This window comes from Streptomyces sp. NPDC085932 (assembly GCF_044540525.1).
In the GTDB taxonomy this organism is placed as follows: domain Bacteria; phylum Actinomycetota; class Actinomycetes; order Streptomycetales; family Streptomycetaceae; genus Streptomyces; species Streptomyces levis.
The window spans coordinates 450323-502964 of record NZ_JBITSJ010000007.1; the positions used below are offsets into that span (position 1 = coordinate 450323).

Sequence of the window (52642 nt, forward strand, 5' to 3'; positions counted from 1 at the left end):
GGCATGCCGGGCGGCCCGGCGAACGAGCCCACCCCCCTGCCCACCATCCCGGGCCGCGAGGTCGCCGGTGTCGTGGAGTCCCTGGGCGCGGACACCGCCCCGGACTGGCTCGGCAAGCGGGTCGTGGCCCACCTGGGCTTCGTCCCCGGCGGCTACGCCGAACTGGCCGTCACCGACGCCGGCCGCCTGCACGAGATCCCCGGGAACCTGGACTTCGCCGAGGCCGTCGCCATGATCGGCACGGGCCGTACGGTGATGGGGATCCTGCAGTTCGCCGAGCTCGGCCCCGACTCGGTCGCCGTCGTCCCGGCGGCCGCGGGAGGCATCGGCACCCTCCTGGTGCAGTACGCGAAGAACGCCGGTGCCACCGTCGTGGGGCTCGCGGGCGGGCCGGAGAAGGTGGCCCGGGTGCGGGCGGGCGGCGCCGACCTGGCCGTCGACTACCGGGACCCTGACTGGCCCGGGAAGGTCCGCGCCCACCTCGGCGGCCGGACCGCCACGGTCGTCTTCGACGGCGTCGGCGGCGACGTGGCCCGTGAGGCCGTCGCCCTGCTGGGCGCCGGCGGCCGGCACATCGTCTTCGGCTGGTCCGGCGAGGGCATCCGGGACGGCGGGCCCTACCTGGTCGAGGGGGTGTCGGAGCAGGTCCTCGGCCCGGTGATGCTGCGGAAGGCGGGCGGCCCCGACCCCGTCCGCACCCTGGAACTGCGCGCGCTCACCGAGGCCGCCGCGGGTCGCCTCACCCCGGCCGTGCAGCGCTTCCCGCTCGCCGAGGCCGCGGCGGCCCACCGCGCGCTGGAGAACCGGGGGACGATCGGCAAGGTCGTCCTGGAACCCTGACCCGCGCCCGCACACCGCGGCGGCCCGCCTCCCCCTGCTTATTCGCATGACGGTCGCGGCACACCCCACTACCGTGCCGGACGTGATCGAGATTCCCCGGGACCTGGCCGCGTCACAGGAGAAGTACAACGGGGAGGCGGGCCGGGCCTTCATCGCCGCGCTGCCGGACCGGACGGCCCACTTCCTCGACCACTGGGCGCTGACCCCCGACGGACCGCCCATGCACGGCGTCTCCGCCCTGGTCCTCCCGGTCCGCGGCCGGGACGGCACGCCCGCGGTCCTCAAGCTCCAGATCCTCGACGAGGAGAGCGAGGGCGAACCCGTAGCGCTGCGCTTCTGGAACGGCGACGGGGCCGTCCGTCTCCTCGACCACGACGAGCCCACCGGCACCATGCTGCTGGAACGTCTCGACGAGACCCGCATGCTCTCCCACGTCCCGGACGCACACCGGGCCGTCACCACGATCGCCGAACTCCTCGCCCACCTCACCTCCTTCCCCGCCCCGCCCGGCCTGCGCAGCCTCGGCGACATCGCCCGCGCCATGCTCGACCGGACTCCCCGGGCACTCGCCCGCATCCCCGACCCCGAGGCCCGCGGCCTCATCTCCGACTGCGCGGCCGCCGTCCGCGAGGTCGTCGACGAACCGGGCGACCGGCTCCTGCACTGGGATCTGCACGACGAGAACGTCCTGGCCGCCGACCGCGCCCCCTGGCTCGCCATCGACCCCAAACCCCTGGCGGGCGACCCCGGCTTCGACCTCTGGCCGGCCCTGGCCAACCGCTACGACCCGGACGACATCCGCTGGCGCTTCGACGCGATGACCGACATCCTCGCCCTGGACCGCCCCCGCGCCCGGGCCTGGACCCTCGCCCGCCTGCTCCAGAACGCCCTCTGGGACATCGAGGACGGCACCCCCCTCGACGAAACCCAACTGGAAATGACCCGCCGCCTCAAGCAGCCGCTGACCTGACCGCTCCGGCGGCGGCACCTACTCGACCACCTCGTCGATGCGCCAGCCCACGATCCCGGAGGCTCCCGCGAGGCCGTCGACGTCGATCCCGACCTGTGCCGGCACGTCCGCGAGACGCTGCCGGACGGGAACACCGTCACACGCCACGGTCTGCGGTTCCGTCCGCTTCACCGACACGGTGAGGCGGACCTCCCCGGTTCCCGAGCAGACGACCGCCAAGGAGTAGGACGCGCCGGTGGACAGAACCGATCGGGTATGGATCCCATCCCCGACGCGCTCCATCCCCGCCTCCACGAACGAGGCACCGGTTTCATCCCCCGCCCCCAGAGCGAGCGCCTTCTCAGCCCGCTCCTCCAGCACCTTCTCCCGATCACTCGCCCCAGAGTCCGAAGAACTCGACCTCACCCCCTCCGGCGACCCGCCCTTATCCTCGGATTCACCACTGCACCCGACAATGAAGACAGCAGAAAAAACCGGAACGAGAACAGGGGAGATGCGACGCATACACCACTTTCCACGAATCATGTGCGGGTCTCCCAATAACGCCACCCGACCTCCTTGGTCGGCATTTTCACGACACCCGAACCGATCCTCTTCTTCCCACAGCGGTTCGCACTCGTTTCATACTTGACCCGGAACCTGTGCCCGGTCGAGGTACCGACCTCGCCGACCGCCTTCGCACCGAACTCCGTCTCGGCCTTCGCGAGAAGGACGCCCGCCTCGGCCGAGACGCTCCCGCTCAGCTCGACCCTGGTCTCACCTGCCCGAGAGCGCGCACCACTTCTTGTAGGGCTTGTCGCAGCGCCGCGCCTCTACCGCGAGAATTCTCCAGGAGCCACAAACAAGCGTCACATCGGCGCTCTACGCACGTGAATTCCTCTCCCCTTCCGCCCGAATCGGCGGATGACTGCAATATATAGCGCGATCGATACGCCGGTCCGTCAGAAGTTGATCCACTGAGGGAAACTTGAGCTTGAGAAGTGATTCAGTTCAAAACGCAAGTGATCGAGGCAGGCTCGGAGCAGGTCGACCACAACTGGGACCCAGGAGAACCTCGCGGCTCGCACTCGGCGCCGCCGTGGGGGTCCGCCGATGACGAACCCCAGGTCGGAGCACGTCCGACCTGGGGTTGCAGTGGAGCCCCCTGTCGGATTCGAACCGACGACCTACGCATTACAAGTGCGTTGCTCTGGCCAGCTGAGCTAAGGAGGCACGCGCGCTGTGGCACCGCGCGCGAGGCGGCACCACTGTACACAGAGGCCGTCAGCCGGAGCCACGGAGTTGGGGCCGGGCCCGGGGCGGATCGAAAATTTCCGCGAAGTTCACATGCCCGGAACTACTGACAGACGTGTGAACGCCAGGTACCGTCCTGAGCCAGTTCACACGCGTGGACTACACCACAACGGAACACCGTCGTGGCACCGCCTTCCTACTCGGATCGTCCGGCACGTTCCTGCCGGTAGAAGGGGTTCACTCACCATGGCCACTGTGCAGTTCGACAAGGCGACCCGGATCTACCCGGGCTCCACCAAGCCCGCCGTCGACGCGCTCGACATCGACATCGAGGACGGCGAGTTCCTCGTCCTCGTCGGCCCGTCCGGCTGCGGCAAGTCCACCTCGCTCCGCATGCTCGCGGGGCTCGAGGACGTCAACGCCGGCGCCATCCGCATCGGTGACCGCGACGTCACCCACCTGCCGCCGAAGGACCGGGACATCGCCATGGTGTTCCAGAACTACGCGCTGTACCCGCACATGACGGTCGCCGACAACATGGGCTTCGCGCTCAAGATCGCCGGCGTCAACAAGGCGGAGATCCGGCAGAAGGTCGAGGAGGCCGCGAAGATCCTCGACCTCACCGAGTACCTGGACCGCAAGCCCAAGGCCCTCTCCGGCGGTCAGCGCCAGCGTGTCGCGATGGGCCGCGCCATCGTGCGTGAGCCGCAGGTCTTCCTCATGGACGAGCCGCTGTCCAACCTGGACGCCAAGCTCCGTGTGTCGACGCGTACGCAGATCGCGTCCCTGCAGCGCCGCCTCGGCATCACCACCGTCTACGTCACCCACGACCAGGTCGAGGCCATGACGATGGGCGACCGTGTGGCGGTCCTCAAGGACGGTCTGCTCCAGCAGATCGACACCCCGCGCAACATGTACGACAGGCCCGCCAACCTCTTCGTCGCCGGCTTCATCGGCTCCCCGGCCATGAACCTGGTCGAGGTGCCGGTCACCGACGGCGGCGTGAAGTTCGGCAACTCGGTCGTGCCGGTGCAGCGTGACGCGCTCACCGCCACCAGCGACAAGACCGTCACGGTCGGCGTCCGCCCCGAGCACTTCGACGTGGCCGGCCCCGAGTCCGACCAGGGTCTCGCCGTCACCGTCAACGTCGTCGAGGAGCTCGGCGCCGACGCCTACGTCTACGGCACCGCCAAGCTCGGCGACGACTCCAAGGACCTCGTCGTCCGCGTCAACGGCCGCGACGTCCCGGAGAAGGGCAGCCAGCTGCGCGTCGTCCCGCGCTCCGGCGAGACCCACGTCTTCTCCACGTCGAGCGGCGAGCGCCTGTCCGACTGATCAACCGGCGAACGCACAACCCCGGGTGAATCACCCAGGTTGACGAAGAAGGGCCCCGCGACCTGCCGCGGGGCCCTTCTCGTTGTCGACAAATACCCCGGCAGACCGGACGTTTCGAGCGTTGTGCGTCAACCCAGTACCCAAAAAGGGGCACTTCCTCATCCCCCGAACCGGTGACTAAATGTCTACAAACCATTACCGGGCGCTACCCTCACACGCGTGAAGCACTCCAACAACCCTCAGACGCGACGCGGCCGGGGCCCCGCCCGCCGGATCGGCCGCACCCTCGCTTTCGTCCTGCCCGTCGTCCTGGTGCTCTCCGGGACCCTCGCGGTCACCCGAGTCAACTGGTCGGGCTACTCCACCGACCCGGTGCTCACCGCAGCGGACACCGCCACGTCCGCCGGCGCCTCCCGCGCCGCCAAGCGCGCCCCCCAGGACGTCCTGCGCGACAGACTGCTGACCGAGCTGCAGGAGGAGAACCCGGGCGTCGCCCTGACCCACCTCCAGCAGGCCGTCAACGGCCGCCCGTCGCTGGCGAAGCACTGCAAGTCCATCGCCCGCGCCCTCGGCGAGGCAGCCGTCCGGGTCTACGGCCCGACCCGCGCCCAGTCCTACGCCCGCCCGGTCTGCGACACGTCCTTCGCCACAGGCGTCGCCGCGGCACACAGCTGAGCGCGCCACCCCGGCGCAGACCGCCGGGTCGACCCGACGGCGGACCGGCCATGCCCGGGACGCCGGTGACAGCCGACGAGGGAAGCGACTTCCCCCGTCGTCCCGGGCGGGACGCCACGTACAGTTCGGTCTCATGAGCGATCCGAACGCCGCGTCCCGCCCCGTTCAAGCCGTCGTTCTGGCCGGCGGCCAGGGCTCCCGGCTGCGTCCGTACACCGACGACCGGCCCAAGCCGATGGTCGAGATCCCCGGGACGGGGACTCCGATCATCGGCCATCAGCTGTCCTGGCTCGCCGAGGAGGGCGTGACGGACGTCGTGGTCTCCTGTGGCCACCTCGCCGATGTGCTCCAGAAGTGGCTGGAGACGGCCGATCTGCCCCTCTCCGTCACCACCGTCGTCGAACCCGAGCCCCTCGGCCGCGGCGGCGGCCTCAAGTACGCCGCGGCGCGTCTCCCCCACCCGGACCAGCCCTGGTACGCCACCAACGGCGACATCTGGACGCGCTTCTCGCTGCGCGACATGGCCGGCTTCCACGCCGAGCGCGACGCGATCGCGACGGTGGCCCTGGCGCGTCCCCGGCTGCCGTGGGGCGCCGTGAAGACCGACGGCTTCGGCCACATCACCGACTTCATCGAGGCCCCGCCCTCGACGTTCGAGATCAACGCGGGCGTCTACGTCTTCTCCCCCGAGTTCGCGGGGCTGCTGCCGCAGCGCGGAGACCACGAGCGGACGACGTTTCCGCATCTGGCCCGGGAGCGGCGCCTGGCCGGGTTCACGATCCCGCAGGGGTCGTACTGGCGGGCCATCGACACGGCGAAGGACCTGACGGAGGCGGCCAAGGAACTGGCGGCGCTGGGACGCTGAGAGCGCCGCGTGTGCCCCGGGCACGAGGAAGGGCCCCGCACCTCGTGGTGCGGGGCCCTTCCCGTTGCCCGTGGGTGTCGGCCGGTCAGCCCAGCAGCCCGCCCACCAGGCCCGGACGGCCCGTGGACGAGGAGCCGTCGCCGCCCGTGCCGCCACCGCCGGTCGAGCCGGAGCCGCCCGTGGCGCTGCCGCCGGACGTGGGGCCGGAGGTCGTGGTCGGCGCCTGGTCGACCGGGGAGGACTGCTGGGGCGGGGCCTGGCCGCCGGTGCCCTGCGTCTGGCTCGGGGAGCCGCCGGTGACCGTGCCGGTGTCGCGGGTGGCGCCCGGCCGGGTCGTGGTGCCCGCGCTGGGGCTGGCCGAGCCGGCCGTGGCGCCCTGCGTGGGCGACGTGGAGGCCGACGGGGTCCGCTTCTCCTGCCGCTTGCCGGGCTCGCCGGGGAGCGGGGAGCCGGGCAGCTCGTTGCGCGGGGCCTCGCCGGGGCCCGGGACGACGACCCGGTCGGCGTCGCGGACGGCTCCGCCGAGCAGCGAGCCGACGAGCAGGGTGAGACCGACGGCGACGGCGGTGACCAGGGCGCCGCGGCGCAGCACGTAGCGGCGCAGGTCCCAGATGTCGGCGCGGGGGCCGAGGCGCCGCCAGGCGCTGCCGGCCAGGCGGCCGTCGACGGAGTAGACGGGCGCACCGGCGATGATCAGCGGGGACCAGGCGGCGAGGTAGATGATGTCGGGCGTCTCGTAGGCCGGGACGCTCTTCCAGCTGACGGTGACCAGCAGCGCGGCGGAGAGCAGCGCACCGAAGGCCGCGGCGACGCGCTGCCAGCAGCCCAGGACCGTCAGGACGCCGACGATGACCTGTGCGAAGGCGATGACCAGCCCGGATCCCACCGGGTGTTCGAGGGCGAACTGGCGCAGCGGCTCGGCGACTTCCCAGGGGTGCAGGGTGTTGAGCCACTTCACCATGGAGCCGCGCTTGCCGCCGTCGAAGTAGACGGGGTCGCACAGCTTGCCCATGCCGGCGTAGATGGAGATGAAGCCGAGGAAGACGCGCAGCGGGAGCAGGACGACGCCGAGGTTCATGCGGCGGCCCGGGTAGTAGGCGTGCCGCGCCGGGTCGTCGCCGTGCCGCCTGACGCGCCGTTCGGCCGCCTCCTCCGCGTCGGGGAGGTCCTCGAACTCGCCGTCCGGGTAGGCGGGTTCGTCGTAGGCGCTGCCGACCGTGCGCATGGGGGGCAGCAGCCGGGTGCCGTCGGCGGGGTCGTGGGAGCGCTGGGGGCCGACGACGGGGGTCTCGACGGTCTGGACGAGGTCGTCCTCGTAGCCGTCGCCCGGGTACCCGGTGGCGTAGCCCGCGCCCTCGTGGCCGGCGTCCACGCGGGAGATGACCTGGGTGGCTCCCGTGTCGGCGGGGGGCTCCTCGGCGTGCCGGACACTCTCGTGCCGCACGGCCTGCAGCAGCCGGTGGGCGCCGGTGTCGTCGGGCGCGGATCTGCCGCTCCAGACGACCGGCCGGCGCCGGGCGGTGGCCCCGTCCGCCGCGCCCCCGGCGGTGACGACGGGGATGCGGGCGGTGTCCTCGGTGGCGTTCAGATGCCGTGCGACCCGGGGGGACTGGACGCGACGCGTCGATACGCCCAACTGCACGCGGAAACTCGCGTGGTTGACGATCACCTGCGCCGGGTCGCTCGGCACCTTCACCATGCTCAGCGCGGGAGCGTCGTCGAGTCCCGACGAGCGGTCCCCCGTGGGTGTGCGGGGTGTTCTGGTGTCCACACTCATCTAACCGAGTGACGTCGGGTTAGGACACTGCTTTGACCCGCCCTATCTGTCCGGACCCCGTCAAGCTTGTCCTCGTCGCCCCGATCACCCCGGAATTACCCCGCACGGGTGAGGTTCCGGACGCGTGTTCAGGCGCGTCGGCGGGCCGCCTCGTAGAGCACGATGCCCGCCGCCACACCGGCGTTGAGCGACTCGGCGCCGCCCGGCATCGGGATCCGCACCCGGAAGTCACAGGTCTCCCCGACCAGCCGGGACAGGCCCTTGCCCTCGCTGCCGACCACGATCGCGACCGGGCCCGCCAGGGCCTCCAGCTCGGTCAGTTCGACGTCGCCGTCGGCGGCGAGTCCGACGACCACGACACCGGCCTTCTTGTACGCCTCCAGCGCGCGCGTCAGGTTGGTGGCGCGGGCCACGGGCGTCCGGGCGGCCGTACCGGCGGACGTCTTCCAGGCACCGGCCGTCATCCCGGCGGCCCGGCGCTCGGGCACCACCACGCCGTGTCCGCCGAACGCGGAGACGGACCGCACGACCGCGCCCAGGTTGCGCGGGTCGGTCACACCGTCCAGCGCGACGATCAGCGGGTCGGCGCCCTCGTCGGCGGCGGCGTCGAGCAGGTCCTCGGGGTGGGCGTACTCGTACGGCGGGACCTGGAGCACCAGGCCCTGGTGGTTCAGCCCGTTCGTCATCCGGTCGAGCTCGGGGCGGGGGGCCTCCATGAGGTTGATCCCGCCGCGCTCGGCGGCCAGTTGCAGGGCCTCGCGCACGCGCTCGTCGTTGTCGATGAACTGCTGCACGTACAGCGTCGAGGCGGGCACGCCCTCGCGCAGGGCCTCGTAGACCGGGTTGCGGCCGACGACCAGCTCGGAGGCCGACTTGCCGCCGCGGCCCCGGGCCGCGGGGCGGCGCGAGGTCTGGCGCGCCTTGGCGTTCGCGAGCCGGTTCTTCTTGTGTCCCTTGCGCATCTCGGCGGGCGGGGTGGGGCCCTTGCCCTCCAGGCCCTTGCGCCGCTGGCCGCCACTGCCGACCTGCGCGCCCTTCTTGCCGGACATGCGGCGGTTGTTGGCTGCCATGACCTACCTGTCTCTGCTGTCGCCGTGAGGCGGTGAACTGCGTACGTCTATGAAGTGTGCCGCCCGGAGTCCCGGACGGCACAATCGATCTTCCGGCCGCGGCCGGGCTAGCGCGGGCCGAGGCTCCAGCGCGGGCCCTGCGGGCCGTCCTCGATGACCAGGCCGGACTGGCCCAGCTGGTCGCGGATGGCGTCCGCGGTCGGCCAGTCCTTGCGGGCCCGGGCGGCCTCGCGCTGGTCGAGGACCATGCGCACGAGCGTGTCGACCACGCCGTGCAGGTCCTCGCCGCGGTCGCCCTCCCCGGCCCACTGCGGGTCCAGCGGGTCGAGGCCGAGGACGCCGAGCATCGCGCGGACCTCGGCGAGCCGGGCCACGGCGGCTTCCTTGTCGTCGGCGGCCAGGGCGCTGTTGCCCTGCCGGACCGTGGTGTGCACCACCGCGAGGGCCTGCGGCACGCCCAGGTCGTCGTCCATGGCCTCGGCGAAGGCGAGCGGCACCTCGGCGGCCGGCTCGACGACGCCGGCCTTCTCCACCACGCGCTGCACGAAGCCCTCGATCCGCGCGAACGCCGACTCGGCCTCGCGCAGGGCCTCCTCGCTGTACTCGATCATCGAGCGGTAGTGCGGGGTGCCGAGGTAGTAGCGCAGCACGATGGGGCGCCAGCGCTTGACCATCTCGCTGACCAGCACGGAGTTGCCGAGCGACTTGGACATCTTCTCGCCGCTCATGGTGACCCAGGCGTTGTGCACCCAGTACTGGGCGAAGTCGTCGCCGTAGGCCTTGGCCTGCGCGATCTCGTTCTCGTGGTGCGGGAAGACCAGGTCGAGGCCGCCACCGTGGATGTCGAAGGCGGAGCCCAGGTACTTGTGGGCCATCGCCGAGCACTCCAGGTGCCAGCCGGGCCGGCCGCGGCCCCAGGGCGTCTCCCAGTCGGGCTCGCCCGGCTTGGTCGCCTTCCACATGGCGAAGTCGCGCGGGTCGCGCTTGCCGGAGACGCCCTCGTCGGGCTGGCGCAGGTCGTCGATGTCCTGGTTGGACAGCGCCAGGTACTGCGGGAAGGAGCGGACGTCGAAGTAGACGCTGCCGTCGGCGACGTAGGCGTGCCCGCGCTCGATGAGGCCGCGCATCATCTCGACCATCTCGGTGATGTGGCCGGTGGCGCGCGGCTCGTAGGTCGGGGGCAGGCAGCCGAGGGCCCGGTAGCCGTCGTTGAACGCCCGCTCGTTCTCGTAGCCGATGGCCCACCAGGGGCGGCCCTGGTCGGCCGACTTGGCGATGATCTTGTCGTCGATGTCGGTGACGTTCCGCACGAACGTGACGTCGTAGCCGCGGTACTCGAACCAGCGGCGCATGATGTCGAAGTTCAGACCCGAGCGGATGTGCCCGATGTGCGGTGCGGCCTGCACGGTGGCGCCACACAGGTAGATCGAGACACAACCCGGCTTGAGCGGGGAGAAGTCACGGATCTGCCGGGCGCTGGTGTCGTACAGGCGAATGGTCACGGTTCCTAGGGTAGTGGGCCGTGGGGAGTGCGCGGCCCCGATCGGCCCGTCAGGCTCGGTCCGCGCGTACCACCAGGGCCGTCGCCACCGCCATCAGGCCCTCCTCGCGTCCCGGGAAGCCCAGGCCGTCCGTGGTCGCGCCCGACACCGACACCGGGGCCCCGGCCGCCTCCGACAGGATCTTCTGCGCCTCGTCCCGGCGCTTGCCGATCTTCGGCCGGGGGCCCACCACCTGGACGGCGACGTTGCCGATGCGGAAGCCCGCCGCGCGCACGATCCGGGCGGCCTCGGTGAGCAGCGCGACCCCGGACGCGCCCGACCACTCGGGGCGGCCCGTGCCGAAGTGCTGTCCGAGGTCGCCGAGGCCCGCGGCGGAGAAGAGGGCGTTGCAGGCGGCGTGGGCGACGACGTCCGCGTCGGAGTGGCCCGCCAGCCCCGGGCCTTCGCCCTCCCACTTCAGGCCGGCGCACCACAGGTCGCGGCCCTCTTCGAAGGCGTGGATGTCGGTGCCGATGCCGACCTGGGGCAGCGGGAAGGCGTCAGAAACCATCGTTGAGCCTCCTGCGGGCGAGGACCGCCTCGGCGAGGACCAGGTCCAGCGGGCGGGTGACCTTGAAAGCCTCCTCGTGGCCGGGGACGGCCACGACCGTGAGGCCGAGCTGTTCGACCATGCCGGCGTCGTCGGTGACGTCCCCGGTGACCGTCTCGTGCGCCCGGACCAGCGTGGCCCGGTCGAAGCCCTGCGGTGTCTGCACCGCCCGCAGCCGCGCGCGCTCCGGCGTGGCGACGACGGGCTCCGGCTCGCCGGGCGTCCGCGCGGGCTCGACCTGCTTGACCGTGTCGGCGAGCGGCAGCGCCGGGACCACGGCCGGGGCGCCGTCGCGTACGGCCTCGATCACGGCGTCGACCGTGTCGACGGGGACGAGCGGCCGGGCCGCGTCGTGCACCAGCACGATGTCGTGGCCCTGCGGCAGCGCGTCCAGGCCGAGCTTCACGGACTCCTGGCGGCTCTGCCCGCCGGGCACGACGAGGAAGTCGGTCCGCTCGGGCAGCGCGTGCGCGTCGAGCAGCGACTTGACCTCGGCGGCGCCGTCGGGCGGGGCGACGACCACGACCAGGGAGACGGCGCGCGAGGCGGCCATGGCGCGGACGGCGTGGATGAGCATCGGGGTGCCGCCGAGCGCGCGGAGCGCCTTGGGGGCGCCCGGGCCTAGCCGTACGCCACGGCCGGCGGCCGGGATCACGACCGCCGTACGGGCCGTCGCGGGGGCGGCGGACGGCGAGGGACGCGAATCGTCAGACATCGGTTCCTGTCAGGTTTGTGTGCTGGCCTGGCGTGGGTATGGCCTGGAGAGTGCCGGGCGCGACGCGCTCGACCGGACCCTTCCGTGACGCTGGTCGAGCCGGCTGCCCGGGCCCGGCACGCCACACCGGGGCGTGAGTGATAACACATCCCGGGGGTATGGCGCATCGGCGTAGGAGTACGAACATGCCGCAGCGCCCGGCGACAAGGAATTCGTCATCGGGCACCGCGGCATTTCGATGTGCAGAGTGGATCAGCGCAGTGTTGATCGGCAGAGCGCTGAGCGACTCACCTCAGGAGGCGAGAACCTCGTCGAGCAGGGCTTCGGCCTTGTCCTCGTTGGTGTTCTCCGCGAGCGCGAGCTCGCTCACCAGAATCTGGCGGGCCTTGGCGAGCATGCGCTTCTCACCGGCGGAGAGTCCGCGCTCGCGCTCACGACGCCACAGGTCACGCACGACTTCCGCGACCTTGATGACATCGCCGGAGGCGAGCTTCTCCAGGTTTGCCTTGTAACGACGGGACCAGTTCGTGGGCTCCTCGGCGTACGGCGCGCGCAGCACCTCGAAGACCCGGTCCAGCCCGTCCTGACCGACCACATCACGCACGCCGACGAACTCCGCATTGTCCGCTGGCACACGTACCGTCAGGTCGCCCTGGGCGACCTTCAGCACCAAGTAGGTCTTGTCCACGCCTTTGATCTGGCGAGTTTCGATGGCCTCGATCAGCGCGGCCCCGTGATGGGGATAGACCACGGTGTCGCCAACCTTGAACGTCATGTGACAGGTACCCCTTCCGTGGCTATCCAGGGTAACACGGATACGGCGTCTACTGAATGGCGTTTTCGCAGGTCAGGGCATATCTCGGGGCTTGACAACTCCGACAGGAACGTGCTTCGGACAGGGAGTGGAAGAAGGTATTCGCAGGTGGGAGCGGCTCTCCGGGCCGAGCGAAACGCGTACGTTACACGCATCCGGAGCGCCGCCCAGACGGCCGAACATCCCGAAATGTCCGGTTCCATGTGATCGACTTCCGCTACTCCGTTCGGCGGCCCGAGCCGGCTTCCCGCCGAATCCGGAATTGATCACACGGCCCCCGGACGAGCCGCGGGTGATCGATTTTCCGGGCGGCGCACGCATTCCTTCACGGAAGTTTTGCGGTACGGCCCGGGACTCTTATGTGAATGCCGGACGAGCACGCGGCAATGTGACGCACGAGTCACCTGTGACGCAGGAGTCGGCTGAGACGCAGGTGGGATCGGAGGCGCCGGGGGGTCGGGTGCGGCCACACGGGAACGGCTCGGTAACCTAAGGCCCGCTGACAGACCCTTAGGGCGGCTTTATCGGCCGCTCCGTACGAGTCAAGGAGTTGCCGCCGCCGTGAGCAGCAGCCTTCGACGCGGCGCCCTCGCCGCTGCCGCCATCGCGTTCTCGGTCGCCTCGCTCGCCGCGTGCGGAGCCGGCCACAACGCCCAGACGCTGGAGATCAAGCCGGACAACGCGGCCACGAGCGTCGGGGACATCAAGATCCAGAACGCGATCGTGATCACGCAGCCCGACCTCGAGTCGACCGGCCCGGCCGCGATCTCCGCCACCTTCTTCAACGAGGGCCGCACCGACCAGACGCTGGAGTCCATCACCCTGCCCGGCACCGGCAAGACCGCCGAGCTCAAGCCGGCCAAGGGCGGCAGCCTGACCATCCCGGCCGGCGGTTCGCTGATCCTGGGCGGCAAGGACAACGCCACGGCGATGTTGCCGAGCAGCCGCGAGGCCGTGCAGGACGGCAACGCCCAGAAGGTCACCTTCACCTTCAGCAAGACGGGTGAGGTGAGCCTGCGCGCGTTCGTCGTCCCGGCCGAGCATTACTTCAAGGAGTGGGGCCCGACCGAGGTCCCGGCCGCCCCGGGCGCGTCGGCCTCCCCGTCCGGTTCCCCGTCGGGCAGCCCCTCGGGTTCGCCGGCCGGCACCGAGAGCCCCGCCGCGGGCGAGACCCCGGGCGGCGAGGAGCCGCCGGCCACGCCGACCGACGCGGCCTCCGCCAGCGCGACGGCGGGCGCCGGGCACTGACGCCCACGGCACCGACGCGACGAAGGGCGGGACCTCTCCGGGAGAGGTCCCGCCCTTCGTCGCGTCACGGGCCGGTCTACGGCTCGAACTTGTAGCCCAGGCCGCGGACCGTCACCAGATAGCGCGGGGCGCCCGGGTCCGGCTCGATCTTGGCGCGCAGGCGCTTGACGTGGACGTCGAGGGTCTTGGTGTCACCGACGTAGTCGGCGCCCCAGACCCGGTCGATGAGCTGCATGCGGGTCAGCACGCGGCCGGCGTTGCGCAGCAGCATCTCCAGCAGGTCGAACTCCTTCAGCGGCAGGTCGATCTTGGTGCCGCCGACGGTGACCACGTGCCGGTCCACGTCCATGCGGACCGGGCCCGCCTCCAGGGCGGCCGGGGTCACCTCCTCCGGCTCGCCCCGGCGGCGCAGCACGGCCCGGATGCGGGCGACCAGCTCGCGCGAGGAGAACGGCTTGGTGACGTAGTCGTCGGCTCCTATCTCCAGCCCGACGACCTTGTCGATCTCGCTGTCCTTGGCGGTCACCATGATGACGGGGACGTTGGAGCGGCCGCGCAGCTGGCGGCAGACCTCGGTGCCCGGCAGGCCGGGCAGCATCAGGTCGAGGAGGACGAGGTCGGCGCCGTTGCGCTCGAACTCGTCGAGTCCGTCGGGCCCGGTGGTCGCGACGGCGACCTCGAAGCCCTCCTTGCGGAGCATGTACGACAGGGCGTCGGAGAAGGACTCCTCGTCCTCGACGACGAGCACACGGGTCACGGAAGGACCTCCGGGGCGGGAAGCGTTTCGTACGCGGTGGAATCGGGGGATGTGGGGGTGGCCCGCCCGGCCTCCTCGTCGAGGCCCGCGCCTCCTGCGCGTTCGTCTCGGGCGGACTGCTGATGTGCGCGGTCGCGGGCCGCGGCGGCCTCCGGCAGGCGCAGGGTGAAGGTGGAGCCCTGGCCTTCGGCGCTCCACACCGTGACCTCCCCGCCGTGCGAGGCGGCCACGTGCTTGACGATGGCCAGTCCCAGCCCCGTACCACCCGTGGCACGGGAGCGGGCCGGGTCGACGCGGTAGAAGCGCTCGAAGATGCGCTCCTTGTCCTTGTCGGAGATGCCGATGCCCTGGTCGGTGACGGCGATCTCGATGTGTTCCCCGCCGGCCGCGCTCACCCGGCGGGCCGCTATGCCGACGCGGGTGCGGGCGGGCGAGTAGTTGACCGCGTTCTCGACGAGGTTGCCGAGCGCGGCCGCGAGCTGGCCGCGGTTTCCCCAGACGCGCAGGTCGGCGGTGCCGCCCGCGGCCATGGTGATCTGCTTGGTGCCGGCCTGGTGCCGGCAGCGGTCGATGGCCTCGGCGACGAGCTCGTCGACACGGACCGGCTCGGCGTCCTCCAGCGGGTCGTCGTTCTGCACCCGGGAGAGGTCGATCAGTTCCTGCACCAGGTTCGTCAGCCTGGTCGCCTCGATCTGCATGCGCCCGGCGAAGCGCTGCACGGCCTCGGGGTCGTCGGAGGCGTCCATGACGGCCTCGGAGAGCAGCGACAGGGCGCCGACGGGCGTCTTCAGCTCATGGCTCACGTTGGCGACGAAGTCGCGCCGGACCGCCTCGATGCGGCGGGCCTCGGTCAGGTCCTCCACGAGCAGCAGCACCAGCCGGGAGCCGAGCGGCGCGACCCGGGCGGAGACGGCCAGGGCCTCTCCGCGTCCGGTGCCGCGCCGGGGCAGGTCCAGCTCGACCTGGCGTATCTCCCCGTCGCGCCGGGTGTCCCGGGCCATCTGCAGCATCGGCTCGACGGCGAGCTTGCCGCCGCGGACCAGGCCGAGGGCGTACGCCGCCGAGCTGGCCTTGACCACGCCGTCCGCCTCGTCGAGGACCACGGCGGAGGACCTGAGGACCGACAGGACCGTGTCGACGCCCGGCGGGAGCACCGCGTCCGTGTGCAGGGAGGTGCGGGTCGGGCGCTTCTGCTCGCGCTCGCTCCAGCGGAACGCCAGCATGGCGATGACGCCGGTGAGCACCCCGGCGATCGCTGCCACTGCGGCGACCGCCGCGTTCACGTCCATGCACCCAGGTTAGGCATGGCTCGGGCACCCTCCACAGCCGTCGGGCTGCGAGCTCGAACACTCGTCGCCCAGAGTTCACCTTGGAGCCAGTATTGGTTCATTTGGGATGCCGGAAACGGACGCGTACGGGCCGGAACGTGGGAGCGTGGGGTGCGGGCCGTCGTTCGTACGACGGTCGTACCGCCGGTTTGTCGGTGGGGGCCCGGCCCTTGAACCCCCGACCTGAACGCACGAGAGGGAACCCTGATGCGGGACGCGTACCACGAGGAACTGGACTCGATCGGCGACGGTCTGGTGGAGATGGCCCGGCTGGTCGGGTCGGCGATCGGACGCGCCACGACCGCCATGCTCGACTCCGACCTGAAGCTGGCCGAGAACGTGATCGAGGCCGACCAGAGGGTCGACGAGCTCCAGCACGAGCTGGAGGCCCGGGCGATAGCCCTGCTGGCACGGCAGCAGCCGGTGGCGACGGACCTGCGCATCGTCGTGACGTCGCTGCGCATGTCGGCCGACCTGGAGCGCTCGGGCGACCTGGCCCAGCACGTGGCGAAGCTGGCGCGCCTGCGCTACCCGGACCGGGCGGTCCCGAGCGACCTGCACGCCACGATCCTGGAGATGGGCCAGCTCGCGCAGCGGCTGATGGCGAAGGCCGCGGAGGTGATCATCACCAAGGACGTCGACCTGGCGCTGCAGCTGGAGCAGGACGACGACGCGATGGACCTGCTGCACCGCACGCTGTTCCAGCACCTGATGGACGACCGCTGGAAGCACGGCATCGAGACGGCCGTGGACGTCACGCTGCTGGGCCGTTACTACGAGCGGTTCGCCGACCACGCGGTGTCGGTCGCCAAGCGGGTGGTGTACCTGGTGACGGGCGAGCACGCGGACGAGCTGCAGGTGGATGTGCAGCCGGAGATCCAGGCGGTCTCGGGGGCGGAAGGGGCCTGACCTCCGCCGCTGCCAGGGCGTGAAAAGGCCGGGCGGGGTTCGGCCGGGGCGCGCGGGCGCCTCAGTGCGCCGTTGATGCGCCCAGCGGACCGGGCGTCCAATGGGCACAGGCACCAGCCTCCAGGAGGGAACCATGGCCGAATCCCCCAGCACCACGCCCGACCCCACGCAGCAGCGCGAGACCGAGCAGCCCGCCGAGCTCAGGAACCTGCCCCTGATCGCCGCGTGCGGCTGCGGCTCGGGCTGCGGCTGCGGGTGCCAGTCGGGCAGCCCCTGCCAGTGCGGCTGACGCCGGCACGTCGTCCGTACGACCTGCGAGGCCCCGGCGGTGCGCCGGGGCCTCGTGGCGTTGCGGTCGCCCGCCGGGCGGTACGGGCGGAGCATGGGAGTACGGGGCGGGAAGGGCGTGGAGTGCCGTACGGGAAGGAGGCACGGGCCATGGCCAAGTTCATGGATGTCCACCACAGCATGAAGGGCATCACGGCGGAACAGCTGCGCGAGGCCCACGACGCGGACCTCGCGATCCAGGGTGAGGAGCAGGTCACCTTCGAGAAGGCCTGGGCGGACCCGGAGTCCGGCCTCGTCTACTGCCTTTCGGAGGCCCCGTCGGCCGAGGCGGTCCAGCGGATCCACGAGCGGGCCGGGCACAAGGCGGACGAGATCCATCCGGTGCCGCTGACGGTGTCCTGACCCGGTGCGGCGGGGCCGGCCCCTCTCCGGCAGGCCCGCTGTCGGTGGCGGGCGTCAGCGGTGACCTGCCGGCGCCGGCTGCGCGTCGGCCCTGGCGTGTCCCAGCGTTCCTGTCTGTCAGCTCGCGTTTGGTCTGTCAGCTCCGCTGTCACTGCCCGACGCGGCCGTCGATCCGTTCGCGCAGGAGGTCGGCGTGGCCGCAGTGACGTGCGTACTCGGCGATGTGGGCCAGCAGGACGTCGCGCAGCTCGTGCCGACCGCCGGGCTCGGGGCCGAGATCGGAGAAACCGGCGTTCGTGGCGCCGAGGTCGGTGGCACCGGCCAGGTAGCGGTCCGTGCGCTCAGCTTCGGCCCGCCACTGGTGCCAGGCGTCGTCCACGACCGCCTGGTCGGGCAGCGCGCCCAGGAAGGCGGCGTCGCGGTCCTCGGCGGTGCGGTACAGGTCCGGGGCGTCCTCACCCGCCATGACACGACGGAAGTGCCGCTCCCCGTCGGCCAGATGCCGTACCAGCCCGAGCAGGGACATCGAGGACGGAGGAACGGACCGCCGGGCCATCTGCTCGGCGTCCAGCCCCGCGCACTTCATCTCCAGGGTGAGGCGGTAGGTGCGCAGGTAGTCGACCAGGAGCCCGTGTTCACCGACGGGCTCTGCGTCGGTCTCGCGGGGGTCGTCGTCCGGGTCGACCCACATGTCGGGGTAGACGGTCGACCGGGTCCACCGGGTCGTCGTGCCGTCGGCGTCGTGCTCGTCCGCAACCATGCGGGCATGGTGGACGGCCCGGGCAGGGACCCGCCACCGAATTAATCGCGACTCGTCGAGCAGCGCGGGTGGACCCCACCGGCTGGGAGTATCCACGCATGGAGACCACTGAGGCCCTGCGACTGATGCTCGGCTCCCTCGCCAAAGAGGACGGCGTCTTCGGCCGCGTCGCACGAGCCGACGCCAGGCCTGTCGAGGAGCATGTCCACGATCTCGTCCTGGAGGCACAGGAAGCGTGGGCGTCCTCTGCGGTCGCGGGCGCACAGGGCCCGGCCTCGCCCTCCGAGGTCGGCGCTGCCCTCAGGCGGATTCCCGGTGACCGAGCCGTGGCTGTCACGGCCTACCTGTCGGCGGGCGACCTGGTCTTCCCGGGCCGGATGCGTCGGGACGCCGCTCACGCACGTCGCGCGGCCGAACGAGTGGCGAGGCTGCTGGGCTGGAACACGGCGTGGTGGACGAACATCGAACCGTCCGACACAGGGCACCGCTGGACCCCGGTCACCCGGCACACCTTCGACGGAGTGGTCGCCGGGGTGGGCGACGAGGCAGTCTTCGTCCTGCTGCAGGTGGGCGACGACTGATCAGTCCGTCCCTCTGCCTCACATGCCTCCGCTGCGTCACCCCACGCACAACCCGGACGACAACGAGCTCCGGCCGGAGCTAAGGTGCGGCGGTGGGGAGCAATGAGGGAGCGGACCTGGGCGCGAGGGCCGCGCGTCGTCTCGCGGAGACAGGTCTCTATGAGCTTGAGCCGGGGCTGACGGACGCCGAGTTCACGCGCATCGAGCGTGACTACGACTTCGCGTTCGCGGACGATCACCGAGCGTTTCTCGCCGCGGGCCTGCCGGTCAACGTCCCGCCTGAAGACGGGCAGACCTGGTCAAGGCCGTGGCCGGAGTGGCGCGGCGGTGACACGGAAAGTGTGCGTCGACAGCTCGACTGGCCCGTCGAAGGCGTGCTGCTCTCCGTCGAGCACAACGGATACTGGTACGAGGGCTGGGGCCGGCGTCCGGCCGACGGGACGGCAGCACTGGACAAGGCGCGGCGCCATCTGGCGGATGTGCCGGTGCTGGTGCCCGTGTATGCCCACCGATACCTGCCCGCCGGCCGGGGAAGCTTCGGGCACCCGGTGCTCTCGATGTGGCAGACCGACGTCATCTCCTACGGATCGGACCTGGCCGACTACATCCACCAGGAGTTCGACGAAGCGCGAGGCGAGGTCGAGGAGAGCTGGAACCCGCGAGCGACAGCTCCCTTCTGGCGGGACCTCCTCTGACGTCTCCGAAGGCGCGGACAGACCGGCGAGGCGCTGTCAGCGTGGTCGCCCGCTCTTCCCCGCCCGACCCGGTGCGCTCACTGCGCCGCTTCCGACGTGCGGGGCAACACGTCATCGGTTGCCGGCTCGGACTCGTACAGGGCGACGAGTTCCTTCAGGTCGTTCGCGACCATGACCTGTGCGAGACGTCCGGCGATCGCCACGACCTCGGGCCACGCTTGCGAGGCGAGGTGTTCCTCGTCCGTGTCGTCGGGCGCGTCGGCCGTCGCCCTGTTCAGAGCGATGCCGAGTTCTCGCATGAGGACGACCTCTTCCCGGGTCCTCAGGCTGGTGCCCAGACAGCTCTCGGGATTGTCGGCGTCGCAGAAGTCGTCGAAGAGCGTGTGGAAGATGTGGTCCAGGTTCTCGAATGCCGCCGGGTCCAGCCATACGTCCCGCTGCCACGGTGGGTTGGCCAGGGCCAGGACTGCCGGGACGAGGTGGACTCGGAAGTTCGCCAGGCGTCGGCCGTCCTCGTTCACGGCCAGAGGGTAGCGGCAGCCGGGCACAACCGATCCCGTTCGCCGAGAGCCCGTCGTCCTCGTTGAAGGGCTGAGACAGCGGCCGGAGCCGGAACTCGGACGGCCCGGAGACGGCCCCGAGGCAGCGAAAAGCCCCCTCCCAGCGGAGAACCCGCAGGGAGGGGGCTTCCTCAGCTCTGGTTACTTCTTCTTGCCCTGGTTCTTGACCGCCTCGATCGCTGCCGCGGCCGCCTCCGGGTCCAGGTACGTGCCGCCCGGGTTCAGAGGCTTGAAGTCGGCGTCCAGTTCGTAGGAGAGCGGGATGCCCGTGGGGATGTTCAGGCCCGCGATGTCCGCGTCGGAGATGCCGTCCAGGTGCTTGACCAGGGCGCGCAGCGAGTTGCCGTGGGCCGCGACCAGGACCGTGCGGCCGGTCAGCAGGTCGGGGACGATCGCGTCGAACCAGTACGGGAGCATGCGGACGACGACGTCCTTCAGGCACTCCGTGCGCGGGCGCAGCTCCGGCGGGAGGGTCGCGTAGCGCGGGTCGGCGAACTGGGAGTACTCGGCGTCGATGTCCAGCGGCGGCGGCGGGGTGTCGTAGGAGCGGCGCCACAGCATGAACTGCTCCTCGCCGAACTCGGCGAGCGTCTGCGCCTTGTCCTTGCCCTGCAGGGCGCCGTAGTGGCGCTCGTTCAGGCGCCACGAGCGGTGGACCGGGATCCAGAGGCGGTCGGCGGACTCCAGGGCGAGCTGCGCGGTGCGGATGGCGCGCTTCTGGAGGGACGTGTGGACCACGTCGGGGAGCAGGCCGGCGTCCTTGAGCAGTTCGCCGCCGCGGGTCGCCTCCTTCTCGCCCTTCGCGGTGAGGTTGACGTCCACCCAGCCGGTGAACAGGTTCTTCGCGTTCCACTCGCTCTCGCCGTGGCGGAGGAGGATCAGCTTGTACGGTGCGTCGGCCATGCCCCAGAGCGTAATCCACGCTTTCGCCCGTTCGCGTGGCTGCCCGGCAGGCGGACGTTTGACGGGATCTGTTAATTGAGTGGCCCCCGACAAACGCCCGATTGTAACTTGCGCTTACTGCCAGTGCCGCTTACATCTCGGCGCCGCCTGCCCGCATCCTGTCGCTTCCGGGGGAGACCATGCCGTACGCCCTGCGTGCCCGACGTGCCGTCCGGGAGACGGTCTCAGGTCTGCCCCGGGAGTTCTGGTGGCTGTGGACGAGCACGCTCGTCAACCGGCTCGGCGCGTTCGTCGCGACGTTCATGGCGCTGTACCTGACCCTCGACCGCGGTTACTCCGCGACGTACGCCGGTCTGGTCGCCGCCCTGCACGGGCTCGGCGGGGTGATCTCCTCACTGGCCGGCGGTGTGATGACCGACCGGCTGGGGCGGCGGCCCACCCTGCTGATCGCCCAGGTCTCGACCGCCGCGTCCGTCGCGCTGCTCGGCTTCGTGCGCGACCCGGTCACGATCGCCGGCGTCGCCTTCCTCGTCGGCATGGCGAGCAACGCCTCGCGCCCGGCCGTGCAGGCGATGATGGCCGACATCGTCCGGCCCGAGGACCGCATCCGCGCCTTCTCGCTCAACTACTGGGCCATCAACCTGGGCTTCGCCGTCTCCTCGATGGCCGCCGGGTTCATCGCCGAGGTCAGCTACCTCGCCGGTTTCCTCATCGAGGCGGGGATGACGCTGGTCTGCGCGATCGTCGTCTTCCTGCGGGTGCCGGAGTCCCGGCCGGCCGAGCCGGTGAAGAGCGCCGCCGGCTCCGGCAGCGCGGTCGGCCTCGGGACCGTACTGCGCGACGGCCGCTTCATGAGCGTCGTCGGGCTGTCCTTCCTCGTCGCGCTGATCTTCCAGCAGGGATCGGTGGGACTGCCGGTGGCGATGGGGGCGGCCGGGTTCACTCCGGCCGAGTACGGCATGGCGATCGCCGTCAACGGCGTGCTGATCGTCGTGCTCCAGATCCCGGTCACCCGCTTCATCGAACACCGCGACCCGCGCCGGCTGCTCGTCGTCTCGTCCGTCCTCGCCGGGTACGGCTTCGCACTGACCGCCTTCGCGGGGTCGGTCGGGGTCATCGCGCTGACGGTGTGCGTGTGGACGCTCGCCGAGATCGTGAACGCGCCGACGCAGACCGGCCTCGTCGTACGGCTCTCCCCGACCCACGGGCGCGGGCGCTACCAGGGCATGTACACGATGTCCTGGTCGGTCGCGGCCCTCGTCGCCCCGCTGCTCTCCGGGTTCGTGATCGACCGGTTCGGCGCGGAGTGGCTGTGGGGGTTCTGCGCGGTGGTCGGGACGGTCGCCGGTGCGGGGTACGGGGTGCTGATGCGCCGGCTTCCGGAGGAGAAGCCGGCGGAGGTGGGAGCGCAGCCCGAGCCCGGGCCCGGGCCCGCCGTGCAGGCCGAGGTGCAGGCCGAGGTGCAGACCGAGGTGCAGGCCGGGCCGGTCGAGCCTGTGAAGGGGGCGGTGCGGCCGCAGCCGGAGGTGGGGGCCGGGTGAGCGGCAACCCCGCGCACCGTGCGGCTCGGTGCGTCCGGGCCGCAGCCGCCGACGGCCCTTACCTCCGGCGTAATCGACGCCCCACCCCCACCCCGCCAGGATGACTCCATGACCACCACCGCAGAAGCCACCCGCGCCACCGTCCAGAAGTTCCTCGCGCTCCGGCTCGCCGGCGACACCGAGGGGCTCGCCGCGCTGTTCGCCGACGAGGTCGACTGGGTGCTCGCCGAGAACCCCGTGGTGCCCTGGATCCGGCCTCGCTCGACCGCCGCCGAATGCGCCGCCCAAGCCGACGACTTGGCCCGGTACACCGTCCCGGAAGACGCCCGCGCGTCCGTCGACACCCTCCTCGTCGACGGGGCCGACGCCGTGCTGATGGGGCAGCTCGCCGGGACCGTGCGGGCGACCGGGAAGTCCTTCTCCGGGCCCTTCGCCCTGCGGCTCACCGTGGAGGACGGGCGGATCACCCGGCACCACCTGTACGAGAACAGCGTGTCGATCGCGGCGGCCTGCACGCCGTGACGCCCCCGGGCGTCCGGGCCGTCGGCCGCCGGCGACCCGCCCGTACCGCTGCCCGTCCTCGTCCCCGGACCGTCCGCTCACGGGTGCATGCGCGCCCCCTTCACCACCTTGTCCACCGCGTTCCTCGGGCCGTACACGGCGAGCCCCACCAGGTCCAGCTCCGCCGTCGGCACCGCGCGTACGGCCGCCCGGTTGTCGCGGTCGTTGCCCGTCGCGAACAGGTCGGACGTGAAGACCGAGCGGGGCAGGGAGCGGGACAGGGCGCGGGTGTGGGCCGTGGTGAGGGTTTCCTTCGTCGCCTCGAAGACCAGGACCGGCTGGCGGAACATCGGCAGGTAGGACACGCCGTCCGCGTCCTCGTACGGCTCGCCGATCACCTCGGGGATCTGTGTTCCCAAGCCGCTGACCAGGAACGACGTGACGTTGAGGCGCTGCCAGGGCTCCAGGTCGGCGCGCAGCAGCACGGCGATCTTCGTGTCGAAGCGGAGGGGTTCCGGCCCGGCGGGTTCGGTGATCGTGTTCATGATGCGAGCGTGCCCGGCGGTCCCGGACCGGGTCTTGTACGTTCTTTGCATGGCCTCACAGCCCGCCCGCGCGACCCCGGACCGGCAGCGGGTCGTCTCCGCCTGGCGGCCGGCCGTCCCGGGGGTCGTCGAGGTCTTCCACGCCCGGTTCACCGCGTACGCCTATCCGATGCACGTCCACGACGCCTGGACGCTGCTGATCGTCGACACCGGCGCCGTACGGTACGAGCTCGACCGGCACGAGCACGGCACCCCGCACGACACCGTGTCGCTGCTGCCGCCGCACGTGCCGCACAACGGCTCGCCCGTCACCGAGGAGGGCTTCCGCAAACGGGTGCTGTACCTGGACGCGACGTACCTCGGCGACGAGCTCATCGGGGCCGCCGTCGACCGGCCCGATCTGCGCGATCCGCTGCTGCGGCGGCGCGTCGGGCAGGTGCACGGCGCGCTGACCCGGCCCGGTGAGGAACTGGAGGCCGAGAGCAGGCTGACGTTCATCGGGGAGCGGCTGCGCGACCATCTGCGGGGAGAGACCGGCCGGGCCCGCCCCGCCGATCCGGTCCTCGCGCGGCGGCTGCGCGAGCTGCTGGACGAGCGGGTCGTCGAGGGCGTCGGGCTGCGGGAGGCCGCCGGGCTCGTCGGAGCCCATCCCGCGCATCTCGTCCGGGCCTTCAGCACCGCCTACGGCATCGCCCCGCACCAGTACCTGACGTCCCTGCGCGTGGGCCGCGCCCGCCGGCTGCTGCTCGAAGGGCGGCCCCCGGGCGAGGTCGCGGTGGCGGCGGGCTTCTACGACCAGTCCCATCTGACCCGGCACTTCCGGAAGCTGGTGGGTGTACCGCCCGGGAGCTACCGGGCGGCACGTTAGGGACTGTCAGGCGTCGCGTCGCGGGGCAGGAGGGACTTCGCGGCCCCGGCCTAGGACCGCTCGGGGCGCTGCGTCAGGTGCGCGAAGGCGTCGAGGTTGCGCGTGGACTCGCCCCGGGACACCCGCCACTCGTACTCCTTGCGGATCGCCGAGGCGAAGCCGAGTTCCAGGAGGGTGTTGAAGCTGCCGTCGGCGGCCTGAAGGACCTGGCCGAGCAGGCGGTCGATCTCGTCGGCGGTGACGGCGGGCAGGGAGAGGCGGCCGGTGACGTAGACGTCGCCGTGCTGGTCGACGGCGTAACTCACGCCGTACAGCTTGAGGTTGCGCTCCAGCAGCCAGCGGTGGACGCCCTGCTCGTTCTCGTCGGGGTGGCGGATGACGAAGGCGTTCAGCGACAGGGAGTGGCGGCCGACGATCAGGGAGACCGTCGTCTTCAGCTTGCGGGTGCCCGGGAGTTGCGCGACGTACGTGCCCGACTGGGGACTCTCCCACTCCAGGCCGGCGTCCTTCAGCACTCCCTCGATGACCTGTGCCGCGCGCTGTTCCAGCTCGGATTCACCCATGCAGCGAGCGTACGCGACGGCGGTGCGCCGCCACGGCGGCCGTGTAGACGTCAGCGGTGGCGGCGGCCGCGGTGTCCCAGCCGAAGGACTGGGCGTGCCGGGCGGCCTGGCCGCCGAGCCGGGGCGTGAGGTGCGGGTCGTCGGCGAAGGCGGCCAGCACGCGCGCGTAGTCGGCCGGATGGTGGCCGCGTACGAGGAAGCCGGTGTGGCCGTCGCGCACGGCGACCGGCAGGCCGCCGACGGCCGCCGCGAGCACGGGCGTGCCGGCCGCCTGGGCCTCTATGGCGACCAGGCCGAAGGACTCGCTGTAGGAGGGCATGACCAGCACGGAGGCGGCGCGGAACCAGTCCGCGAGCTGCTCCTGCCCGACCGGCGGGCGGAACCGTACGACGTCCGCGATACCGAGGCGGGCGGCGAGCTTCTGCAGGCCCTCGGGCTTGGCGAGGCCGCTGCCGCTGGGGCCGCCGACGACGGGCACGAGGATGCGCGAGCGCAGCTCGGGGCGCTCGTCGAGGAGGACGGCCACGGCGCGCAGCAGCACGTCGGGGGCCTTCAGGGGCTGGATGCGGCCCGCGAAGAGCGGGATGAGGGCGTCCTGGGGCAGGCCGAGCCGGGCCCGGGCGGCGGCGCGGCCGTCGGCGGGCGAGAAGCGGCGCAGGTTCACGCCGGGGTGGACCACGGCGACCTTGCCGGGGTCGGCCGCGTAGTGCCGGACGAGTTCGTCGGCCTCTTCGGTGGTGTTGGCGATGAGCCGGTCGGCGGCGTCCACGATCTGGGTCTCGCCGATGACGCGGGCGGCGGGCTCGGGGGTGTCGCCGTCGGCAAGGTTGGCGTTCTTGACCTTGGCCATGGTGTGCATGGCGTGCACCAGGGGCACGCCCCAGCGCTGGGCGGCGAGCCAGCCGACGTGGCCGGAGAGCCAGTAGTGGGAGTGGACCAGGTCGTAGTGACCGGGGCGGTGACCGGCCCAGGCCTGCATCACGCCGTGTGTGAAGGCGCACAGCTGGGCGGGCAGGTCCTCCTTGTTGAGGCCCTCGTAGGGGCCGGCGTCGACGTGCCGGACGAGCACGCCGGGGGCCAGTTCCACGGTGGGCGGGAGGGCGGCGGCAGTCGCGCGCGTGAAGATCTCGACCTCGATGTTGATCGCGGCGAGGCGCTGGGCGAGCTCCACGATGTAGACGTTCATGCCGCCGGCGTCGCCGGTGCCCGGCTGGTGGAGCGGGGAGGTGTGCACGGAGAGCATGGCGACGCGGCGGGGCCTGCGGTGCAGCCGCAGGCGCGCAGGCGTGGACGCCGAGCGCCGCCCGAGCCTGCCGATGTACTGGCTCACGTGGCGTTCCTCCTCGCTCAGGGCATGCCTTTCGCAGGGCGCACGGTGCCCTCCGACGTGGTCCAACACCGGAGGAAGTCGCTCCATTTCCCGGTTCGCGAGTTTTACCGAATCATTACCGCCCGTCGCTCAACCGTTCGACGCCTTTACGATCACGGCATGCCAGGGACCCCACCGCACGCCGCGCCCCCGCCCCCGCCCTCACCCTCACCCTCACCCTCACCCGAGGAGCGGCTCCCCTGCCCGTGCTGCGGCCACCGAACCCTCGGCGAGCTGTGGGCCTACGAGATCTGCCCGGTCTGCTTCTGGGAGGAGGACCCCTTCCAGCTCCGCCACCCCACCGCCGGCGGCGGTCCCAACGGGCTCAGCCTGGTCGAGGCGCAGGCGAACCACCGGCGGATCGGTGCCGTGACGGAGGAGATGCGGCGTCACGTACGGCCACCGCGTCAGGACGAGCCGCTGGATCCTGGCTTCCGGCCCGCCGACCCGGCCAGCGACCCGTTCGAGCAGGGGCGGGCCGGCGACCCCATGCCCGAGGACCTCACCACCCTGTACTACTGGCGCCCCACCTACTGGCGACGGCACTTGGCGCCCCGGCAGGACAACCCGTAGGCCCGGGCGTGCCTGCACCCGGCAGGGCCGGGCGAGCCGGAGCAGGCCCGCACCCCCGCAGGCCGGGCAGGCCGTACCCCACAGGACCCACGCGGGCAGGGCCCGCCCCATAGCCCGGGCGGGAGCGGGCTCCGGGGCGCATACCCTCGTAGGCATGACCGCCCGAGCCGCCGCCCGCCCCCTGGGAACGGTGACGCGCGGGACGACCAACCCGAACCGGCTGCGCCGCATGGACCGCTGGATCGCGGCCACGCACGGCGCGGAGCTGCGTCGCGCCGCCGACCCCGTGGCGGTGGACCTGGGCTACGGCGCCGCCCCCTGGACGGCCGTCGAGCTGCTGCAGCGTCTGCGCACGGTGGCGCCACGCGCGCGTGTCGTGGGGATCGAGATCGAGCCGGCCCGGGTCGCGGCGGCGCTGCCCTACGCGCGGGCGGGGCTGGTCTTCCGGCACGGCGGCTTCGAGCTGCCGATCCCGCAGCGGCCCCTGCTCGTCCGCGCGGCGAACGTGCTGCGGCAGTACGAGGAGGACCAGGTCGCGGACGTGTGGGAGCGGCTGTGCGGGCGGCTCGCCCCGGCCGATCCCGCGACCGGCTCGCGCGGCGGGCTGCTGGTCGAGGGGACCTGTGACGAGATCGGACGGCGGCACGTGTGGGTCGCGCTCGGCCCGGAGGGGCCCCGCACGGTCACCTTCGCGACCCGGCTCGGCTCCCTGGCCCGCCCCTCCGACCTGGCCGAGCGCCTGCCGAAGGCGCTCATCCACCGCAACGTGCCGGGCGAACCCGTGCACGCCTTCCTGCGCGACTTCGACCGCGCCTGGGCGGCCGCCGCGCCCTACGCCTCCTACGGTGCCCGCCAGCGCTGGATCCGGGCGGTGCGCGACCTGCGGGCCGACTGGCCGGTGGTGGACGGCCCGGCACGGTGGCGGCAGGGCGAAGTGACGCTCCGGTGGGAGGCGTTGGCGCCGCGGCGGTGAGGATTCCCGCAGAGGTGCGGGCGCTTGGGGCCCGGGGGCCCGGGCCGGGCGTCTCCGACGCGAGGGAACGATCGTCGTGAGTCGTTCGTCACACACGGGGGGAGAGCGTCGGGCGGGGGCATGGCGGTGCGGGAGTGGCGGGAAGTACTACCTCTGTCGTTTTGCCCGCCGACATGGCAACATCCCAGGCGAACCGCATGTTACTGACGGTTAATCAGTTGGGGGACGACGTATGGGAACGGGCAAGCGTGGCCTGATCGCGACGGCCGTGGCCGTGGTCTGCGCGGTCACGGTTCTGGCAGCGCCGGGCACGGCATTCGCCGCCCCTCACCCCGACCCCGAGTCGACCTCCAGCGCGAGCCCGGCCCGTACACCCGGCCCGGACCTGGAAGCCGTCCGCGAGAAGCTGGACAAGCTCTACCGGGCCGCCGCCCGCGCCACCGACGAGTACAACGCCGCCGAGGAGAAGGCCGACCGGCAGTCCGCCGAGATCGTCCGGCTGGCCAGGAAGATCGTCAAGGGCAAGGAGCGGCTGGAGCAGCTCAAGAAGCGCGCGGGCGCCGCTGCCGCCGCCCAGTACCGCGGCGGCGGGCTGCCGCCCGAGGCCCGTCTGATGCTCAGCGACGACCCGCAGGAGTTCCTCGACGGCACGGGCCGCGTCCGCCAGGGCCACCACGCGACCAAGGGCCTGATCGGCGAACTGACCCGCACACAGGAGGACTTGGAGCAGTACGCCAAGGACGCCTCCGCCCAGCTGAAGAAGCTGGAGGCGGGCCGCAAGGCCAAGGCCGCCGCACAGAAGAAGATCGAGAAGCAGATCGCGCAGGCCGAGAAGCTGGAGTCCGAGCTGCGCGAGGAGGAGCAGGAGCGCCTCGCCGAGCTGGAGCAGAAGGCCGCGGACGAGGCCCAGACCGCCTGGCTGGACTCCGGCATCCTCGCCGAGATCGACGGCAAGGCCTCCGCCCAGGGCAAGAAGGCCGTCCAGTACGCCACGGCCCAGATCGGCAAGCCGTACCAGTGGGGCGCCGAGGGGCCGAAGAGCTACGACTGCTCGGGCCTGACCTCACAGGCCTGGATCACCGCCGGACGCGGCATCCCGCGCACGTCGCAGGAGCAGTGGAAGCAGCTGCCGCGCGTCGACGTGCGGCAGATGCGGCCCGGCGACCTCATCATCTACTTCGACGACGCCAGCCACGTCGGGATGTACGTCGGCGACGGGATGATGGTGCACGCCCCGCGGCCGGGTCGGACCATCACCATCGCCGGGGCGGGATCCATGCCGATCCTCGGAGTGGTCCGGCCGGACGCCGGCTGAATCGCCCACCGCTCACCGGATATCGGACAGCGGGCATCGGGCGGCGGGCAGCGGCGGCAGGCGGCCGAAACCCTCGGTGACCTGCGACACGTGACCCACCCCACGCCGAACACCCGCACAAACAGCGCGCCGACGTGACGTTCGTCATCCCCGCAGCATCCCGGACCCGTCCAACTGCGGGGCATATCGCGGCATATGACACTGGCCGATGGCACAGCGGCGTGGCTCACACCATTCCGCTGCGGCGCCGACACCCGCTATGGTCCCGGTCGGTGGGTCGAGGTCCCTCGCCCCCGCCATGCCCTCGGGGGGAGGGAAGGAACCCAAGACAATGCCCGTACCCATACCGCGGCAGAGAGCCATCCCGGCCGTGGAGAGTGGTCAGGCGCAGGCCGCGTCCGCATGCGGCGGCTCCGCCGAGGACTCCCTGACGGACGCCTCGGCCCAGGCCCCGCGCACCCCGGACACCGCCGGAAACACCACGGACAAGGCGGAGCACCACCCCGCCCACACCAACCTGACGCTGCTGCTGATCGAGGACGACCCGGCGGGTTCGCCGATCGTGCCGGACATGCTCGACCAGGCCGGCAAGCCGATCCGCGTCCGCACGGCCCGCAACCTCACCGAGGCCGAGCGGCTGCTGACCGACGACGTCCACTGCATCCTGCTGGACCTCGCGCTGTCCGCACCCGGCCGCAGCGACTCCGACGACGAGCTCGCCGTGCTCAGGCACGTGCTGGAGCTCGCGCCCCGGCACGCCGTCCTGGCGCTGACCGCGTCGGGCGACGCCGAGCGCGGCGCGGAGGCGGTGCGCGTGGGCGCCCAGGACTACCTCTTCCGCGACGAGCTGGACGGCCGGCTGCTGAGCCGTGCGATCCGCTACGCGGTGGAGCGCAAGCGCTCCGAGTCGGCCGAGCGCCGCCTCGCCGAGGGCAAGCTGCGCGCGCAGGAGAACCGCCGCCTGGAGCGCGGCCTGCTGCCGACCCCTCTGCTGGAGGGCTCCTCGCTGCGCTTCGCCGCCCGCTACCGCCCGGGCCGCTCGCGCGCCCTGCTCGGCGGTGACTTCTACGACGTCGTGCGCACGCCGGACGGCACGGTGCACGCCATGATCGGTGACGTCTGCGGCCACGGCCCGGACGAGGCCGCCCTCGGCGTGGAGCTGCGGATCGCCTGGCGCGCGCTGACGCTGGCGGGTCTGTGCGGCGACCAGCTGCTGGGCACGCTGCAGCAGGTGCTGGAGCACGAGCGGGCCGACGACGAGATCTTCGCGACCCTGTGCACGGTGGACATCGCGCCGGACGGCCGCCGCGCCGGGCTGTGCCTGGCGGGCCACCCCTCCCCGCTGCTGGCCGGTCCGGGCCGGCCGGCCCGGCTGCTGCCGTACGACAACAACGGCCCGGCCCTCGGGCTGCTGCCGGGGGCCCGCTGGCCGCGGATGCAGGTGGAGCTGGGCGCCGAGTGGAGCCTGATGCTCTACACCGACGGTCTGATCGAGGGCCGCGTCGGCGAGGGCGGGGAGCGGCTCGGCCAGGAGGGCATGACCGAGATGGTCCGCCGCCAGTTCGCCGAGGGACTACGCGGTGAGCAGCTGCTGCGGGCGGCGGTGAACGAGGTCCGTGACCTCAACGGCGGCGAGCTGACGGACGACGTGGCGGTCCTGCTGCTGGACCGGGTGCCGTAGCCGGGGGCTCTGCCCTGGCCTGGCCCTAGCGGCCGCCGTTGTACGGGCCGTACGGGCCGTCGCTGCTGGAGCCGCGGCTGCTGCGGCCCCCGCCCGGCAGGGCCCGGATCGCCGGGCGTACGTCGACCATGTACACGATCGTCGCGATGAGGCCGATGATCGGCAGGAACGACAGGATCGGGAAGAGCAGGTTCACCACGAAGGCGATCCCGAGGACGATCAGCCAGAACGGCTTGGTCTTCTTGTCGGCCGCGCGGTAGGCGTCCTCGCGGCGCACGGCGGCGTCCAGCAAAGCGAAGCCGCTGAAAACGATCAGGGCCATGCTCAGAAGCCACATAAACCCTGCGAAGCCCTGCATCAGCACAACGTCCACCACCCGACTCGGCTCGTCCCTACTGCGGTCACCGTACCCGTACAACGGGCCGGGCACCCCCGGGGTGCCCGGCCCGCGTCGGCCTCCGGTTACTTCGCCGGGGGCGTCGTCTTCCTGGCGGTGCCGGTCTTGCGCGCCGGGGCCTTCTTGGCGGCGCTCTTCTTCGCCGCGGCGGCCTTGGCCTCGGAGGCGATGAGCTGCGCGGGCTTGGCCGGCTCCTCCTCGACCGCGACCGGCTCCGGCTTCGGCTCGACCGCGATCGCCAGTTCCTCGACGCTCTCGGCGACGTCCTCGATGCCGTCGGCGGCCTCGCCGCGCCAGGTGCGGACGGCCTTCTCGCCGTGCTCGGCGACCTTCTCGTAGGTCTCGCGGGCCTTGACGGCGTACTCGGCGGCCACGCCGACGCCGCGCAGCGCGAAGTCCTGGGCGCTCTCGCCGAACTTCTTCAGGTCCGCGTCGATCGTGCTGCCGATCTTCTTGACGTCGAAGGAGCCGATGAACTCCGTGACCCTGTTCTGCAGGGTCTCCTGCGTCTCCTTGACGCGGGCGGAGGCCTCCTTGGCCCGGGCGGAGGCCTTCTCCTGAACGGCCTTGGTGTCGGTGTTGCGCACGGCGTCGAACCGGGCCGGGGCCTCGGACCGCAGCTGCTCGACCAGGGCCGGCACCTTCTTGGCCTGCTGAAGGGCGAGGTCGGCGGTGCCCGCCGCGAAGTAGAGCGGGGTCGGGTCGCTGAGGGTCTTGCGCAGGTCGTCGGTGATGGCCATGGTAATGGTCCTCCCGGATTCTGTCTGAGGGTTCGGCTGAGGGTTCATGTGATCCGTGGCGGCGGCCGGTGCCCTGGTCCGGCTCAGCCGGCCGTCCGCCGTGGATCGGTGTCGCTTCCGCCGGCGCCCTTGCGGGTGCGGCGGGTGGCGGTTCCGCCGCCGTCGGCCTTGCGGGTGCGGCGGGCCGGCGCGACGGGGGCGGATCCGTCGCCGTCATGGCCGTCGTCGCCGTCGTTGTCGGCAGGGAGCTCCGTGGTCCGGTCGCCGTCGGCCGTGCGGGGCCGGCGTATCCCGGTGCCGGTGTCCGGAGCGGTTCCGTCCACGGCGCCGGCCACCGTGCCGTCCACGGTCACCGTGGCGGCCGCGGCCACCGAGCCGTCGGTGCTCCCGAAGCCGTTCTCCTTGCGGAACGACTCGTAGATCTGCAGCAGCACCTGCTTCTGCCGCTCGTTCAGCGTGGGATCGGCGAGGAGGACCGCGCGGGTCTCCACCTCGTCCCGGTCCCGCTCGGCGTCGAGGATCCCGGCGCGCACGTACAGCGTCTCGGCGGAGATCCGCAGGGCCTTGGCGACCTGCTGCAGCACCTCCGCGCTCGGCTTGCGCAGCCCGCGTTCGATCTGGCTCAGGTACGGGTTGGACACCCCGGCGGCGTCGGCGAGCTGCCGCAGCGACAGCTGCGCGTTGCGCCGCTGCTCGCGCAGGTAGTCACCGAGATTGCCGACGTTGAGCGATGCCATGACTCCACAGTGCAGCACCCCGCTAACTATTGCAAGCACCCGCTTGCAAAAGTGCGCCACACCACGCCCTCGGCCGCTCGCCGATGGCGCCCCCGGTGTGTCACTCCGTCCCGGCCCGGTACCCCGACGATGCAGAAGGGATGCCCGGCCGGATCGGTGAGGACGGGCCACTCCTCCGCGTTCGGCTGCGGTTCCGGCCTGCCGACGCCGGGCCGCTCGGTGGCTCCTGCCGGATCACGCGCCAACTGCCGGAACGGCCGGCCTGTACGCCAGGAACGTGCCCGACCGCCTCCTGGAGCCGCCCTCCGGTTCCTGCACCATCCGCGTCGTGACCACCAGCCCGGCCTCCTCCAGCAGTCCGGCGACGCGGTCCGGCGGCAGCAGATACGAGGCGTAGGACACCGGGTGGTCGCCGTAGGCCCGGGTCGGGCGCAGGTGCTCGCCGTCGCCCACATGACCGGCCGGCATCAGCACGCCGCCGGGCGCGAGGGTGCGGTGGAACTCGGCGAAGACGGTGGGCAGATGGCGGGGCGGCGTGTGGTGTGTGGCGTAGTGGGCGAGGATGCCGCCGAGTTCGCCGCTGCCGATGTCCAGGGCCGTCATCGAGCCGGTGGTGAAACGGAGTTCCGGGTGGGCCGCCCGGGCCGGTTCGACCATGCGCGGGGAGAGGTCGACGCCGAACGCCCGCACCCCGAGGGCGGCCAGGTGGGCCGTCACCTTGCCGGGGCCGCAGCCCAGGTCGGCGACGGGTCCCAGGGGCCGTACGAGTTCGGCGAAGGCGGCGAGCATCGCGCGGGACACCGGGTCCAGTCCGGCCGGTTCGCTCACGCGCCGGGCGTACTCGGCGGCGACGGTGTCGTACGACTCCCGGACGCGGCCAGATGGGAGGGCTCGGTCGTGCCCCGAGGCTAGTCGCCGTCGCACTCCGGTCGTACGCCCACGTCAGTACTCCCGGTTACTCCCGTCGTCAGACGTCCGGGCGGACGGTTCCCGGCACCGTGGGGCGGGTGGACACCAACACCTCGACACCGCGGCTCAGCCGGTCCGCGCGGCGGGCCGTGCTCGTCGTGCACGTCACCGCCTCCGCGAGCTGGCTCGGGCTGACGCTCGGGCTGCTCGCGCTCGGCATCACCGCCGCCACGACGGGTTCCGCCGTGAGCGTGGAGACCTCCGTGCGCGCCATGCTGCTCTTCGCCGACTGGCTGCTGCTGCCCGTCGCGTTCCTGACGCTTCTCAGCGGTCTGGTGCTGTCGCTGGGCACACCGTGGGGGCTGGCGCGGCACCGGTGGGTCGTGACGAAGTTCTGGCTGACGCTGGCCACCACCGCCGCCACGGTGTTCGCCCTGCGCCCCGGCGTGAGCGCGGCCGTCACCGCCGTCGCAGCGGGCGGGCCGCTGCCCGATGCCGGGGACGTGCTGTTCGGGCCGGTCGTGTCGCTGTCGGCCTACGTCTTCATGACCGCGATCTCCGTCCTGAAGCCATGGGGGCCCACCCGGCGGGGAAGGAGGCTGCGAGCGCTTGGGGGTGGACCCCGACAGCGAGCCTAAGGGTGGCTGATATTTGCCTAAAGCTATTAGGCAACTGCACAATCCCTTTTGGCAGGCAGAAGGGAGCGCCGAATGGCACGCGCAGGACTGACCCCCGAGCGACTGGCCCGGGCCGGGGCGGAACTCGCCGACGAGGTGGGATTCGACCAGGTCACCGTCTCGGCGCTGGCCCGGCGGTTCGACGTCAAGGTGGCGAGCCTGTACTCGCACGTGCGGAACTCCCAGGACCTGAAGACCCGGATCGCCCTGCTCGCCCTCACCGAACTCGCCGACCGTGCCGCCGAGGCCCTGGCCGGACGCTCCGGCAAGGACGCGCTGGCCGCCCTCGCGAACGTGTACCGCGACTACGCCCGGGAACACCCCGGCCGCTACGCCGCCGCCCAGCTGCGGCTGGACCCCGAGACGGCCGTCGCGAGCGCCGGCGTCCGGCACGCGCAGATGACCCGGGCCCTGCTGCGCGGCTACGACCTGACGGAACCCGACCAGACCCACGCCGTCCGGCTGCTGGGCAGCGTCTTCCACGGCTACGTCAGCCTGGAACTGGGCGGCGGGTTCAGCCACAGCGCCCCCGACACCGACGTCACCTGGGCACGCATCCTCGACGCCCTCGACACGCTGCTGCGCAACTGGCCCGCACCGGGCGAACCCCCTACCGACCCCCGAGGCTGACACCATGCACACCGAGCCCGACTGGATCACCACGCCCCTCACCGCGGACCTGCTGCGTGGCGCCCTCGACCTGGAGCGCACCGAGCACGGCCTGCTCCCGCACCGGCTGCCGGCCCGGGCCCGCGCCCAGAACACCGATCCGCAGCTGGCCATGGCCGAGGCCCAGCCCTCCGGCGTACGGCTGGTCCTGCGCACCGCAGCGACCGCCGTCGAGCTGGACATCCTGCGCACCAAGCGCGACTACAGCGGCTTCCCGCCCCGCCCGGACGGCCTGTTCGACCTGCGCGTCGACGGCCGCCCGGCCGGCCAGGCCCCGGCGAACGGCGGCAACGTCCTCATGATCGACCTGGCCACGTGGAGCGGCACGGTGACGAACGGCCCGGTCGGCACCGTCCGCTTCACGGATCTGCCCGCGCGCGAGAAGGACGTCGAGATCTGGCTCCCGCACAACGAGACCACCGAGCTCGTCGCCCTGCGCACGAACGCGCCCGTGGCGCCCGCGCCGGACCGGGGCCGCCGGGTGTGGCTGCACCACGGCAGCTCGATCAGCCACGGCACCGACGCCGCGAGCCCGACGGGCGTGTGGCCCGCGGTCGCCGCGCTGCTCGGCGACGTGGAGCTGATCAACCTGGGGCTGGGCGGCAGCGCGATGCTCGACCCGTTCACCGCGCGGGCCCTGCGGGACACCCCGGCCGACCTGATCAGCGTGAAGATGGGCATCAACATCGTCAACCAGGACGTGATGCGGCGGCGCGCCTTCGGACCGGCCCTGCACGGCTTCCTCGACACGATCCGCGAGGGGCACCCCGACACCCCGCTGCTGCTCGTCTCCCCCATCCACTGCGCGATCCACGAGACCACGCCGGGGCCGACCGCCCCGGACCTGAGCGCGGTCGAGGAGGGCCGGCTGCTGTTCTCCGCCATGGGCGACCCGGCGGAGGTCCCCACCGGCAAGCTCACCCTCGGCGTCATCCGCGAGGAGATGTCCCGCATCGTGCGCCAGCGCGCCGCAGAGGACCCCCACCTGCACTACCTCGACGGACTCGACCTGTACGGCGAGACCGACGCGGCCGAACTCCCCCTGCCGGACCGGGTCCACCCCGACGCCGCGACCCACCGCCGCATCGGCGAACGCTTCGCGGAACGCGCCTTCACCGACAAGGGCCCCTTCGCCCGGCCCGCACAGCCCCGCGACTGAGCGGGAGGGGCTTCTCCACCGCCCGAGCGGCGACCGCTAGGCGAGGGCGCGGGCGAGGTACGGGTTCGCCAGGGAGCGGGCCGGGAGACCGAGGGAGGCGGTGGCGGCGGCCAGGGTCATGGCGTACGAGTCGACGGCCCGGCGGACGTTGGGCGCGTCCAGGCCCGAGCCGGTGACCAGCCGGTCGAGGTCGACGTAGGCGGAGCGGACGATCTCGACCCACCGGTAGACCCGCCAGTCCTTGCGCCAGTCGCGGGTGTACTCGGCGGGCAGCGTGTTCTCCCACTGCCGCAGCATGCGCTCCCTGATCTCCGGCCTGGTCGGCGTGAGGTGGATGTGCCGGACCAGGTCGTACAGCGGATCGCCGACCATCGCCATCTCCCAGTCGATGATGGTGAGGGCCAGATGGTCGCGCTGGGAGTGGCGGACGAGGTTCCAGGGGTTGAGGTCCCCGTGCAGCAGGGCGTGCCGGCGCGGGGTGACGCGGTGCCGGGCGAGGATCTCGCTGAGCCGGTCGGCGTCCGGCAGCCCCAGGGCCTTCGCCACCTGCTGCGACTCCCTGGGCAGTCCCCGCACCAGGGCGACCAGCTGCTGGCTGAGCCAGGTGTAGAAGTCCCACGGCCCGGTGAGCGGATCGAGTCCGGCGTGGTCGACCCGGGTCAGCTGCCCGAGCTGGTAGACGAGCCCGTCGGCCTCGTGCGGCAGCAGGCCGTTCACCGGGTGGCTCGGGGGGCGGTCGCTGTGCGGCGGCCCGGCGTAGGTGTGGATGGCGAAGGCGTCCCCGCCGTGGCTCCGGCCCAGCGCCAGCACCCTGGGAGCCGTCACGTCCACCTCGGAGCGGGCGATGGCGCGCAGCACCGCGTGCTCGCTGAGGTGGCTCGGCTCCCGGCGGCAGAACGAGGCGATCCGGCGCCGCACCACCACGGGGACGTCGACGTGCGGCACGCGGACCACGGAGTTGAGGTGGGCGGTGCCCCTGAAGACCCGGCCGGCCGGGGTCGTGCCCTCGGCGACCAGGGCGTCGCGGACGGCCGAGTGCGGGAAGCCGGGCTGTTCCGGGACCCGCTTGTCCGGGGTCCAGGCCAGCGGCGGGACGGGGCGGAAGCCGGTGGGCCGCCGGTGCCGGGACTCCCGCCGGCGCAGCAGCACCCGCTCGATCTCCGTCGCGCCCGGCACCCGGGCGAGCCCGAGCGGTTCGGCGGCGGCCTCCAGTGCCCGGTGCACGGCGGCGGTGGCCTCGGTCAGGCTCCGGTCGTCGAGCCGGTCGTCCAGCGCCCGGGCGGCCCGCATCACGTCCGCGTACAGCGACTGGGCCCGCTCGAAGGCGACGTAGTGGCGCAGGTCCCTGGTCAGGCCGTTGACCGCCGAGGGCCGCAGCTCCTCCATGGCCCCGGCCCAGGCGTCCCGCACCTCGTCCCACTGGGAGGCGGGGTAGCGCATCCGGACCAGGTGGGTGGCGAGTTCGTGCAGCGGGTCGCCGTAGGTGGCGAGCTCCCAGTCGACGGCCGCGACGGACCGGCCGTCCACGGACACGATGAGGTTGTCGCGGTGCAGGTCGGTGTGGAGCAGGGTGTACGGCCTCCGGGCCATGGCGGGGACCCGTTCGGCCAGGCGTGTCAGCGCGTCGGCGGGCACCCCGAGCGCCTCGAACAGCCCCCCGAACTCGGGCCAGTTGGGCTGCCGGATCTGCCGGTCGGCCAGGTGGGCGAGGGTGCGCAGGAATCCCCGGCTGCCCGTGTCCCCGCCGCCGGGCCGTACGCCCGGCAGGGGCGGCAGGGTCTCCCTGCGGACCTGCGACATACGGGCGACCGTCCGCATGAGCGAGGTGACGAGGGGGCGGGCGACGGGAGTGCCGTCGCCGTGCAGGCCGGACAGCGGTACGCCCTCCAGGTAGCTGTGGACCGCCGAACCGTTCCGCCTGGCGAGGCACTCGGGAACCCGGGGCAGCACGCCGCCGATGGCGCGCAGCACGTCGGGCTCCCTCCAGGTCCGGATCACCACGGGCAGCACGTTCAGCGCCCGTACGCGCACTATCGCCGGGGTCCCGGCCGCACGCCCCACGTACCGGGCCATGGGCTCGGTCAGGGGCAGGACGAAATTCCGGTTGTGACGGCCGTCGTACATCACGCCGTCTGTCTTCGCCCGCCGCACGAACTCCCCGTAAGGATCGTGCGCGGGGAACCTCCGCGAAGGGGAGGGGGAAACCGCCAGCGGGGGCACCGGCTGCTCCTGGATCACTGTGCAAAGCCCTGGAAAGTGTTGCAGAGCCTAGCGTCGCCCCGATGCCCGCACGACTCGACCGAGGTGATCGGTGGTCTCAATGAGGTAACCGTGACGCACGGTCAGGGCATGCCCTTCAACGCGTTCAGGACGTCCTCCAGGGAACCGACGATGTGCGACCGGTCCACACCCGCGGTGACCAGCAGGTCCAGCTTGCGCTGGTTGCGGGCGTAGCCGAGGAACGGGACGCCCAGGGCCCGGGCCGCCTGGTGGTCCGTCCCGGCGTCGCCCAGCATCAGGGCCTGCGAGGGAGGTGCGCCCAGGGCGTCCAGGGCCTGGGCCAGGCAGTACGGGTCGGGTTTCATCCGGGCGAGGTTCTCGGTGCGCCCGTGGATGTGGGGGAAGCAGCCCGTGAGCTGACGGCTCTCTATGTAGGCGGACGCGGCGCGGGCCGAGTTGTTCGTGGTGATGGCGAATCGGGCACCCAGCGCCGACCACGTCCTGATGAGCGGGTCGGCGTACGGCGTGGGCAGGGCCCGGGGGACCGCCGTGAGCTCCTGCTCGGTGAGCCACTGCTCCAGCCGGGCGATGGGAGCGCTGCCGGCATGCCGCCGGGCGACCAGGAGCAGCACGGCCTGGGGGTCGGGGTCGAAACGTTCCTGCTCGCTGAGGAGCCCGTCCAGCCCGAGCCGTTCGAGCTCCTTCACGAGGTCGCGTGCCACCCCGTTGGCCGGATGGCCCGCGAACAGCCGGCAGATCGGTCCGTCCAGGTCCCACAGGACGTAACGGACCGGAGCGAGCAGTTTCCGTAGTTCTTCGGTCGGCGTCACCGCACCAGTCTGCGTCGTATCAGGAGTCACTAGGAGAGTGTCAGGTCCGTCGTGATGGTTTCCCAGAGGGCGTCGAACCACTTCTGGGATTCCTCCACGAACGCCGCGTCCCGGCGGCCCGCCCGCTTAAGGAAGGAGAAGAGCAGGGACTGGGAGCCGAGGACGTCGTACATGTCGAGGGCCCGGCCGCCCCACTCCTCCTCGCGCCGGGTCAGCATGTAGTAGCCGATCAGCGCCTCCTGCTCGTTGAGCAGGTACAGCTTCACCGGCGGGGTGAACGGCAGCGCCCGGAACCGCACCCGGACGTCCATGCCGTGCGTGGCGCGCAGGGTGAGCAGGTTGTGTTCGAGGACCCGCAGCTGGGCATTGCGCATCTCCAGCCAGCGCTGGTGCACCGCGTCGTCCTCCCCCTGCTCCTCGACCAGGCGCGGGAAGGCCAGGTTGATGTCCCGGGAGGGGAGCAGGACCCGCAGGTCGATCGAGGCGGGCCGGGTGCGGCCCTCGTGGATCCGCCGCAGCGGCTCCCCCAGCGCCACCATCAGCGTCTCGGACGTGTGGCAGACCACGTCCACCTGGACCGCCTGCGCCGAGAACGCCTCCGTCAGCCGGGGGGCCAGGCCCACCATCGTGGGCTGGGGCTCGTCCCGGGCCGGGGCGGGGGCGGCGATGCGCGGGGGGCTGCCCTTGGAGACGCCGGTGAGGAGGCCGTCCTCGTGGAGTGCCCGCAGGGCCTGGCGCACGGTGCCGCGCTCCACGCCGAACCGCTCCGCGAGTTCCGCCTGGGTGGGCAGGCGGTCCCCCGGCCTGAGCTCGCCGGCGCGGATACGTTCCCGCAGGTCGTCGGCGATCTCCTGGGGCGAGAGCCTTCTGCTGCCGTTCACTGCCACGTTCTCCGCCACGTTCTCCGGGGTCACGACCAAACGCTACAACTCTGATCCATCTAAGGGGAGTTGTTTGAAAGTTGTTTATGACTGGCGGCCAAGTGGGGACAACTTAATCAGAGTTGGTTGCCAACTTCTCGGAGTTGGCGGAAGTTTTGCTTCCGAAGTTCCGGTCGTCCGGACTTCCGGCTCCCGAAGGGGGAATCCGATGCCCGCCCTCGCTCTCCTCTCTGCCGCCTTCGTCGTCGCGTTCGAGCAGCTCGTGCAGTGGAAGTACGGCCCGGCCGGCATCGTCGGCCTGCTCCTTCTCACCGTGGGCCTCAAGGCCAAGAGCCCGGCCGTCAGCTCCGCGGGGGCCGTCGTCCTCGCGCTGCTGATGACCGGACCCGCCCTGTGAGTCACCCCGCCTGCCCGGATCGACCACCGTGGGAGACCTCAGCTCGTGAGCACCAGCTCCGAACTGATCGTCTCCCACAGCGCGTTGAACCACAGGTGCGACTGCTCGACGAACGTGGTGTCGCGCAGGCCGGGCCCCTGCCGGAAGGAGAACAGCATCGACCGGGTGCCCTGGGCGTCGTACATCTCCAGGGATTCGTGGTCGAACTCGGCCTCCCGGCGGGTCAGCGTGTAGTACGCGAACAGCGCCTCCGCGCCGTTGAGCAGGTACAGCTTCACCGGCGGGGTGAAGGGCAGCGCCCGGAACGTGACGTGCACGTCGATGCCGTGGGTGGCGCGCAGGGCCAGCAGATTGTGCCGGAGCACCTGCCCCTGGGCGTTGCGCATCGCCAGCCACCGCTCGTGCACCCAGTCGTCGCCGTGCCCCTCGACCGGCACCGGGAAGGCGAGGTCGATGTCCCGGCTGGGCAGCAGGACCCGGACGTCGACCTTGGCCGGTTTCAGCCGTCCCGCGTGGATCTGACGCAGCGGCTCACCGATGGCGAGCGTGAGCGAGACCGAGGTCAGGCACACCGCGTCGATCTCGACGTGCTCCGCCGCGAAGGCCGTCGCGATCCGGGGCGCGAGCGCCACCGTCGTGGGCAGCGGCGGCGCTTCCGGGCCGGTCAGCGGCCCGGCCGGATCGGCGGCGACGGTGGCCGGGCTGCCCTTGGAGACGTTGGTCAGCAACCGCTCGCCCTGCAGGATGCGCAGCGCCCGGCGCACCGCTGCGCGCTCGACCCCGAACTCGTGGGCCAGCTGGGCCTGGGTGGGCATGCGCTGCCCCGGCTGCAGTGCCCCTGACGTGATCCGGGCGCGCAGCTCGTCGGCCACCTCGCGATGTGTTCTCTGTGGCCGCTGCGACCTCTTCCGTCCAGTGGCGGAGGCGTGTTCGGGGTCCACACCTCAACGCTACAACTTCCCGCCATCCTGGGGCAGTTCAGCGGAAGGTGGTTATGAGCCGCTTCCAAGTGGAGATAAGTACAGAGAAGTTGGTCACCAACTTGCGCGACATGGTCAGACCATCAGGGCGTTGGCCAGTCCGTTCGGGGGCTCCCTTCCGGAGGGGAGCCGGGAGCCCCACCGGCTCGACCACCACAACCGAACAGCTCGCTACGGATGCGGGTCCCCGTCCACCGGCAGAAGGGAGCGGTTCAGAACAGGTCCGGGCACCACGGCCGCCTGGGCGTGCGCAGCAGGGCGTCGGCCTTCCGGGCGGCGCCCGCTCGTTCTTCGCGCACCCGCCCCAGCGCCGCCAGCCGCACCGCCGACTCGTCCCCGAGCCACAGCGCCCCCAGTTCGCCCACGCCGAGCGTCAGGTCCGCGCTCGCGGTGGTGGGCGCGCACACCGCACCGTCGGGCGAGGCCTCCAGCCGGTAGCGCCCGCCGGTCAGCCCGTCCACGCCGGCCACCTCCAGCACCAGCGTCCCCTCCCCCTCGTACGTCCGCGCCTCAAGCGCCCGCTCCACGTCGAGGATCCGCACCCACAGCCAGTCCGCCAGGGACGTGATCGCGGCCGCCCGCGGGTCGGGCAGGACATGCGGGAGCAGGTCGTCGGGGGCCCGCCAGCCGCTCTTGACCTTCACCACCCAGTCGACGGAGCACAGGTACTGCCACAGGGCGCGCTCCGCCGCCGGCGTGACGCCGGTCAGCCACCGCACCGACGCCGTGTTCAGCGGCTGCTTGGCATCGCCCCAGTTGTCGTCCACGTCGTACGCGACCATGCCCTCGACCTCGCCGGAGGCCGAGCGGTAGACGGCGTGGAAGGGGTCCTTCCAGGACGGGTCGGCCCGTACGGCGCCGGTGTTCCACTTCCACCACAGCTCGTCGCGGTCGATGGCGCCGGGCTGCGTCCGGCACAGCCGCGCGTGCAGGTCGGGGCCGAGCTTGCGGACCTCCTCCCCGTCGACCAGGTCGATCCGCCCGCCGTCGGCCGGGCCCGCCCAGCGGGCGTCGAGACCGGCGCGCGGCACGTCGACCGTCCACTCCGCCATCCCCGTCGCCGGACCGAAGCCGTAACGGCCGTAGATCGGGTACTCGGCGGCGATCAGCGTCGCGACGACGTCCCCGCGCTCCCTGGCGGCGGCCAGGTCCCGTGCCATCATCCGGCTGAGCAGCCCCCGGCGGCGGTGGGTGGGGTGGACGGTGACCCCCGAGACGGCGTCGGCCGGGACGCTCGCCCCGCCGACGGCCGTGAGCTCCTGGCCGAAGGAGCGGAAGGTCGCCACGCACCGGCCGCCGTCGAAGGCGCCGAGGTAGCGGCCCGGGACGAACCGCTCCCGGCGGGCCTCGATCTCCTCCTCGGACAGCGTGGGCACCCTCAGGAAGCCGGTGTTCACGGCGCGCAGCCAGTCGGTGAACTCGGCTTCGGCGATGGGGCGTACGTCGATGCCGTCGGCACGTGAGGCGGAGGTCATGGCCTCACGCTAGGCGGAGGGCCGGCCGGTGTCGCGTCAATATCCGACCGGCCCTTCCTGACCCCCTCGCGCCGGCTCAGACCAGCAGGTCCTCGACCTGCGCCTCGCCCTCGCGGTACCGGCGCGCGATCTCCGCACTGCACGCGTCGGCCGTGCGCTGCAGCCGCTGGCGACGCCGGGAGACCTGCTGCTCGTGGCGCACCAGCCGCGCGATCCCCGTGTTCAGCTCCGGGTCCGTGCGCGCGTCCAGGTCGGACAGCTCGACCTCGTCGAGCATCTCCGCGGCCAGCCGCCGGTACTCCTCGCCCTGCGGGGTGCCCAGCGTGACGTGCCGGGCGGAGGAGCGGTGCCGGGCCGGGGCGTCCTGCAGGATCTCCCCCAGCCGCTGCACGACGGACGCCTCCGCGGGAGCGGCCGGCACCTCCACCGGAGTGCGCCGTGCCAGTTCCGCGCGCAGGATGTCGATGCGCCCCTGCAGCAGCCGCCGCAGGTAGCTGAGGTCGGCCTCGTCGCGCTGGGCCTCGCGGCGCAGGGCGCGCAGCTCGGGCAGGCTCAGCGCGGCCAGACCGGGCTCGGGAGCGTCCGCGGGCAGCCGCGGGCTGTCCGTGCGCTGGGTGGGCGGCCGGTGGTACTCCGACGACCCGATCCCCGTGAATGCCGACCGGACAGCCCCCGGGTGCTGCCCGGTGCTTGGTGTGCTCATGTGCCTCAACCGTCCCCTCGACCGGTGTGTGAATGCATCGTGCCACCCCAAGTGGCCGCTATGGGAACGAGTGCCCCCGATAGACCCCAGATGGGCGGTTAAGCAGCAAAATACGGTCCAGCGCTGGCAGTTGGCGCCCGGCGCAAACCACCCTTTCGGGCCATGCGTGCACCGGTCACGGCACTGACTTCACCTCCCGGCATGATGGACACATGCGAGCAGTGGTGCAGCGGGTGGACGGCGCGAGCGTCGTCGTGGACGGCGAGACGGTGGGGGCGATCGAGGGCGAGGGGCTGTGCGTCCTCGTCGGCGTGACCCACGAGGACACCAAGGAGAAGGCGGCCCAGCTGGCCCGCAAGCTCTGGTCGATCCGCATGCTGCACGACGAGAAGTCCTGCAGCGACACCGGCGCCCCGCTGCTGGTGATCAGCCAGTTCACCCTCTACGGAGACGCCCGCAAGGGCCGCCGCCCCACCTGGAACGCGGCCGCTCCCGGGGACGTCGCCGAGCCGCTGGTGGACGAGGTGGTCGCCCGGCTGCGCTCGCTGGGCGCGACGGTGGCCACGGGCCGCTTCGGGGCGGCGATGAGGGTATCGCTCACGAACGACGGCCCGTTCACCGTGGTGATCGAAATCTGACCCGAAAGATCTACAAGTCCTACGGCTCGACGACGACTTCCTGGGCCGCGGCCGTGTCGCCGGCCACCAGGGGCGCGTCCACGGGCACGTTCCGCTTCACCAGGGCGAGGGCGACCGGACCCAGCTCGTGGTGGCGCGCGGAGGTCGTGATGAAGCCGATCTTCCGGCCGTCGGGCCCGTCCTGCGCGAGCCGCAGCTCGGTCCCGGCCACCGGCAGGTGCACCTCGCTGCCGTCCAGGTGCAGGAAGACCAGGCGGCGCGGCGGCTTGCCCAGGTTCTGCACCCGGGCGACCGTCTCCTGGCCGCGGTAGCAGCCCTTCTGCAGGTGCACCGCCGAGCCGATCCAGCCCAGCTCGTGCGGGATGGTGCGGTGGTCGGTCTCGAAGCCCAGCCGGGGCCGGTGCTGCTCCACGCGCAGCGCCTCGTAGGCGAGGATCCCGGCGGGCGGATCGGCCTGCGCGGCGTACGCCTCCAGGTCGGCGCGCGGCAGGAACAGGTCCCGGCCGTGCGGGGTCTCGCGGACGGCGACGCCCTCGGGGACCTCGGCGATGGAGCCGGCCGGCAGGTGGACGACCGCGATGTCGGCGGTCCGGTCGGCGACCTCGACCCGGTAGAAGAACTTCATCGACTCCAGGTAGGCGATCAGCGCCTCCTGGGTGCCCGGCTCGACGTGGGCCCGGACCGTCTCCCCGTCGTCCACGAGGTACAGGGCGTGCTCGATGTGGCCGTTCGCGGAGAGGATCAGCGCCTCGGTGGCCCGGCCCGGCGGGAGCTCGCTGACGTGCTGGGTGAGCAGCAGGTGCAGCCAGGCCAGCCGGTCCTCGCCGGTGACGGTGACGACCCCCCGGTGCGAGAGGTCCACGAAACCGGCGCCGTCGGCGAGGGCGCGCTGCTCACGGAACAGATCGCCGTAGTGGGCGGCGACGCCTTCGTCCACGCCCTCGGCGGGGACGGCACCGGGCAGGGTCAGCAGAGGGCTCTTCATGTCCCCAAGCCTACGACTCGGTAGTTGAAGCCTTGAGCGTGCAGTCCCGGCACCGGCCGAAGATCGCGAAGTGCTTCATGTCCGTGTCGAACCCGAAGGTCTCGCGCAGCTTGTCCGTGAACTCGGCGGCCACGGAGACGTCCGCCTCGATCACGTTCTGGCAGTCCCGGCACACCAGGTGGATGTGGTGGTGCCGGTCCGCGAGGTGATACGTCGGCGCGCCGTGGCCCAGGTGCGCATGGCTGACCAGGCCGAGTTCCTCCAGGAGCTCCAGCGTCCGGTACACCGTGGAAATGTTGACCCCCGACGCCGTCTTCCTCACTTCCACGAGGATGTCGTCGGGGGTCGCGTGTTCCAGGGTGTCCACGGCTTCGAGCACGAGTTGCCGCTGCGGGGTCAGCCGGTAGCCGCGCTGCCGCAGATCGCTCTTCCAGTCGGTGCTCACCACACGGACGAGTCTAGGACTACTTGAAGAAAGCGATGCCGTCGTCCGGCATGTCGTCGGGCAGGGCCTTGGCCCAGCGCTCGACCTCCTCCGGCGTGACGACCTTCTTCAGATGGGCCGACATGTAGGGGCGCAGCTCGACCTCGGGGGTCTGCTTCTCGCCGACCCACATCAGGTCGCTCTTGACGTAGCCGTACAGCCGCTTGCCGCCGGTGTAGGGCTGCGAGGAGGCCGTACGGGCCACCGCGTCCGTCACGAGGTCGATCTGCGGCTTCTTGTCCGCCAGCTCGCCGTACCAGATCTCGATGACGCCGTCGTCGCGGGTCATCGTGACCTCGACCTTGCGGTCGGCGTCGACGCGCCAGTAGCCGTGCTCGGACTCCAGCGGGCGGACCTTGTTGCCGTCGTTGTCGAGGACCCACGTGTGGGACCGGTATTCCAGGAAGTCCCGGCCGTCGTGGGTGAAGGCGACCTCCTGCCCGAAGTTGCACTTCTCGGAGCCGGGGAAGTCGTGCACACCGGCACCCGCCCAGTTGCCGAGCAGGAAGGCGAGCGGGACGAGGTCCTTGTGGAGGTCGGACGGGATCTCGATCATCAGAACTTCCTAGAGGTGGGTCAGCGCTGGCCCTGGTACAGCTTCTTCACGGTCAGTCCGGCGAACGCGAGGACGCCGACGGCGACCAGGACCAACAGGATTTCGAAGAAAAGCTCCACGGGGTGCTCCTTGAGCGGGGTGCGGATGTAAGCACAGGGCCGGCCCCAGCTTACGCGGGCCCCTGCGGCACTACGATTCCGGCTATGGCGAAGAAGCTGGTGATCAAGGTGACGGCCGGGGCGGACGCCCCCGAGCGGTGTTCCCAGGCGTTCACGGTCGCGGCGGTGGCCGTGGCGAGCGGCGTCGACGTCTCCCTGTGGCTGACCGGCGAGTCCGCCTGGTTCGCGCTCCCCGGCCGGGCCGCCGAGTTCGAGCTGCCGCACGCGGCGCCCCTGCCCGACCTGCTGGAATCGATCCTGGCGGCCGGCCGCGTCACCCTGTGCACACAGTGCGCGGCCCGGCGCGAGATCACGGAGAAGGACGTCATCGAGGGCGTGCGCATCGCGGGCGCGCAGGTCTTCGTCCAGGAGGCGCTGGCGGACGGGACGCAGGCCCTCGTCTACTGAGACTCACCGGGCGGCGGGGACTCGTCCGTGTAGAGGCAGAAGGGGTGGCCCGCGGGATCCAGCAGCACCCGGACGTGGTCCTGCGGCTGGACGTCCGCGAGCCGCGCCCCCACCGCCAGGGCCCGCGCGGTCTCCCGCTCCACGTCGTCGACCTCGATGTCCAGGTGGACCATCATCTGCTGCCGGTCCGGGCCGCTCGGCCAGACGGGCGGCACGTAGGCGGGCTCGGTCTGGAAGGACAGGCCCGTCCCGCCGCCGGGCGGCCGGATGTGCACCCAGTCGGGGCCGTCCTCGTCCCGCCACACGCCCCAGCCGGGCAGCAGCCGCAGGTAGAAGTCAGCGAGTTCCCGGGCGTTCGGTGCGTCCAGCACCGCCGCTGTCAGTCTCATGGAGCCGGGATACCCCGGGCGGCCGGGAGGACTCCCCTCACCGCGGGCGCTTCCTGCCGTCCAGCTCGTCCCACCACTCGTCGGACTGGGGGTCGCCGGAGGGGTCGTCCCACCAGCGGTCGTCGGGCCCGCGCCGGTTGGCGACCATGGCCGCCACGGGCGGGATGACCATGGCGACCACGCACATCCCGACGGCCACGGGGACCGACCACAGCCGCACCACGGACCACGCCAGGACGAAGAGGCCGATGCACAGGCCCATCAGGGCGAAGTACCGGTGCCGTCGCCGCGCGTACATACGTCCAGCGTAGGTCCGGGCAGGCCGGAGGGCCGCACCCCAGGCGTCCAACCCGGTGGGTGCGGCCCTCCGAAAACCGGTCGCCGTCAGACGGCGATCGCGACCTCCGCCAGTCCGCCCTGCTGGGCGACGACCGTGCGGTCGGCGGTGGCGCCGGGCACGAGGGCGCGGACGGTCCAGGTGCCCTCGGCCGCGTAGAAGCGGAACTGTCCGGTCGCCGAGGTCGGCACCTCGGCCGTGAACTCGCCGGTGGAGTCCAGCAGGCGGACGTAGCCCACCACGGGCTCGCCGTCCTTGGTCACCTGGCCCTGGATCGTGGTCTCACCGGGCTTGATCGTCGAGGCGTCGGGGCCGCCGGCCTTCGCACCACACATGTCGTACTCCTGAAGGGTCGGGAGAGGTCGGTCGGGGTCGCTTACTTGTTGGCGCCGAGCTCGATCGGCACGCCCACGAGGGAGCCGTACTCGGTCCAGGAGCCGTCGTAGTTCTTGACGTTCTGGACGCCGAGCAGCTCGTGCAGGACGAACCAGGTCAGCGCGGAGCGCTCACCGATGCGGCAGTAGGCGATGGTGTCCTTCGCCAGGTCGACGCTCTCCTCCTCGTAGAGGGCCTTGAGCTCCTCGTCCGACTTGAAGGTGCCGTCGTCGTTGGCGTTCTTCGACCACGGGATGTTGCGGGCGCTGGGCACGTGGCCCGGGCGCTGCGACTGCTCCTGCGGCAGGTGGGCCGGGGCGAGGAGCTTGCCGGAGAACTCGTCGGGCGAGCGCACGTCGACCAGGTTCTGGGAACCGATGGCGGCGACGACGTCGTCACGGAAGGCGCGGATGGACGTGTCCTGGGCCTTGGCCTTGTAGTCCGTCTTCGGACGCTCCGGCACCTCGTCGCCCGGGACCAGCTCGCGGGCGTCGAGCTCCCACTTCTTGCGGCCGCCGTCGAGGAGCTTGACGTTCTCGTGGCCGTAGAGCTTGAAGTACCAGTACGCGTACGAGGCGAACCAGTTGTTGTTGCCGCCGTAGAGGACCACGGTGTGGTCGTTGGCGATGCCCTTCTCCGACAGGAGCTTCTCGAAGCCCTCCTGGTCGACGAAGTCACGGCGGACCGGGTCCTGGAGGTCCTTGGTCCAGTCGATGCGGATCGCGTTCTTGATGTGGTTCTTCTCGTAGGCGGACGTGTCCTCGTCCACCTCGACGATGGCGATGGTCGGGTCGTCCAGGTGCTCCTGGAGCCAGTCGGCGTCGACCAGGACGTCGCTGCGGCTCATGCTCTTTCTCCTCCGGGGCAGTTGCGGCGGGGCGTGGGAGTTCTGCGGGGCGCGCGCCCATGACGGGGCGGCACACGGGTGCCCTTGATGCAGGGCGGCGGGGATGCGCGCACCGGCTCACGGGCCGGCGCGGTCGCTCAGAAGGGGCGACAGAGCATGGCGGCGACGCGGCACAGGTCTACTGCCCGCCGCTTCGTGAGGTCCGCCTGTCGCTTCATGCCGTCGATCGTAGGGACGGTCGGGCGGGCGTGTCACCGGTGTGTCGCATGCTGAGACACGATGGTCCGAATAGCGGGATCGTGAGCCCCTGGCCCCGTGCCGCGCCCGGCCTCCGCCCGCCTGCGGCCGCCGTCACATCTACGCTGCGGACTTCGCCGTCTCGCCCACCGGACAGCCCTGGTGACGGCCCGCGTGCGTGCTACCCGGCGAGCCGGACGTCGGAACCCTTGACCGTGATCTCGACGCCGTCCGGGGCGGCCTGCACCTTGTCCAGCTTGATGCCGCCGGGGAGGCCGTCGATCCTCTGCTGGAAGTCGGTGATGGTGCGCACCCGGTTCTCGGCGAGGTCGACACCTGCGAACTTGGGCAGGCCGTCGGCCTTGACCCGCACGGTGTCGCCGTCGACCACCGTCACGGTGCTGAGCACGGTGACCGGCTCGGGCAGCCTGGTGCCGAGGACGGTGGCCTCGACGGCGACCTTGATCTTGCCGTTGCCGCCGTCGGAGAGGCCGACGACGTTGGCGGTGACGCCCGGGGCGACCTGCGTGGGCTCCGACTTCGCCGTCTTCAGCAGCTCGTCGTAGGCGACGGTCGCGGTGCCGGTGGCCGTGGTGGCCGTGGCGGAGCTGTAGTCGCCGGAGAACTCGACGCCCTTCATGTCGGCCCGGAGGTCGTCGATACGGATCTTCCGCGCGCCGTCGCCCGCGGCGGCCTCGTAGGTGTCGATGCCGACCTCGATGTCGTCCAGGGAGCCGCCGACGACCTGGGTGAGGAAGGGGAAGCCCTTGATGGAGACGTCGGGCGTGGTGGCCAGGTTCTCGGTGGTCTTCAGGCGGTCGGCGGCCTCGTCCTCGGCGAAGTTCACGGCGACGCGGTCGGCGATGACGAAGAGCCCGCCCAGGACGACGGCGAAGATCAGCAGTATTCGCAGTGCTCGCATGCGGTGTTGTCCCCCACCCAGTCGTTGTGCGACAGCGGTCCCTGACGACCGGGTGTGGCCGTCCACTGGGGTGAGGGTAACTCCGTGTGCGGCGCGGGCCCCGGCTTTGTCGATCATCTGTGACAGGTCGGGTTCCGCGTCGGTGACGGCACGGCCGCCCGCCGCCGGCCGGGCGATCAGGCCAGGGCCCGGCCCAGCACGTAGACCACCGGGGCCGCGGCGGACAGCGGCAGGGCCACGCCCGCCGTGAAGTGGACGAAGCGCGACGGGTAGTCGTAGCTCGCGACCCGGTGCCCGATCAGGGCGCACCCCGCCGCGCCCACGCCCAGCAGCGCGCCCGAGGTGCCCAGGCCGGTCAGCCACCCGGCCACCACGCCCCCGCCCGCTCCCGCGAGCAGCGCCACGACCACCGACGCCGCCGTCGGCAACGGCAGCGCGCGTGCCAGGACCGCGACCGCCACGGCCACCGCCCCCACCGTCACCGCGTCGGCGTCCGCCGCGAGGTACCCACCCGCCACGATCGCCAGCGCCGACGCCGCGACCGTCGCCATCAGGCCGTACATCCGCTCGTCCGGGTTGGCGTGCGAACGCAGCTGGAGGACCAGCGCGAGCAGCACCCACACGCCCAGCGTCCCGAGGATCGCCGACGGCGACCGCCCCGACGCCAGCAGCGCCGCGTCCGCGGCCAGCGCCCCGGCGAACCCGAGCGCGATGCCCTGCCGCGCCGGCCACATGCCGTTCAGCCGGAACCACCCCGCCGCCGTGACGGCCTGGAGCACCACCAGCGGCACGAGCAGCGCGTACGTCCCGACCGCCGCCGCACCGGCCAGCAGCAGCCCGAGCAGCGCGGTCAGCGCGGCCGGCTGCATCCCGGGCTCGATGATCGGGGACCGTCCTTCCGCCCGGGCCCGCTGCGCGTCGGTCATCCGCTTGTTCCCGGCGAGGGTGGCGGGACCGTACTCGGCGGGATCCGGCGCGGGCGCCGCGTCCCCCTGCTGCGGCAGATACGCCGTGTCCGCGGCGGCCGGCGCGGTGACCGGCTGCTGCGTCTGCGTCTCCCAGGTCTGTCCCTGCCACTGCTGGGTGTACTGCTGTGCGGCGTAGGGATCCTCGTACCCCTGGTGTCCCGGGTGCCCGTGCTGTCCCTGCCCGGGCCACGCCCGGGGCGCCTGCGGCTGCTGCTGCCCGTACGGGTCGTAGCCACCCTGGCCGTCGTAGCCTCCGTGGCCGTTGTGGCCGCCGTAACCGTCCTGGTAGCCGTCATACGGCTGGTTGGTCATCGCTCACCCTCCTGCGAACGGCGGGAGCACCTCGACCGTGCCGCCGTCGGCCAGCCGTACCGTCTCATGCGCGCGCGTGCCCACGGGATCACCGTCCACGAGGAACGAGCAGCGCCGCAGCACCCGCTCCAGTTCGCCGGGATGCCGCTCGCGCACCCCGTCGAGCGCCTCGGCGAGCGTGGCCGCCTCGTACGCTTCCTCGGCCACCCCGGCCGCGGCCTTGGCGGCGGCCCAGTAGCGGACCGTGACCTCTGGCATCTGCTTCCTCACTCGGACTCACAACGGGCTCACCCGACGGTGAACCCCGTCAGGCTAGCCCGCCCGGGCGACGGCCCACTCCCCGATCCGGGCCAGCAGCCCGTCGCCCGCCGCGTGCTCGGCATGGCCCATGCCCGGCTCCACCCACAGTTCGCCCTGGTCACCGGCGGCGGCCGCCAGCATCCGCGGATGGTCCAGGGGGAAGTAGCCGTCGGAGTCACCGTGCACGATGAGCAGCGGCGTCGGCGCGATCCCGGGCACCGCCTCCACCGGGGAGATCGGGACCGGGTCCCAGTCCCGGTGGTGGATGCGGGTGCGGAACCCGTACCGGCCCACCATGCGCCCCTCCGGCCGGGTCACCAGCCAGTGCAGCCGCCGCATCGGCGCGGTCCCCCGGTAGTACCAGCGGGCGGGCGCGCTCACCGACACCACCGCGTCGGTCCGCCCCGGGTGCAGGGCCGCGTGCCGCAGCACCACCGAGCCGCCCATGGAGAAGCCGACGGTCACCACGCGCGCGTGCCCGCGCTCCCGGGCCCACTCCACCGCCGCCGCCAGGTCGAGCACCTCGCGGTCGCCGACCGTGGAGCGCCCGCCGGACAGGCCGTGCCCGCGGAAGGAGAAGGTGACCACCGCGCCGTACCGGGCGAACGCCTGAGCGATGCGCCGCACGTGCGGGCGGTCCACCGCGCCGGTGAAGCCATGGGCGACGACGAACACGGGGTGAGCGGAAGGCGTCCCCGGGGCGTCGTATACAGCCGCTCCCGGCTCGTATACGGCGTCGATCGCCACCCCGTCGGACGTGCGGAGAAACGTCCTCACCAGCACCCGAACGGCCGTTCCCGCGGCCGTCTCGGAGTGCGGACGATCGGTGGAACGCGCCACATGACCTGCCGGAGAAGAGCTCATGTGGGCTATTCTGCTGGGCAGAGGACTCGGGCAGCGAAGCCCCCGGGTCCTTTTGTGCTTTCGGAAGCGTTGTATACGAAGCGGGAAACCGCAGGTGTACGGGGCCTTCGGGATCGCAGAGCGGTGCTGTGCCAACAAACGTCCTCGCAGGGACCGAGGAGGAACCAGACATATGAGTTCTCTGCTGCTCCTGACCAATGCCCTCCAGCCGTCGACGGAGGTGCTCCCCGCCCTCGGACTGCTCCTGCACAACGTGCGCGTGGCCCCCGCGGAGGGCCCCGCCCTGGTCGACACCCCCGGTGCCGACGTCATCCTGGTCGACGGCCGGCGCGACCTGCCGCAG

General features: G+C 71.9%; 61 protein-coding genes, 1 tRNA gene and 1 pseudogene (2 of these 63 cut by a window edge). 25 read left to right on the top strand and 38 right to left on the bottom strand.

The window, feature by feature from the left end:
- Positions 1–840 carry the 3' portion of a zinc-binding dehydrogenase gene (locus tag ACIGAQ_RS32160; RefSeq protein WP_399789210.1) on the top strand. 144 nt of this gene lie to the left of the window's left edge, so 840 of the gene's 984 nt are visible here — the last part of the coding sequence; the start codon falls outside the window, past its left edge; the stop codon is at positions 838–840.
- 46 nt (positions 841–886) lie between these two features.
- The gene (locus ACIGAQ_RS32165; RefSeq protein ID WP_399789213.1) at positions 887–1810 is read left to right on the top strand and encodes an aminoglycoside phosphotransferase family protein; all 924 of its coding nucleotides are present in this window, start codon (positions 887–889) and stop codon (positions 1808–1810) included.
- An 18-nt stretch (positions 1811–1828) separates the two neighbouring features.
- Here the strand turns inward: ACIGAQ_RS32165 and ACIGAQ_RS32170 are convergent, their stop codons facing one another.
- Positions 1829–2314: a hypothetical protein gene (locus ACIGAQ_RS32170; protein ID WP_399789216.1), complete on the bottom strand. Its 486-nt coding sequence runs from the start codon at positions 2312–2314 to the stop codon at positions 1829–1831.
- Between the two features lie 631 nt (positions 2315–2945).
- A tRNA-Thr gene (locus tag ACIGAQ_RS32175) sits at positions 2946–3022 on the bottom strand.
- Positions 3023–3289: 267 nt separating this feature from the next.
- Here ACIGAQ_RS32175 and ACIGAQ_RS32180 point away from each other — a divergent pair.
- The 3 genes from ACIGAQ_RS32180 (at position 3290) to ACIGAQ_RS32190 (ending at position 5918) form a co-directional block, all read left to right on the top strand.
- Entirely contained in the window at positions 3290–4378 is a 1089-nt protein-coding gene (locus ACIGAQ_RS32180; RefSeq protein ID WP_311681313.1) for a sn-glycerol-3-phosphate ABC transporter ATP-binding protein UgpC, read from the top strand.
- A gap of 219 nt (positions 4379–4597) precedes the next feature.
- Positions 4598–5053, top strand: a complete 456-nt coding sequence (locus ACIGAQ_RS32185; protein WP_311681312.1) for a hypothetical protein — start codon at positions 4598–4600, stop codon at positions 5051–5053.
- A 133-nt stretch (positions 5054–5186) separates the two neighbouring features.
- A complete protein-coding gene (locus ACIGAQ_RS32190; protein ID WP_362280985.1) occupies positions 5187–5918 on the top strand; it encodes a nucleotidyltransferase family protein in 732 nt (243 codons plus the stop codon).
- Between the two features lie 85 nt (positions 5919–6003).
- On the opposite strand, the gene ACIGAQ_RS32195 is transcribed toward ACIGAQ_RS32190, so the two are convergent.
- From ACIGAQ_RS32195 to ACIGAQ_RS32220, 6 genes are all read right to left on the bottom strand, one after another.
- Entirely contained in the window at positions 6004–7695 is a 1692-nt protein-coding gene (locus tag ACIGAQ_RS32195; protein ID WP_399789220.1) for a DoxX family membrane protein, read from the bottom strand.
- A gap of 128 nt (positions 7696–7823) precedes the next feature.
- The gene (gene rlmB, locus ACIGAQ_RS32200) at positions 7824–8765 is read right to left on the bottom strand and encodes a 23S rRNA (guanosine(2251)-2'-O)-methyltransferase RlmB (RefSeq protein ID WP_362280979.1); all 942 of its coding nucleotides are present in this window, start codon (positions 8763–8765) and stop codon (positions 7824–7826) included.
- A 107-nt stretch (positions 8766–8872) separates the two neighbouring features.
- On the bottom strand, positions 8873–10267 hold the full coding sequence (gene cysS / locus ACIGAQ_RS32205) for a cysteine--tRNA ligase (protein WP_311681307.1): 1395 nt from the start codon (positions 10265–10267) through the stop codon (positions 8873–8875).
- 49 nt (positions 10268–10316) lie between these two features.
- Positions 10317–10817 carry a 2-C-methyl-D-erythritol 2,4-cyclodiphosphate synthase gene (ispF, locus tag ACIGAQ_RS32210; protein ID WP_399789225.1) on the bottom strand — a complete coding sequence of 167 codons (501 nt, stop codon included), beginning with the start codon at positions 10815–10817 and terminating at the stop codon, positions 10317–10319.
- A complete protein-coding gene (ispD, locus tag ACIGAQ_RS32215; RefSeq protein WP_311681305.1) occupies positions 10807–11571 on the bottom strand; it encodes a 2-C-methyl-D-erythritol 4-phosphate cytidylyltransferase in 765 nt (254 codons plus the stop codon). Before ispD ends, ispF begins: the two co-directional genes overlap by 11 nt.
- Before the next feature lie 292 nt (positions 11572–11863).
- Positions 11864–12346 carry a CarD family transcriptional regulator gene (locus tag ACIGAQ_RS32220; RefSeq protein WP_003953493.1) on the bottom strand — a complete coding sequence of 161 codons (483 nt, stop codon included), beginning with the start codon at positions 12344–12346 and terminating at the stop codon, positions 11864–11866.
- Positions 12347–12946: 600 nt separating this feature from the next.
- Here ACIGAQ_RS32220 and ACIGAQ_RS32225 point away from each other — a divergent pair.
- Positions 12947–13633 carry a DUF461 domain-containing protein gene (locus ACIGAQ_RS32225; protein ID WP_399789228.1) on the top strand — a complete coding sequence of 229 codons (687 nt, stop codon included), beginning with the start codon at positions 12947–12949 and terminating at the stop codon, positions 13631–13633.
- 76 nt (positions 13634–13709) lie between these two features.
- Here ACIGAQ_RS32225 and ACIGAQ_RS32230 read toward each other — a convergent pair whose 3' ends face one another.
- Entirely contained in the window at positions 13710–14390 is a 681-nt protein-coding gene (locus tag ACIGAQ_RS32230) for a response regulator transcription factor (RefSeq protein WP_030243122.1), read from the bottom strand.
- Positions 14387–15679: an ATP-binding protein gene (locus ACIGAQ_RS32235; protein WP_311681302.1), complete on the bottom strand. Its 1293-nt coding sequence runs from the start codon at positions 15677–15679 to the stop codon at positions 14387–14389. The genes ACIGAQ_RS32230 and ACIGAQ_RS32235 overlap by 4 nt, the downstream gene beginning before the upstream one ends.
- Positions 15680–15925: 246 nt before the next feature.
- On the opposite strand from ACIGAQ_RS32235, the gene phoU reads away from it, so the two are divergent.
- The 3 genes from phoU (at position 15926) to ACIGAQ_RS32250 (ending at position 17317) form a co-directional block, all read left to right on the top strand.
- Positions 15926–16627, top strand: a complete 702-nt coding sequence (gene phoU / locus ACIGAQ_RS32240) for a phosphate signaling complex protein PhoU (RefSeq protein ID WP_311681301.1) — start codon at positions 15926–15928, stop codon at positions 16625–16627.
- A 133-nt stretch (positions 16628–16760) separates the two neighbouring features.
- Positions 16761–16916, top strand: a complete 156-nt coding sequence (locus tag ACIGAQ_RS32245) for a hypothetical protein (RefSeq protein WP_311681300.1) — start codon at positions 16761–16763, stop codon at positions 16914–16916.
- Positions 16917–17065: 149 nt separating this feature from the next.
- Positions 17066–17317: an SCO4226 family nickel-binding protein gene (locus ACIGAQ_RS32250; protein ID WP_311681299.1), complete on the top strand. Its 252-nt coding sequence runs from the start codon at positions 17066–17068 to the stop codon at positions 17315–17317.
- A gap of 148 nt (positions 17318–17465) precedes the next feature.
- Here the strand turns inward: ACIGAQ_RS32250 and ACIGAQ_RS32255 are convergent, their stop codons facing one another.
- Complete coding sequence (locus ACIGAQ_RS32255) at positions 17466–18077, bottom strand: DinB family protein (RefSeq protein WP_399789234.1); 612 nt, start codon at positions 18075–18077, stop codon at positions 17466–17468.
- Positions 18078–18175: 98 nt separating this feature from the next.
- Between ACIGAQ_RS32255 and ACIGAQ_RS32260 the strand changes: the two genes are divergently transcribed.
- On the top strand, positions 18176–18658 hold the full coding sequence (locus ACIGAQ_RS32260; RefSeq protein WP_311681296.1) for a hypothetical protein: 483 nt from the start codon (positions 18176–18178) through the stop codon (positions 18656–18658).
- Positions 18659–18750: 92 nt separating this feature from the next.
- Positions 18751–19353, top strand: a complete 603-nt coding sequence (locus tag ACIGAQ_RS32265; RefSeq protein WP_399789237.1) for a hypothetical protein — start codon at positions 18751–18753, stop codon at positions 19351–19353.
- A gap of 77 nt (positions 19354–19430) precedes the next feature.
- Here the strand turns inward: ACIGAQ_RS32265 and ACIGAQ_RS32270 are convergent, their stop codons facing one another.
- A complete protein-coding gene (locus ACIGAQ_RS32270) occupies positions 19431–19874 on the bottom strand; it encodes a hypothetical protein (protein ID WP_399789240.1) in 444 nt (147 codons plus the stop codon).
- A gap of 180 nt (positions 19875–20054) precedes the next feature.
- On the bottom strand, positions 20055–20816 hold the full coding sequence (locus tag ACIGAQ_RS32275) for a phosphoglyceromutase (protein ID WP_311681293.1): 762 nt from the start codon (positions 20814–20816) through the stop codon (positions 20055–20057).
- A gap of 179 nt (positions 20817–20995) precedes the next feature.
- Here ACIGAQ_RS32275 and ACIGAQ_RS32280 point away from each other — a divergent pair, with 179 nt between their 5' ends.
- Both ACIGAQ_RS32280 and ACIGAQ_RS32285 read left to right on the top strand, forming a co-directional pair.
- Positions 20996–22357, top strand: a complete 1362-nt coding sequence (locus ACIGAQ_RS32280; protein ID WP_399789243.1) for an MDR family MFS transporter — start codon at positions 20996–20998, stop codon at positions 22355–22357.
- 108 nt (positions 22358–22465) lie between these two features.
- Entirely contained in the window at positions 22466–22879 is a 414-nt protein-coding gene (locus ACIGAQ_RS32285) for a nuclear transport factor 2 family protein (protein WP_399789246.1), read from the top strand.
- 77 nt (positions 22880–22956) lie between these two features.
- On the opposite strand, the gene ACIGAQ_RS32290 is transcribed toward ACIGAQ_RS32285, so the two are convergent.
- Entirely contained in the window at positions 22957–23403 is a 447-nt protein-coding gene (locus ACIGAQ_RS32290; RefSeq protein ID WP_311681290.1) for a DUF2000 domain-containing protein, read from the bottom strand.
- Between the two features lie 49 nt (positions 23404–23452).
- Here ACIGAQ_RS32290 and ACIGAQ_RS32295 point away from each other — a divergent pair, with 49 nt between their 5' ends.
- Positions 23453–24271, top strand: coding sequence for an AraC family transcriptional regulator (locus tag ACIGAQ_RS32295; RefSeq protein ID WP_399789249.1), 819 nt, complete (start codon positions 23453–23455; stop codon positions 24269–24271).
- 50 nt (positions 24272–24321) lie between these two features.
- Here the strand turns inward: ACIGAQ_RS32295 and ACIGAQ_RS32300 are convergent, their stop codons facing one another.
- Positions 24322–24834 (bottom strand): YbjN domain-containing protein, encoded by a 513-nt coding sequence (locus ACIGAQ_RS32300; protein ID WP_399789252.1) that lies wholly within the window; start codon positions 24832–24834, stop codon positions 24322–24324.
- Positions 24827–26164: a D-inositol-3-phosphate glycosyltransferase gene (gene mshA, locus ACIGAQ_RS32305; protein WP_399789255.1), complete on the bottom strand. Its 1338-nt coding sequence runs from the start codon at positions 26162–26164 to the stop codon at positions 24827–24829. Before mshA ends, ACIGAQ_RS32300 begins: the two co-directional genes overlap by 8 nt.
- Before the next feature lie 159 nt (positions 26165–26323).
- On the opposite strand from mshA, the gene ACIGAQ_RS32310 reads away from it, so the two are divergent.
- The 4 genes from ACIGAQ_RS32310 (at position 26324) to ACIGAQ_RS32325 (ending at position 30745) form a co-directional block, all read left to right on the top strand.
- Positions 26324–26776, top strand: coding sequence for a CPCC family cysteine-rich protein (locus ACIGAQ_RS32310; protein ID WP_399789258.1), 453 nt, complete (start codon positions 26324–26326; stop codon positions 26774–26776).
- Between the two features lie 154 nt (positions 26777–26930).
- Positions 26931–27749, top strand: a complete 819-nt coding sequence (locus ACIGAQ_RS32315) for a class I SAM-dependent methyltransferase (protein WP_399789261.1) — start codon at positions 26931–26933, stop codon at positions 27747–27749.
- A 232-nt stretch (positions 27750–27981) separates the two neighbouring features.
- Positions 27982–29064 carry a C40 family peptidase gene (locus tag ACIGAQ_RS32320; protein WP_399789264.1) on the top strand — a complete coding sequence of 361 codons (1083 nt, stop codon included), beginning with the start codon at positions 27982–27984 and terminating at the stop codon, positions 29062–29064.
- 331 nt (positions 29065–29395) lie between these two features.
- Positions 29396–30745 carry a fused response regulator/phosphatase gene (locus tag ACIGAQ_RS32325; RefSeq protein WP_311681282.1) on the top strand — a complete coding sequence of 450 codons (1350 nt, stop codon included), beginning with the start codon at positions 29396–29398 and terminating at the stop codon, positions 30743–30745.
- A 25-nt stretch (positions 30746–30770) separates the two neighbouring features.
- Here ACIGAQ_RS32325 and ACIGAQ_RS32330 read toward each other — a convergent pair whose 3' ends face one another.
- The 4 genes and pseudogenes from ACIGAQ_RS32330 to ACIGAQ_RS32345 form a co-directional block, all read right to left on the bottom strand.
- Positions 30771–31103, bottom strand: coding sequence for a DUF2516 family protein (locus ACIGAQ_RS32330; protein WP_399789436.1), 333 nt, complete (start codon positions 31101–31103; stop codon positions 30771–30773).
- A 104-nt stretch (positions 31104–31207) separates the two neighbouring features.
- Positions 31208–31882, bottom strand: a complete 675-nt coding sequence (locus tag ACIGAQ_RS32335) for a hypothetical protein (RefSeq protein WP_311681280.1) — start codon at positions 31880–31882, stop codon at positions 31208–31210.
- A gap of 83 nt (positions 31883–31965) precedes the next feature.
- Positions 31966–32619, bottom strand: coding sequence for a helix-turn-helix transcriptional regulator (locus tag ACIGAQ_RS32340; RefSeq protein WP_362280939.1), 654 nt, complete (start codon positions 32617–32619; stop codon positions 31966–31968).
- A gap of 234 nt (positions 32620–32853) precedes the next feature.
- Positions 32854–33500, bottom strand: a pseudogene (locus ACIGAQ_RS32345) (class I SAM-dependent methyltransferase).
- A gap of 126 nt (positions 33501–33626) precedes the next feature.
- Between ACIGAQ_RS32345 and ACIGAQ_RS32350 the strand changes: the two are divergent.
- The 3 genes from ACIGAQ_RS32350 to ACIGAQ_RS32360 all read left to right on the top strand — a co-directional run bounded on the left by ACIGAQ_RS32350 (position 33627) and on the right by ACIGAQ_RS32360 (position 36033).
- Positions 33627–34166 carry a DUF2269 domain-containing protein gene (locus ACIGAQ_RS32350; RefSeq protein ID WP_399789269.1) on the top strand — a complete coding sequence of 180 codons (540 nt, stop codon included), beginning with the start codon at positions 33627–33629 and terminating at the stop codon, positions 34164–34166.
- Positions 34167–34238: 72 nt separating this feature from the next.
- Positions 34239–34835 carry a TetR/AcrR family transcriptional regulator gene (locus ACIGAQ_RS32355; RefSeq protein WP_399789272.1) on the top strand — a complete coding sequence of 199 codons (597 nt, stop codon included), beginning with the start codon at positions 34239–34241 and terminating at the stop codon, positions 34833–34835.
- A 4-nt stretch (positions 34836–34839) separates the two neighbouring features.
- Positions 34840–36033, top strand: coding sequence for a GDSL-type esterase/lipase family protein (locus tag ACIGAQ_RS32360; RefSeq protein ID WP_399789275.1), 1194 nt, complete (start codon positions 34840–34842; stop codon positions 36031–36033).
- A 36-nt stretch (positions 36034–36069) separates the two neighbouring features.
- On the opposite strand, the gene ACIGAQ_RS32365 is transcribed toward ACIGAQ_RS32360, so the two are convergent.
- The 3 genes from ACIGAQ_RS32365 to ACIGAQ_RS32375 all read right to left on the bottom strand — a co-directional run bounded on the left by ACIGAQ_RS32365 (position 36070) and on the right by ACIGAQ_RS32375 (position 40003).
- Entirely contained in the window at positions 36070–38157 is a 2088-nt protein-coding gene (locus tag ACIGAQ_RS32365; RefSeq protein WP_399789278.1) for a phosphotransferase, read from the bottom strand.
- Positions 38158–38375: 218 nt separating this feature from the next.
- Positions 38376–39083 (bottom strand): HAD family hydrolase, encoded by a 708-nt coding sequence (locus tag ACIGAQ_RS32370; RefSeq protein ID WP_311681267.1) that lies wholly within the window; start codon positions 39081–39083, stop codon positions 38376–38378.
- A 29-nt stretch (positions 39084–39112) separates the two neighbouring features.
- The gene (locus ACIGAQ_RS32375) at positions 39113–40003 is read right to left on the bottom strand and encodes a winged helix-turn-helix domain-containing protein (RefSeq protein ID WP_399789281.1); all 891 of its coding nucleotides are present in this window, start codon (positions 40001–40003) and stop codon (positions 39113–39115) included.
- A gap of 169 nt (positions 40004–40172) precedes the next feature.
- Here ACIGAQ_RS32375 and ACIGAQ_RS32380 point away from each other — a divergent pair, with 169 nt between their 5' ends.
- Complete coding sequence (locus tag ACIGAQ_RS32380) at positions 40173–40361, top strand: hypothetical protein (protein WP_311681263.1); 189 nt, start codon at positions 40173–40175, stop codon at positions 40359–40361.
- 38 nt (positions 40362–40399) lie between these two features.
- Here ACIGAQ_RS32380 and ACIGAQ_RS32385 read toward each other — a convergent pair whose 3' ends face one another.
- The 3 genes from ACIGAQ_RS32385 to ACIGAQ_RS32395 form a co-directional block, all read right to left on the bottom strand.
- Entirely contained in the window at positions 40400–41302 is a 903-nt protein-coding gene (locus ACIGAQ_RS32385; RefSeq protein ID WP_311681262.1) for a GntR family transcriptional regulator, read from the bottom strand.
- A gap of 251 nt (positions 41303–41553) precedes the next feature.
- Positions 41554–42816, bottom strand: a complete 1263-nt coding sequence (locus ACIGAQ_RS32390; protein WP_311681259.1) for a GNAT family N-acetyltransferase — start codon at positions 42814–42816, stop codon at positions 41554–41556.
- 76 nt (positions 42817–42892) lie between these two features.
- Complete coding sequence (locus ACIGAQ_RS32395) at positions 42893–43519, bottom strand: aerial mycelium formation protein (protein WP_399789286.1); 627 nt, start codon at positions 43517–43519, stop codon at positions 42893–42895.
- A 212-nt stretch (positions 43520–43731) separates the two neighbouring features.
- On the opposite strand from ACIGAQ_RS32395, the gene dtd reads away from it, so the two are divergent.
- Complete coding sequence (gene dtd / locus ACIGAQ_RS32400) at positions 43732–44157, top strand: D-aminoacyl-tRNA deacylase (protein WP_399789288.1); 426 nt, start codon at positions 43732–43734, stop codon at positions 44155–44157.
- A gap of 19 nt (positions 44158–44176) precedes the next feature.
- Here dtd and ACIGAQ_RS32405 read toward each other — a convergent pair whose 3' ends face one another.
- The 3 genes from ACIGAQ_RS32405 to ACIGAQ_RS32415 are packed head-to-tail and all read right to left on the bottom strand — an operon-like array spanning position 44177 to position 46182.
- On the bottom strand, positions 44177–45142 hold the full coding sequence (locus ACIGAQ_RS32405; RefSeq protein ID WP_399789291.1) for a YgfZ/GcvT domain-containing protein: 966 nt from the start codon (positions 45140–45142) through the stop codon (positions 44177–44179).
- A 10-nt stretch (positions 45143–45152) separates the two neighbouring features.
- A complete protein-coding gene (locus ACIGAQ_RS32410) occupies positions 45153–45590 on the bottom strand; it encodes a Fur family transcriptional regulator (RefSeq protein ID WP_094055663.1) in 438 nt (145 codons plus the stop codon).
- Between the two features lie 16 nt (positions 45591–45606).
- Positions 45607–46182 carry an FABP family protein gene (locus ACIGAQ_RS32415; protein WP_311681252.1) on the bottom strand — a complete coding sequence of 192 codons (576 nt, stop codon included), beginning with the start codon at positions 46180–46182 and terminating at the stop codon, positions 45607–45609.
- Between the two features lie 203 nt (positions 46183–46385).
- Here ACIGAQ_RS32415 and ACIGAQ_RS32420 point away from each other — a divergent pair, with 203 nt between their 5' ends.
- Positions 46386–46748: a DsrE family protein gene (locus ACIGAQ_RS32420; RefSeq protein ID WP_311681251.1), complete on the top strand. Its 363-nt coding sequence runs from the start codon at positions 46386–46388 to the stop codon at positions 46746–46748.
- On the opposite strand, the gene ACIGAQ_RS32425 is transcribed toward ACIGAQ_RS32420, so the two are convergent.
- The 9 genes from ACIGAQ_RS32425 to ACIGAQ_RS32465 all read right to left on the bottom strand — a co-directional run bounded on the left by ACIGAQ_RS32425 (position 46742) and on the right by ACIGAQ_RS32465 (position 52299).
- Positions 46742–47137: a VOC family protein gene (locus tag ACIGAQ_RS32425; RefSeq protein ID WP_399789295.1), complete on the bottom strand. Its 396-nt coding sequence runs from the start codon at positions 47135–47137 to the stop codon at positions 46742–46744. The two genes, ACIGAQ_RS32420 and ACIGAQ_RS32425, sit on opposite strands and share 7 nt — an antisense overlap.
- A gap of 37 nt (positions 47138–47174) precedes the next feature.
- Positions 47175–47435, bottom strand: coding sequence for a DUF3099 domain-containing protein (locus ACIGAQ_RS32430; protein WP_311681248.1), 261 nt, complete (start codon positions 47433–47435; stop codon positions 47175–47177).
- An 86-nt stretch (positions 47436–47521) separates the two neighbouring features.
- Positions 47522–47809, bottom strand: a complete 288-nt coding sequence (locus tag ACIGAQ_RS32435) for a DUF1416 domain-containing protein (protein WP_003991226.1) — start codon at positions 47807–47809, stop codon at positions 47522–47524.
- 41 nt (positions 47810–47850) lie between these two features.
- Complete coding sequence (locus tag ACIGAQ_RS32440; protein ID WP_114253860.1) at positions 47851–48696, bottom strand: sulfurtransferase; 846 nt, start codon at positions 48694–48696, stop codon at positions 47851–47853.
- Between the two features lie 137 nt (positions 48697–48833).
- Complete coding sequence (locus tag ACIGAQ_RS32445; protein ID WP_350751515.1) at positions 48834–48914, bottom strand: Ms5788A family Cys-rich leader peptide; 81 nt, start codon at positions 48912–48914, stop codon at positions 48834–48836.
- Between the two features lie 200 nt (positions 48915–49114).
- Positions 49115–49855, bottom strand: a complete 741-nt coding sequence (locus ACIGAQ_RS32450) for a DUF2993 domain-containing protein (protein ID WP_399789300.1) — start codon at positions 49853–49855, stop codon at positions 49115–49117.
- 176 nt (positions 49856–50031) lie between these two features.
- Entirely contained in the window at positions 50032–51135 is a 1104-nt protein-coding gene (locus tag ACIGAQ_RS32455) for a hypothetical protein (protein WP_399789303.1), read from the bottom strand.
- 3 nt (positions 51136–51138) lie between these two features.
- Complete coding sequence (locus ACIGAQ_RS32460) at positions 51139–51393, bottom strand: MoaD/ThiS family protein (protein WP_094055671.1); 255 nt, start codon at positions 51391–51393, stop codon at positions 51139–51141.
- Positions 51394–51447: 54 nt separating this feature from the next.
- On the bottom strand, positions 51448–52299 hold the full coding sequence (locus tag ACIGAQ_RS32465; RefSeq protein ID WP_399789307.1) for an alpha/beta hydrolase: 852 nt from the start codon (positions 52297–52299) through the stop codon (positions 51448–51450).
- 172 nt (positions 52300–52471) lie between these two features.
- Between ACIGAQ_RS32465 and ACIGAQ_RS32470 the strand changes: the two genes are divergently transcribed.
- Positions 52472–52642, top strand: partial view of a response regulator transcription factor gene (locus tag ACIGAQ_RS32470; RefSeq protein ID WP_399789310.1) — the 5' end (the start) only. The gene runs 600 nt beyond the window's last position; 171 of the gene's 771 nt are visible here — the first part of the coding sequence; its start codon is at positions 52472–52474; its stop codon lies off the right edge, out of view.

Excerpts from the sequence above, each read along its gene's own strand:
- ACIGAQ_RS32310 (WP_399789258.1), top strand. The coding sequence starts at position 26,324 with ATGCCAGGGACCCCACCGCACGCCGCGCCCCCGCCCCCGCCCTCACCC.
- rlmB (WP_362280979.1), bottom strand. The coding sequence starts at position 8,765 with ATGGCAGCCAACAACCGCCGCATGTCCGGCAAGAAGGGCGCGCAGGTC.
- ACIGAQ_RS32170 (WP_399789216.1), bottom strand. The coding sequence starts at position 2,314 with ATGCGTCGCATCTCCCCTGTTCTCGTTCCGGTTTTTTCTGCTGTCTTC.
- ACIGAQ_RS32365 (WP_399789278.1), bottom strand. The coding sequence starts at position 38,157 with ATGTACGACGGCCGTCACAACCGGAATTTCGTCCTGCCCCTGACCGAG.
- ACIGAQ_RS32250 (WP_311681299.1), top strand. The coding sequence starts at position 17,066 with ATGGCCAAGTTCATGGATGTCCACCACAGCATGAAGGGCATCACGGCG.
- ACIGAQ_RS32330 (WP_399789436.1), bottom strand. The coding sequence starts at position 31,103 with ATGCAGGGCTTCGCAGGGTTTATGTGGCTTCTGAGCATGGCCCTGATC.
- ACIGAQ_RS32360 (WP_399789275.1), top strand. The coding sequence starts at position 34,840 with ATGCACACCGAGCCCGACTGGATCACCACGCCCCTCACCGCGGACCTG.
- ACIGAQ_RS32455 (WP_399789303.1), bottom strand. The coding sequence starts at position 51,135 with ATGACCAACCAGCCGTATGACGGCTACCAGGACGGTTACGGCGGCCAC.
- ispD (WP_311681305.1), bottom strand. The coding sequence starts at position 11,571 with ATGTCTGACGATTCGCGTCCCTCGCCGTCCGCCGCCCCCGCGACGGCC.
- ACIGAQ_RS32405 (WP_399789291.1), bottom strand. The coding sequence starts at position 45,142 with ATGAAGAGCCCTCTGCTGACCCTGCCCGGTGCCGTCCCCGCCGAGGGC.
- ACIGAQ_RS32355 (WP_399789272.1), top strand. The coding sequence starts at position 34,239 with ATGGCACGCGCAGGACTGACCCCCGAGCGACTGGCCCGGGCCGGGGCG.
- ACIGAQ_RS32325 (WP_311681282.1), top strand. The coding sequence starts at position 29,396 with ATGCCCGTACCCATACCGCGGCAGAGAGCCATCCCGGCCGTGGAGAGT.
- ACIGAQ_RS32445 (WP_350751515.1), bottom strand. The coding sequence starts at position 48,914 with ATGAAGCGACAGGCGGACCTCACGAAGCGGCGGGCAGTAGACCTGTGC.
- ACIGAQ_RS32465 (WP_399789307.1), bottom strand. The coding sequence starts at position 52,299 with ATGAGCTCTTCTCCGGCAGGTCATGTGGCGCGTTCCACCGATCGTCCG.
- ispF (WP_399789225.1), bottom strand. The coding sequence starts at position 10,817 with ATGGTTTCTGACGCCTTCCCGCTGCCCCAGGTCGGCATCGGCACCGAC.
- ACIGAQ_RS32275 (WP_311681293.1), bottom strand. The coding sequence starts at position 20,816 with ATGGCCGACGCACCGTACAAGCTGATCCTCCTCCGCCACGGCGAGAGC.
- ACIGAQ_RS32380 (WP_311681263.1), top strand. The coding sequence starts at position 40,173 with ATGCCCGCCCTCGCTCTCCTCTCTGCCGCCTTCGTCGTCGCGTTCGAG.
- ACIGAQ_RS32415 (WP_311681252.1), bottom strand. The coding sequence starts at position 46,182 with ATGATCGAGATCCCGTCCGACCTCCACAAGGACCTCGTCCCGCTCGCC.
- ACIGAQ_RS32420 (WP_311681251.1), top strand. The coding sequence starts at position 46,386 with ATGGCGAAGAAGCTGGTGATCAAGGTGACGGCCGGGGCGGACGCCCCC.
- ACIGAQ_RS32260 (WP_311681296.1), top strand. The coding sequence starts at position 18,176 with ATGGAGACCACTGAGGCCCTGCGACTGATGCTCGGCTCCCTCGCCAAA.
- ACIGAQ_RS32395 (WP_399789286.1), bottom strand. The coding sequence starts at position 43,519 with ATGAGCACACCAAGCACCGGGCAGCACCCGGGGGCTGTCCGGTCGGCA.
- ACIGAQ_RS32235 (WP_311681302.1), bottom strand. The coding sequence starts at position 15,679 with ATGGACGTGAACGCGGCGGTCGCCGCAGTGGCAGCGATCGCCGGGGTG.
- ACIGAQ_RS32460 (WP_094055671.1), bottom strand. The coding sequence starts at position 51,393 with ATGCCAGAGGTCACGGTCCGCTACTGGGCCGCCGCCAAGGCCGCGGCC.
- ACIGAQ_RS32390 (WP_311681259.1), bottom strand. The coding sequence starts at position 42,816 with ATGACCTCCGCCTCACGTGCCGACGGCATCGACGTACGCCCCATCGCC.
- ACIGAQ_RS32180 (WP_311681313.1), top strand. The coding sequence starts at position 3,290 with ATGGCCACTGTGCAGTTCGACAAGGCGACCCGGATCTACCCGGGCTCC.
- ACIGAQ_RS32295 (WP_399789249.1), top strand. The coding sequence starts at position 23,453 with ATGGCCTCACAGCCCGCCCGCGCGACCCCGGACCGGCAGCGGGTCGTC.
- ACIGAQ_RS32245 (WP_311681300.1), top strand. The coding sequence starts at position 16,761 with ATGGCCGAATCCCCCAGCACCACGCCCGACCCCACGCAGCAGCGCGAG.
- ACIGAQ_RS32280 (WP_399789243.1), top strand. The coding sequence starts at position 20,996 with ATGCCGTACGCCCTGCGTGCCCGACGTGCCGTCCGGGAGACGGTCTCA.
- ACIGAQ_RS32335 (WP_311681280.1), bottom strand. The coding sequence starts at position 31,882 with ATGGCCATCACCGACGACCTGCGCAAGACCCTCAGCGACCCGACCCCG.
- ACIGAQ_RS32435 (WP_003991226.1), bottom strand. The coding sequence starts at position 47,809 with ATGTGTGGTGCGAAGGCCGGCGGCCCCGACGCCTCGACGATCAAGCCC.
- ACIGAQ_RS32440 (WP_114253860.1), bottom strand. The coding sequence starts at position 48,696 with ATGAGCCGCAGCGACGTCCTGGTCGACGCCGACTGGCTCCAGGAGCAC.
- ACIGAQ_RS32290 (WP_311681290.1), bottom strand. The coding sequence starts at position 23,403 with ATGAACACGATCACCGAACCCGCCGGGCCGGAACCCCTCCGCTTCGAC.
- dtd (WP_399789288.1), top strand. The coding sequence starts at position 43,732 with ATGCGAGCAGTGGTGCAGCGGGTGGACGGCGCGAGCGTCGTCGTGGAC.
- ACIGAQ_RS32450 (WP_399789300.1), bottom strand. The coding sequence starts at position 49,855 with ATGCGAGCACTGCGAATACTGCTGATCTTCGCCGTCGTCCTGGGCGGG.
- ACIGAQ_RS32165 (WP_399789213.1), top strand. The coding sequence starts at position 887 with ATGACGGTCGCGGCACACCCCACTACCGTGCCGGACGTGATCGAGATT.
- ACIGAQ_RS32220 (WP_003953493.1), bottom strand. The coding sequence starts at position 12,346 with ATGACGTTCAAGGTTGGCGACACCGTGGTCTATCCCCATCACGGGGCC.
- ACIGAQ_RS32340 (WP_362280939.1), bottom strand. The coding sequence starts at position 32,619 with ATGGCATCGCTCAACGTCGGCAATCTCGGTGACTACCTGCGCGAGCAG.
- ACIGAQ_RS32430 (WP_311681248.1), bottom strand. The coding sequence starts at position 47,435 with ATGTACGCGCGGCGACGGCACCGGTACTTCGCCCTGATGGGCCTGTGC.
- ACIGAQ_RS32190 (WP_362280985.1), top strand. The coding sequence starts at position 5,187 with ATGAGCGATCCGAACGCCGCGTCCCGCCCCGTTCAAGCCGTCGTTCTG.
- ACIGAQ_RS32315 (WP_399789261.1), top strand. The coding sequence starts at position 26,931 with ATGACCGCCCGAGCCGCCGCCCGCCCCCTGGGAACGGTGACGCGCGGG.
- ACIGAQ_RS32285 (WP_399789246.1), top strand. The coding sequence starts at position 22,466 with ATGACCACCACCGCAGAAGCCACCCGCGCCACCGTCCAGAAGTTCCTC.
- ACIGAQ_RS32255 (WP_399789234.1), bottom strand. The coding sequence starts at position 18,077 with ATGGTTGCGGACGAGCACGACGCCGACGGCACGACGACCCGGTGGACC.
- phoU (WP_311681301.1), top strand. The coding sequence starts at position 15,926 with ATGCGGGACGCGTACCACGAGGAACTGGACTCGATCGGCGACGGTCTG.
- ACIGAQ_RS32320 (WP_399789264.1), top strand. The coding sequence starts at position 27,982 with ATGGGAACGGGCAAGCGTGGCCTGATCGCGACGGCCGTGGCCGTGGTC.
- ACIGAQ_RS32195 (WP_399789220.1), bottom strand. The coding sequence starts at position 7,695 with ATGAGTGTGGACACCAGAACACCCCGCACACCCACGGGGGACCGCTCG.
- ACIGAQ_RS32425 (WP_399789295.1), bottom strand. The coding sequence starts at position 47,137 with ATGAGACTGACAGCGGCGGTGCTGGACGCACCGAACGCCCGGGAACTC.
- ACIGAQ_RS32300 (WP_399789252.1), bottom strand. The coding sequence starts at position 24,834 with ATGGGTGAATCCGAGCTGGAACAGCGCGCGGCACAGGTCATCGAGGGA.